We start from the raw sequence: 49,915 nt of genomic DNA, 5'->3' as shown, positions 1-49,915 counted from the left end.
TGAGCCATGATCAAACTCTTCAGTTAATAATCATTAGTAGCTTATGGCTACAAATCTTGGCTCATCAATTTTCTGACAAATATTTCTCAAATAAACTTCGAGTCATTTCTACCATCAATCAATGAAAATAATTTCGATCGATCAACCAGTAAAAATCCACACAAGTTGTTCTTCATAATCTCTTAATGATCTACCTTGCTCTTCGTCAGAGACAAGTTTCAACGCAATAAACGAAACAACTTAACCAAATCAGCTAAGTTCGTTTGCTGTATCGCGTCGGGATGCTGCGTATTCTATACAGTTTCTCAAGGCGCGCAACCCCTAAATAGAGATATTTATCACGCATGTCTGTTTTTTCTACAAAATCAGTAAAAAATCATGTTTTTTAGTCATTTTTTATACTTTTCTGATGAAAAAATTGGTTTTTTTCTATTTTCCTGGAATTTTATGTTTTTAATTACCAGCATAATTGATCAATCAATTTCTTCTTTCTGTATCTCTATTTTTAAAATTTCTAATCAAGCGATAAACGCTACTCAGTCAAATCAAACCTACACAGCCTCTACCCGAATAACCTTCATCTATAACCCCAAATAGGTAAAACCAAATATTTGCTATAAATGATTTCATCATCATGAATAACGACTCTTGCTTCAAAAAAGTGATTTTTAGATCCGTTAGGTGAATAGTAACCATCAAGAAGTTGGTTACACTTGGTTTTATTTTCCTGTGTGAAATGATGCCAACTCAATTTCCATTGCGACTCTTATTCTTATTGAGTGGACTGGCCTTATTAGCCTTTGGCGTGGTGCTGGCCATTCGCTCAAATTTGGGCACCTCCCCAATTTCATCTGTTCCCTATGTTTATAGCTTTATTGTTCCACTTTCTGTAGGAACGCTGACCATCATGATGCATATATTGATGATTGTGTTGCAGATGATTATTCTGGGTTCTCAATTTCAGTGGCATCAATGGTTACAACTCCCGGTTGGCGTAATATTTGGTTTTCTGATTGATGTCATTCTTGGCTTAACGCTTTCCTGGTCATTTGAGCATTACGCCATTCAATTACTGTTGTGCTTATTGAGCTGCCTGGAGTATATCTGGTAGTAAAAGCCAATTTAGTCTTCCTGGCTGGGGAAGGCTTGTATCAAGCAGTGGTGCTTCGTTTTAATTTCAATTTCGGCTCATGCAAAACTTATGGCGATATCATTCTAGTTTTCATTGCTGGGGTCAGCGCTTATTTATGCCTGCATACGATTATTGGTGTGCGAGAAGGAACCATCATGACTGCCTTATGTGTCGGCAGCTTAGTCAAAATGATTTTACCCAAACTCAATTTTATTGACTTTAATGCTGTAAAACTCATAACTTCTAAAAAACAACCAAGCTCAGCAAAACCTGCTCAAATGGAGATTTTTACTACTATATTATTGAAAAATAATATTTAAATTAAAATTGACTAAATTTTAGATAGAAAAAAAGAAAGAGATCTCTCCCAAAACCTCTTCCTTGGAGTTAGATCATATTCAGATCCATAATGTCATTATTATAGTTATCTTTAAAAATTTAAAAAAAGTCTCTTGGGGAAGAGACTTAAAACTGTGGAGCTTTTTGTTACACACTTACCCTCTAGATATGTTTTCTACACAATGTCTAGAGGGATAAATCCTATACATAAGCAAAACAGAATGCAACCGATTTGGAAAAATTTAAATGTTGTTTTTATAGGGTTTTTTTGAATTTGCTTATTCAAAATATGAATATACGATATAAAAAATAAAAGCAGGCCAAAGCCTGCTTTTATTTCAATAACTTAAATAAAAATTTAAGAAATCATTAGTCTATAAAGGTCACTTTAGCAATTGCCTTCTTACCTGCTTGAATGATGAAGGTCTTGTTCTCATTCACAGAGAAACCTGCATCAACCACTTGCCAATCCACTTTTACAGCACCGCGTGCCACGGCATCTTTGGCTTGAGCCGCATTTTTGGTTAAACCGGCAGTACGTAAAATAGAAGCAATAAACATTTCACCGCCAAATTCAGCACGCGAAATAGTCACTTCTGGGGTGCCTTCAGGCAATTCACCTTCGGTAATAATATTACCCGCACCTTTGTGTGCATTCTCAGCTGCTTCCGCACCGTGGAAACGCTCTACCAACTCAAGTGCAAGGATCTTTTTAATCTCTTGAGGATTACGACCTTCTTGCATTTCCTTTAATAACACTGCAATTTCATCCAGTGATTTAAAGCTCAGCAGATCAAAATAACGCTCGATCAAAGCGTCTGGCATTGAAAGTACTTTTTGGTACATCGCACCTGGTGCATCAAATACACCAATATAGTTACCCAAAGATTTAGACATTTTATTCACGCCATCTAAACCTTCAAGAATAGGCACTGTAATGCACACCTGAGCTTCCTGATCATAACGACCTTGTAGCGTACGACCCATCAACAAGTTAAAGGTCTGGTCTGTACCACCCAGCTCTACATCTGCTTCCAGAGCAATCGAGTCATAACCCTGTACCAATGGATACAAGAATTCATGAATCGCAATCGGCTGATGGTTGTTATAACGCTTGGTGAAGTCATCACGCTCAAGCATGCGCGCCACAGTTTGCTGAGACGCCAGCTGAATCAGATCGGCTGCAGTTTTTTCTGCAAACCATTCCGAGTTGAAACGAACTTTGGTTTTATTCGGATCAAGGATTTTAAATACTTGTTCTTGATAAGTTTTTGCATTTTCCAACACTTGCTCACGCGACAATGGCGGACGTGTTGCACTTTTACCTGTTGGGTCGCCAATCATGGCCGTGTAGTCACCAATCAGGAAAGTCACTTCATGACCCAAATCCTGGAAAACTTTTAACTTGTTAATCAGTACGGTATGACCTAAATGCAAGTCAGGTGCTGTTGGGTCAAAGCCCGCTTTAATTTTTAGGGGACGATTTTCTTTGAGTTTCTTGAGCAGATCCTCTTCAGAAATAATCTCATGAGTGCCTCGTTGGATCAGGGCAAGTTGTTCTTCAGCCGGCAGGAAATTTGACATCACAAAACCCAATACATCAGTTATACAATTTGTGCGATATACTAACACTTTTTCAGCATAATGCAGGCTTAACTATCATCATGACAGCGATCTATATTGGGGTAATGACCGGCACCAGCATGGATGGCGTTGACATCGTTGCTGCTTCATTTGATCCATTGCAGCTTCATGCCACCCTCACCTTGCCCTTTGATTTGGACTTACGTGACGAACTCATGGCGCTGACTTTACCCGGTGACAATGAAATTGATCGCATGGGCAAAGCAGATGTTGCTTTAGCACAAATGATTGGTGGTGGCATTAATCAGCTGATTGAAAAAAACCAACTAGATCGCAGCCAGATTAAAGCCATTGGTTCACATGGACAAACCATTCGCCACCGTCCTGAACATGGTTTTACCCTGCAAATTGGTGATCCCAACATCATTACTGAAATGACCCAGATTCCCGTGATTTCAGATTTTCGACGTCGTGATATGGCCGCTGGTGGTCAAGGCGCACCTTTGGTTCCTGCATTTCATCAAGCCCTGTTCCAGCATCCCAGCATTCATCGGGTGATTTTAAATTTGGGCGGCATTGCCAATGTCAGCATGCTGCCTGCCGGCAATCCGGACGCTGTATATGGTTTCGATACTGGACCTGCCAATATTTTGATGGATGCCTGGTGTCATCGTTATACCGGTCAGCCTTATGATGAAAACGGCAACTGGGCAGCTTATGGCCAGCCGATTCGCAGCCTGCTCGACCGCCTGCAAGGTCATGAATTTTTTTCCAAAGAACCCCCAAAAAGTACCGGCCGTGAAGATTTCAACCTGGAATGGTTAGATGAACAAATTGCCGACTGGCATAATGATCTGGAATATGATGAGCTGGAAGATACTCCTGAAAATGTTCAGGCGACCTTATTGAAACTCACCACACGGGCAATTAAAAAAGCTATTTACCGTTCCGATATGGATACTGGTGAAGTTTATGTCTGTGGCGGCGGGGCCTACAACTCACATTTACTCGAGCAATTGCGCTGGCGTTTACGCAAACACAATTGGTCAGTACAAACTACCTCTGCAATTGGTTTGGCACCAACTTGGGTGGAAGCGACTGCTTTTGCTTGGCTTGCAATGCGCTTTGTGAATCAGCAAAGTGGCAACCTGCCTACCGTTACAGGTGCTGCAGGCTATCGTGTTTTAGGTACGATTACTGCTGTATAAGCATAAATTATAAAAACACTTCACAATAAAAAGGTCTGCATTAAGCAGACCTTTTTTGTGGCTAAAACATGATTATTTCATCATTTTCTGGGCATTTTCATTTCGAAAGGCACGTAAAATTTGTTGGCCTGCGCGACCTGTTGGGTTTAAGCCCAAACGATTTTGTTCTTGACGAATGGCTTGACGGGTCTTATCGCCAATCAAGCCATCGACCGCACCAATGTCATAGCCTTTATTGAGTAAAAATTGCTGAATTTCACGACGTTCTGCGCGTGATGTTCCGGCATCATCAGTTGGCCAGGCTTTACTAAATCCACCCTGACCCTGCAAACGGTCGGACAAATGTGCAATCGCCAAAGCATAACTTTCCGCAGCGTTATAACTATATATAGCATCGAAATTTTTAAAGACTAGAAATACTGGGCCATTTGCACCTGCCGGTGCCATTAGTCCAGCCGAACTGCTCTCAGATAGATTCCCTTGTATTAAGGGACTGCCATCGGCACGAACCACACCACGACTCACCCAACTGCTTAATGAATTTTTATTACGACGTCCTTCTCCATTGAGGGACATACTTTCAGGAATACGAACTTCAAAGCCCCACGGCATGCCGGTTTGCCAGCCGCGTTTTTTCAAGAAATTAGCCGTTGAAGCCAAAGCATCTGTGGTACTTGAAACCAGATCACGACGACCATCGCCATCAAAATCAACCGCCAGCTCTTCATAAGTAGACGGCATAAACTGGGTATGACCAAATGCCCCAGCCCACGAGCCTTTCATTTGCTGCTCGGTTAAATCACCACGTTGTAAAATTCGCATCGTAGTAAAAAATTCACCACGGAAATAACTTTGACGACGACCTTCACAACTTAAAGTACCTAAAGCCTGCAATAAAGGATAACTTCCGGCAATATCACCAAAATTACTTTCCACACCCCAAACTGCCACTACGGTTTCAGCCGGAACGCCATAAGCGGCCGCAACGCGATTAAGTACATCACGGTGCTGGGCTAATTTTTGACGTCCCAGTTGCACACGCTCTTCATCCACCAGCCCGGATAAATAATCCCAAATCGGGGTCGAAAATTCAGGCTGATAATTCAATTTTTCAATCACGGAATAATCCGGCGTTAAATTTTGCGTATAACGATCATAGGTAGAGCCGCTCACGCCAGAACTGATGGCTTGGCTACGTAAATTGGCAATACATTGCTGAAAATTATTTTGGGCGCTAAAAACTGGTGCGGATGATGGCGTTGAAGTGGTCGTAACAGGTTGACCATTAATAATCAGCTCAGCATTGGCTTGAGTCATTGCAAGAAAAACTGAACCTAAAACGAAAGCTAAGCGACGCATAGTATCCCTGATGGCATTTGAATTTAAATTATGTTTTTACCATACCATCATCGATCGCTAATTTCTGAATCAAATCGTAAATTTAAATTCATTTTTCCTTCATTTTAAATTCATATTCTGTTTTTAAATTTAAAAACTTATCCACAACCCGTGTTTTTAGAACTTTTTAAATTCAAAAACACTCAAAATATGAATTTAAATGGATTATTTTAAATTTAAAACACGGTTTTTAAATTCAAATATGTTGTGGATAAGTTAATTTCTTATGTTCCAAGTACTTAAATAGGTAAAAACTTAAATTCAAAAGTCTGTTTTTAAATTCATATCGCCAGATGCAACTTTGAATTCATATTTTTAAATTCAAATACACGGGTTTGAATTTAAATTCATATTTTTAAATTTAAATGTATTGTTTTGAATTTATTTTTTGTCTTTTGAATTTAAAAATTTCTGCATCGTTTTACAGCAGTAACATTCAAATACAAGACAATTCTATTTGTTTGTTTTTTATGCAGTCTATTTATAAAGGATTGTATAAATTACATACAGTTATTTTTATTCTGTTCCGATAAATGGTGCTTAAACTCGAAAGAGGCGCAATCATGCCCGAACTTCAGGCATAAAAAAAGCGGTCATTGGCATGACCGCTTTTTTATCATTCAATCGAAGGATTAAATGCTCATATCTTGAGTCAATGCCAAGGGTTCTGGCAAGATTTTCGCCAATTGACGGCATAAAGAGGTTAATTCAGCGCTGTCGTTTGGCATCAGCGTGATATGACCAATTTTACGGCCTGTACGCTCAGTTTTGTTATATAGGTGCAAATGAGCGCCATTTAAAGCCAAGACATCTTCAGATTTAGGATGCTTACCAATAATGTTAACCATCACGGTGGGACGAACCACTTCAGTTGAACCCAGCGGTAAACCCGCAACCGCACGAATGTGGTTTTCAAACTGCGAGCAGACAGCGCCTTCAATTGACCAGTGACCTGAATTATGCACGCGTGGTGCCATCTCATTGGCATACAAGCCTTTGTCGGTCACAAACAATTCAAGCGTCAACACACCGACATAATTCAAGTGATTCAGCAGGCGAGTGATGTAGTCTTGCGCCACCGGCTGTAAATCTGCACTGTTCGGCGCCGGAACAATCGAATGTGACAGGATTCCATTGTGATGGTGGTTTTCAGCCAATGGCCAGGTTTTCACGTCACCATTTTGACCACGTACCGCAATAATCGACACTTCACGCGAAAACGTCACAAAGCTTTCGGCAATGAGTTCACCCGCAGGACCCAATTCTGCCCATGCTTGATCAATTTGATCTGCTGAACGAAGCACAAACTGACCTTTACCGTCGTAACCACCACGTGAGGTTTTCAATACGATTGGTAAACCCAGGTCTGCAACCGCAGCTTTTAAGCTGTCTAGAGAATTGACCGCCTTATACGGCGCAACAGGAATCTCAAGTTGATCAAAGAGTGCTTTTTCAGACAAACGATGCTGTGCAATCGCGAGTGCTTGACGCGGGGGATGCAAATCTTTGTGCTTGGTTAACACATCAACATCTGCCAGCGGTGTATTTTCAAACTCCAGGCTGAAAACATCTGCGCTTTCGATGAACTGTTGCAAGCCATTTTCAGCTTTGGTCGAAATCACCTGACCCATCGCTGCGGAAGGGCAATCTGTATTGGCTTCAAAGAAGGTGCATTGAATATTCAGCGGTAGGGCAGCTTGCGCCATCATACGGCCGAGTTGACCACCACCAAAAATACCGATGGTTTTATCCATAACGTGTGTCCCGTTTTAAGCTTGGCTTTAGATTTGACCCGGAATATTTTTGCTCGCCACTTTTTCAGTTTGCGCAGCACGGAATTGGGCAACATTTTTTGCAATTTCAGGGCGTGTTAAACCTAAAATTTGTGCTGCCATAATCGCGGCATTGGTTGCACCGGCAGGACCAATCGCCAATGTACCCACTGCGATCCCAGCCGGCATTTGCACGATTGAAAGCAATGAATCTACACCATTCAGGATTGAAGATTTGACTGGAACGCCTAATACCGGCAGATCAGTTTTTGCTGCACACATCCCCGGTAAATGCGCTGCGCCACCGGCACCGGCAATAATCACCTGAATACCGCGCTCACGTGCTGTTTCGGCATATTCGAATAAACGGTCTGGCGTACGATGCGCAGAAACAACTTCCGCTTCAAATGGGACGCCAAGTTGTTTAAGCATATTGGCAGTGTTTTCGAGAGTTGCCCAATCAGATTGAGAACCCATGATAATTCCAACGAGAGGTTGAGTGTCTGCAGCAGCCGCATTCATTGCAAATATTCCATAAACGAATGTAAGGAAGGATAAATCTCGACAAGTGCCAAGCTTTAAATGAATTACAAGCCCGATATTATAGACTGATTTTTCATCTCGCCAAAATTTAACAGCCCAAGCAGGCTGATATTTTCGGTATTTTTTATAGAAATAGATAAAAATAGGGCAGTGCCCAGTTTATTGACTACGAAAGACAAAATACACACAACCTAAAAGACATAATCCTGCCCATAAATAATCCAGTTTAAAGGGCTGCTTAAACATAAAAATCATAAAAGGCACAAACACCAGTAAAGTCATGACTTCCTGGGTGATTTTCATTTGTCCCACCGCCCAGCCTTGTTGTGCAAGCAATCGGGTGGCAGGAATCATAAAACTGTATTCGAGCAAGGCAATTACCCAACCAAATAAAATCGCTTGCCAAAGCGGTGCACCATGTAAAAACTTCAAATGACCATACCAGGCCAAGGTCATAAAACAGTTAGAAATAACTAAAAGCAGCAGCGGAAAGAACATAGTCAATTTATCTGGAATAATCGTCAATATTTTACGTTTTTTCAATCAAAAAGCATGTCATTTCATCCATGATTTTTCCAGCAAAGCCGCTAGCTAAAACAGCAAAATAAAACCCATGATGCAATCCTATGAATAGATACAAGAAAGACTATCTTTTCCAGAAAACCCTTGATATCGTTGCTTTCAAATTGAATCAATAATGACACCACCCACCAATAACGTGATGTGTCAAAAAAGCAGTGGAGTTAAAACGAATGCATCTGCATATTTTGGGTATCTGTGGCACCTTTATGGGTTCGCTGGCGTTATTAGCACGTGATTTAGGACATAAGGTGACAGGTTCAGATGCGAACGTCTATCCACCCATGTCGACCCAACTGGAAAATGCAGGCATTACCTTAATGCAAGGCTATGACCGTAGCCATTTGCAGCCACATCCAGATTTGGTGATTGTCGGCAATGCCATGAAACGTGGCATTGATGCGGTGGAGTATATGCTGAATGAAGGTTTAGCCTATATTTCAGGTCCACAATTTTTGGCAGATCACGTACTCCAAGGTAAGCATGTTTTAGGTGTTGCGGGTACACATGGTAAAACCACAACCACGACCATGCTCGCTTGGGTGCTTGATCAGGCCGGTTTAGAGCCAGGTTTCCTGATTGGTGGCGTACCGCTTGGTTTTAGTGAAAGTGCACGTTTAGGTGGCGGCAAATACTTCTGTGTAGAAGCGGATGAATATGATTCTGCCTTCTTCGACAAGCGTTCCAAGTTTGTGCATTACCATCCTAAAACCGCGATTTTAAACAATCTCGAATTTGATCATGCCGATATCTTTGATGATCTGGCTGCGATTCAAAAACAGTTCCATCATCTGGTGCGTACCATTCCAAGTGAAGGCCGCATTATTGCCCCAATTACTGAAACTAATATTGATGAAGTTTTGGACATGGGCTGTTGGACACCTGTGGTTCGCACGTCATTGGATGCCAATGCAAAAGCATCACTTTCTGCGGAACAGCTTTCTGCAGATGGCTCACACTTTAAAGTGTTAGAAAATGGCGTGGTTAAAGGTACCGTTAAATGGAACATGACCGGTCAGCATTCTGTGGCCAATGCTTTGGCGACCATTGCAGCGGCTGAACATGTGGGCGTATCCATTGAAACAGCTTGTGAAGCACTTTCAAACTTTGGCGGTGTAAAACGCCGTATGGAATTGCTGGATACCGTGAAAGGAATTGAAGTTTATGATGACTTCGCCCATCACCCGACCGCAATTGAAACCACGCTTGACGGCGCACGTAAACGCTTAGGCGAACGTAAACTGTGGGCAATTATTGAGCCGCGTTCAAACACCATGCGTATGGGTAGTCATAAAGATGGCTTGGCCCATTCTGCACGTTTGGCCGATGAAGTAATTTGGTATCAACCTGAAGGTCTGGACTGGGATTTACAACCCGTGATTGACGCTGCACCCAACAAAGCCATTGTAGCGCGTTCACTGGATGACATTATCCAGACTGTTGCTCAAGAGGCAGGCAAGGGTGATGCTGTGGTGATTATGTCGAATGGCGGTTTTGGTGGATTACATCAGAAGTTGATTAGCGCTTTAAAAGCTTAAAATTGTTTCTAAAAAAGCCCACGTCATGTGGGCTTTTTTTATTTAAAAATAATTTTGATAGCCGCGGTTTTTTATGCCCACCTTGGCTTTTGGACTCTGTTCGGTCTCTTCCATTTTGAGCAATAAATCCAGAAACTGGTTCATTTGCTCAGCATTCAATTGATGTGGCTGAAATTTTTCCAGACCCATTTTCTTAAAAAGGCTGGTGATTTTTCCATGCTGATTGACATATTTCATCGACCATTTTTTAAAATGAATCTGCTCAACCGCATGGTCAGGAAAACGCTGAATCTGATGATGGCGAGGGTCCTGACTGATCTGTGAAAATAAAGCCTCTAACTGATCTTTTTCACCCTCAAGGCACTGAAAATAAATCCCTTCAGCATAATACAGCACACCATAAATATCATGCGCCTGATTAAAAGATCGCGCTGTTGCCAAAATATCGCTTAAATCCTGTAATAGGTCATTTTCAGCTTCGATCCGGCTACTGACATAACACAATTGAATAAACATAAAATTCCTATTTTGGCCATGTAACTTTGAAATAGAGGGTTTTATTACTGAGTAAGTAGGATGAGCTCACCATTAGATCTGGTTATTTTTTAAGCAAATGTCATTTATTTCGTACAAATAGCATAGCTTAAAACACCTTATTTTTTACTGTTTGGTGAATTAAAATTGATTTAGCCAAATTAAAACAATTAATTACCTAAAATCAGGGGAAAAGCATGTTAAAAAAACTTTTCATCACGATGGGATTAGTTTGTAGCTATTTAAGCTTAATCATCGTCTTGCATCGTAATGGGATTGAAGAGCTGCTGAACATTGCGATTTGTTCAGGCCTGCTTGGTATTGCGCTTAAAATTTGGGTTCAAAATACCTTATATCTGGCATGTAGTTTGGGTGTCTTGGCCTTATGCTTTTTATGGGTAAACGAATATGCCATGCTGGAAATGATGCTGATGACGTCATTGCTGGGTGTTGCTTTAACTCACCTGATCCAGTCCCAGAACCTGCACTTTAATAAAACCCAATCCTTATAATTGCTCTGAGGATTGGCGAAGGTTTTAATCAAATCACAGACCATTTTAAACGATGCAGATGGGCAATCATCATCTGCAAAGTTCGTTTTCTTTTAAAATACTCTACCTAAGAATAACCAAGACCAGAAAATAATTTTTATTATTTTTATCAGTCTATCCCTCATAAATAATCTGATCATAAATAAGCTGAAATAAAAGTAGGTATTGATATTTTTTGTCTTGAACCCCTTCAGTTGTCATTAAACCCGGTCATTGTGTAAGCAAAACTGTCCACGTAATGACTTCATCACTTAGTGTTGATAGCTTAGATAGATAAGCTCTGTGTATTTATGCTCAATGCTTCAATGTCCTATCAATACAGCAGAGTCTCTGATCAACTGTTTTCCTCTCATCATGGTTTATTTTCCTATATTTAAATGTTTTTGCTTAAATTTTTTAAAGAGGAAATTGACTCCACAGCATGCAAGAGAGGGAATAGAAAAGGAATACGCTGATGACAACAATGAAAGCCATGGTCTACTACGGCGAAAATGATATCCGTTTTGAAGACCGTCCCATTCCCCAGATTATTGATCCCACCGATGCAGTTATCCGAGTCACCAAAACCACCATTTGCGGTACAGATTTAGGTATCTGGAAAGGTAAAAATCCCGAAATTCAGGACGAGGCCACCAAGAACACCGGTAAATTTGATGGCCGTATTTTAGGTCATGAAGGTATTGGGATTGTTGAAGAAGTCGGTTCGGGCGTCAAGAACGTTAAAAAAGGCGATCGGGTGATTATTTCCTGTGTCAGCCGCTGTGGGACCTGTGAAAACTGTCAGAAACAACTCTATGCGCACTGCCGTAACGGAGGGGGCTGGATTATGGGTTACATGATTGATGGTACCCACGCAGAATATGTACGCACGCCTTTTGCCGATACCTCGCTTTATCCATTACCCGAAGGTTTAAATGAAGATGTCGCAGTATTTTTATCCGATGTCTTACCGACTTCGCATGAAATTGGCGTGCGCTATGGCGATGTCAAACCGGGGGATAGTATTGCAATTGTGGGAACAGGACCAATCGGGATGGGCTGCTTACTGACTTCACAATTCTATTCACCTGCGCAAATTATTGCGGTGGATATGGATGATAACCGCCTCGCACTTGCCAAAGAACTAGGTGCAACGCATACCATTAATTCCGGCAAGGAAGATGCAATCGCACGTATTCTAGAGATTACCGATGGGCGCGGGGTCGATTGTGCGATAGAAGCGGTGGGTGCAGAGCCGACATGGAATATTTGCCAGAACGTGGTCAAAGAAGGTGGTCATATCGCCAATGTCGGTGTGCATGGCAAGCCGGTTAATTTTGAACTGCAAAAGCTCTGGATTAAGAACCTGACCATCACCACCGGTCTGGTCAATACCAATACCACAGGCATGTTGCTGAAAACCTGCTGTTCCGGAAAACTGCCTCTGGAACGCTTGGCCAGCCATCACTTTAAATTTTCGGAATTTGAGAAAGCCTATGATGTGTTTAAACATGCTGCAGACGAGAATGCCATGAAGGTGATTATTGATCTGGCTTAATGGGCTAAAAAAGAAAAAGCCCTAAATGATAAAAGCCCAAGTCTTTGGGCTTTTTAAATCACAGCCCATTAAATCACGAAAAATTTAAGCCACAACATCTGCAAAACTTTTATCGCGTCTAAACATGACATCGACATAAGAACAGGTCGGGACAATTTTCAATTGTTTTTGACGTGCAAATTCCACTAAAACATCCAGTAACTGGCGCGCGACTCCATGTCCGCGCAAAGCATCATCGACCCAGGTATGATTGGCGATAATTTTATGCTCACCTGTCCAGACATAACTGATTTCTGCAATACGTTTGCCTGAATCATTCAAAGTAAAAAACTCGCCTTTTTGGCCGTTATCATCATGTTGAAACTGCATCGCTATCCCTCACTTTTTTGATTTGACTAAAATCAGAATACTTTAAAAATAACTTATTTCAACACATCGTGAATAGATGAATCTTTATCAAAAACCGATTTAGCAAAAGGGCAGAGCGGAATGATTTTGAGATTTTTTTCTCGCGCCATGGCAACAGCATGCTCAACTAATTTATTGCCTATACCTTGTCCACGCAGCGTGTCATCCACATCGGTATGCTCAATAATAAATACCTTTTCACCTGCCCAGGTATATGCCATTTCAGCTAAATGCTGTCCATTGTCACCAATATAAAATTCACCTTTTTTACCATCATCTTTGTGCTTAATTTCTAACATTTCTTATTCTCTCATTTAGGCGAATATGAATAAACATGCCATAAATCCCAGCCCAATATTGTTAAGTTTTTTGTTGGGTCTATATCAGCTTCACACTTTTCAGACCCAGGATTAAACTTAACAAGCTTAACTTTTAAGCCTAAACTTCAACGCTACTTTTCAAATCGTCTGACTATGTCATCCTTATCTGCTGAAATTCCACCCAATCCCACGCGGCAATGGGTCTCTGTGATTACTTTAGCCTTCGCGGCGTTTATTTTTAATACCACCGAATTTATTCCTGTAGCACTGCTGAGTGACATTGGCGCCAGTTTCAATATGGCCGCCACTGATGTCGGCATCATGATTACCCTGTATGCGTGGGTGGTTGCGCCAATATCATTACCGATGATGCTGATGACGCGTAATGTCGAACGGCGTTTTTTATTGATTGCCTTATTTGTCGTATTTATTCTCAGTCATGGCTTATCTTATTTCGCATGGAACTTTAATGTGCTTTTAGCCAGCCGGATCGGGATTGCATTTTCCCATGCGCTGTTTTGGTCTATTACCGCCTCTTTAGCAGTGCGTGTAGCACCTAAAGGTAAAGAATTTCAGGCGCTGGGTTTACTGGCGACTGGCACAGCTTTAGCGATGGTATTGGGGATTCCATTCGGCCGCATGATTGGTGAAGCCTATGGCTGGCGTAATACTTTTGCTTTAATTGCTATTGGTGCTGCACTCGTCTGTCTGACACTGGCAAAAACCTTGCCTAGACTGCCCAGTGTCAATTCGGGTTCGCTTAAAAGTATTGGCATGCTGTTTAAACGCCCGAGCCTGGTGATCGTGTTTGCCTTAACCGTTATCATCATTACGGCACAATTTACCGCTTATAGTTATATCGAACCCTTTGCCCTGAATATTGCCCATTTTAGTTCTAGCCAAACTACGACCTTGTTGCTTATTTACGGCGGCGCCGGTTTTATTGGCTCCTATCTGTTTGGTAAGTTTGGCAATCAATATCCCAAAATTGCGATTCCTTTAAGCAGCGCTTTATTGGCAATGTCCATGTTGCTACTCCTGCCACTGGCTCAGGGTTTTAACAGTCTGAGTGTGCTGAGCTTGTTTTGGGGCATGAGCATTATTTGCTTCAGTCTGGCGCTGCAAGCCAAAACCCTCAACCTTGCATCGGATGCCACCGATGTCGCCATGGCAATTTATTCAGGTCTTTATAATGTCGGGATTGGTGGCGGGGCATTATTGGGCGGAATGGTCACGGCAAGTTATGGCTTAAGTCAGATTGGCCTAGTAGGGGGCTTGATTGCTGTCTTGGGTACAGTATTGGCATGCATTTTAGTGCAACGTAAAGATTTTATTAAAGTGTAAATCACTCGATAAAATTTGCACAATTCACATAAATATGCGATTCTTCAGCCACATTTGGATTAGATCCAAAACGAAATTGAGTTGAACAAGGGGAGTAGCCTCCTCCAAGCGTCCCTAGAAGCAATTCTAGCCGACGTGTCAGAATATCGTCATTACACTTTGCAAAAAGTCGGTATCTGAGCATCTGAAATTACAAAATATTGATATTCAGATGTAGGCAAGACCTTGATCATGTTGACACAGATGTTTAAATCATCTGGCAACAGGTCAAGGTTTTTTTATGACCAGTTGTCGGGTGTGGAGATTTTTTATGGAATCCATCGGCAACCCTGGGTTGTATCTGGCATTTTTTGCGATAGTGGCAGTCATGCTCATCATCGACTTTATTGGCTTCAAACACAAAGAAGACCAGCCCGTTAAAATTAGGTCAGCAGCCTATTGGAGCATTGCCTGGGTCAGTGTTTCTATGCTGTTCGCTGGCGGTTTATGGCTTTATTTACAGCAAACGGCAGGTATTGCCTTAGCCAATCAAAAAACCATGGAATACTTTGCGGGTTATCTGTTAGAAAAATCTCTCGCGATTGATAACGTATTTGTCTGGCTGATGATTTTTGCAGCCTTTGCCATTCCTCCGGCCTTGCAGCGTAAAATTTTGCTCTATGGGGTACTGGGCGCTATTGTATTACGTACCATTTTTATTTTTATCGGTGCATGGTTTGTTCAGGAATTCTCCTGGATTCTGTATATTTTTGGTGCCTTCCTGGTCTATACCGGCTTTAAGTTTCTTAAAGGTCATGAAGAAAATCCGAATATTGAAGATATGGCCTTACTCAAATGGTTACGCAAACATATCCGTATTACCTCGCATCTGGATGGGCATAACTTCTTCGTGCGTCAAAATGGTGTGCTCTGGGCCACGCCATTATTTCTGGTTTTGATTTTAGTTGAAGCTTCCGATGTGATTTTCGCAGTGGATTCCATTCCGGCTATTTTTGCAGTTACCACTGATCCCTTCATTGTCTTGACCGCCAACCTGATGGCAATTTTAGGTTTACGTGCCATGTTCTTCCTCATGGCAGGTGCAGCCTCTAAAATGCATTATCTGCCTTATGGCTTAGGCATTATCTTGCTATTTATCGGTTTTAAAATGTTGATGCTCGATGTCTTCCATATGCCAATCTGGATCTCACTCGGCTTTATTGTGATTGTACTGGCCATTACCGCCTGGTTATCGATTCGCTATAACAAGCAGCAACAGCAACTGTAATTTTTAAGTAAAATGATCCAGCCTTCCATCGTATAAATGGAAGGCTTTTTTATGCCGGATATTTTATTTAGGGCTGCTTTTTTAAACGCTCAATATCCTGCTTAATTTATAGAATAGGGCAGGCATTAAAACGGATACGATAGGGTTTAAGCTAAAAATTTCAGGTACAATCAACCGAAAAAATGAGAAATTAAAAGGTTATTGCATGTCTCCTATTCAGGCTCAACGCGCCGTTCGTGGGTGCTTTCTTGATATTCAGCACAGCGTTTCCCAGGCTGCCGATATCCCTCAAGCCATCCGTTATATTGAAGATGGCTTACTCATCACCAGCGCTGGAAAAATCACCTGGTTCGGAAGCTGGCAAGAGGGGCAAATTTTACTGAATCAAGATACACCGCTTGAGCATTACCCTGAACAGCTGATTGTGCCGGGATTCATTGATACCCATATCCATTTCCCACAAACTGAAATGGTCGGTGCCTATGGTGAACAGTTATTGGAATGGCTCGACACCTATACTTTCCCTACAGAACTGCAATTTAAAGACAAAGCCTATGCCGACAAAATCGCGCAGTTCTTTGTTCAGGAATTATTGAAAAACGGCACCACCACAGCCTTGGTTTTTTGTAGCGTACACGCTGAATCCGTCAATGCATTATTTGAAGCGGCGCAACAGCATCAAATGCGCTTAATTGCCGGCAAGGTAATGATGGACCGTCATGCCCCTGAAGGTCTGTGCGATACAGCAGAAAGTTCTTATCATGATTCTAAAGCACTAATTGAAAAATGGCATGGTAAAGGTCGTAACCTGTATGCGATTACCCCACGTTTTGCGCCGACGTCTACACCCGACCAACTTGCCAAAGCGGGGCAGTTAAAAGCGGAATATCCTGAAGTTTATGTACACACCCATTTAAGTGAAAACAAGAATGAAATTGCCTGGGTGAAAGAACTATTTCCAGAACAACAAAGCTATCTGGATGTGTATCACCATTATGGATTGACGGGGCAGCGTTCGGTCTTTGCGCACTGCGTGCATTTGGAAGATGCCGAATGGGACTGTATGCACGAAACTAACTCGGCGATTGCCTTTTGCCCTACTTCCAATCTGTTCCTGGGCAGTGGTTTATTTCCTTTGAAAAAAACCTGGGAAAAACAGGTCAAAGTTGGTTTAGGTACAGATATTGGTGCCGGCACTTCATTTAACCAGCTGCAAACCTTAAATGAAGCCTACAAAGTGCAACAGCTTCAAGGCGATAAACTCTCTGCATTTGAGTCGCTGTATCATGCGACCTTGGGTGGAGCCAAAGCCTTGGATCTGCACGATAAACTGGGTAACTTTAACCTGGGTAAAGAAGCCGATTTTATTGTGCTCGATTTAAAAGCCACCGCTCTTCAGGCACTGCGTCAGGAACGTGCCAAAGGCATTGAAGATGCGTTATTTGCCCTCATGACCATGGGCGATGACCGTAATATCCAGGCGACTTATATTTATGGAGAACCGGCCTATGTCAAAGCATAAGACGACAAAAATGTCTTATAAAAAGATGTTGGTGGTGGTTGGAATAGGCGTGGCTTGCGCTGTATTACTTAAGCGTGATACCCCGAAAACCAAGGCTTGATTACATTTTCAGCCGCAAAAAAGATGCATCTCTTGAGCAGATGTATTAAAATTAAAAGGTCTTTTGAGGTGTTGCTGGTCAACACCTTTTTTATTTTTTGATTTGCTTTTAGGTATCTACCCATGACCGTTCATATGAGCGTAATGATCTCAGCTGAAGAAATTCACGCGAAAGTCAAAGAGCTTGGTGCAAAAATTGATGCTCACTATGCCAATAGTGACAAAGAACTTGTTCTGATTGGTTTACTGCGTGGTTCAGTCATTTTTATGGCTGATTTATGTCGTGCAATTACCAAACCACATGAACTCGACTTTATGACGGTATCAAGTTACGGTGGCGGTACGGTTTCAACGCGTGATGTCAAAATTTTAAAAGACCTGGACGGCGAAATTCGCGGTAAAGATGTACTGATTGTTGAAGATATTATTGACTCAGGCAATACCCTCAGCAAAGTGCTGGAAATTTTAACCACGCGTAATCCGAATTCAATTGAACTGTGTACTTTAATTAGCAAACCTTCACGCCGTGAAATTGAACTTGAAGTGAAGTTTTTGGGCTTTGAAGTGGAAGATCGTTTTATTGTCGGTTATGGCTTGGACTATGATCAAAAATATCGCCATATTCCGTTTATTGGTGAAATTGGCCTTTAAAATAAAGACTGAATATTTAAAGTGGCCACTGGCCACTTTTTTTACATCTCAGATATATGCTTCAACAAAAAACCAACAGTTCTTAGCAGGACTCAACTGTTTACATTCACATAAATGATTAATTATAAAAATGAAAGCTTAATGAAAGATATAAACAAACGATAAATGGAGAAGTCATATGTGGACACTTATAGTTGCAATCGTGGTCGGTTTTATTGCAGGTTTAATTGCACGTGCTATTCATCCGGGAAATGATAAAGCAGGGTTTATTATGACCACTTTATTGGGTATCGCAGGTTCGTTATTGGCAACCTATGGTGGACGTCTACTCGGTCTTTACGATGAAAATTCTGCAGCAGGTTTTATTGCGTCGGTGATCGGTGCCCTTATTGTTTTATTCATCTATAACATGGTCAGCAAAAAATCACGCGTTTAAGCCTCGATTTTAAAGGGCGGATTCAAGCGGCAAGTGCAACAGTATAAAAACTAGCCATAATATCACTGGGTGTATACCAGCCCAGTGTCTTTCTAGGACGATTATTTAGAGCAGTCTCTATCTGTTCTATCCGCTCTTTTGAAACATGATCAAACGATGAGGATTTTGGCAGATATTGTCTGATCAGACCATTCGTATTTTCATTTCTGGCTCGTTGAATAGACTTGTACGCATCTGCAAAGTAAGTCTCTATGCCTGCGTCCGTTATCCGCCTATGCTCTGAGAATTCCTTGCCATTATCAAAGGTCACACTATAAGCATGACTACTACGCAAACATGCTAAAGCACACGAGATCGTTTTAGCTGTGGTTCTCGTTTGCCCCAAATGAACGATATGTACATACAGACTCTTGCGTTCAACCAGGATTAATAATGCTCCCTTATGATTCTTGCCTATTACAGTATCACCTTCAAAATCACCTAGGCGTTGACGTTTCTCGATGACCTCATCGCGACAATGAATACTTGTTCTATCAACAAGTTGACCTCTACGATCTGTGTTTTTATAGCCTCGTTTGCGATATTTTTTCTGATGTCTTAAATGCCGATGCAGATCTCCACCCTTCGCTTTATTCTGGTAAATGTACTGATAGATCCATTCATGCGATGGAACATTGAGCCACCCCCGATGCTTTAAAGCCCCGGCAATCTGTTCAGGAGACCAATCCAGAGTAATCAGATAACGGATGTAAGATATAGCAAAGTCATTCATCTGAGATAAACAGTGGTAGCGTCGTTGGCTTGAGAGATGCTCAGCCTGTTTAGCCCGATAACCACGTTGTCCTGTATTCCTTTTGATCTCACGATAAATGGTTGATCGGGAACGTCCAAGCTCCCTGGCAAGGGTGGAGATTGAAGATTTACTTTTCAAAGCAGCATAAATTTCGTATCTTTCTTCTTGAGAAAGTTGGGTGTATTGCTTCATTGTGTGCTTTCCAATTGCGAGTTGAAAAAGTCTAATGATTCTAATACACCTAACTTTTTCAACTAACTACAAATGTGTCGCACTTGGTATTTGAATCCGCGAAGCATTACTTTTACTCATAAAAAAGCACCTAAAAAGGTGCTTTTTTATGGTTTGATGAATCAGACCATAAATCGGTTATAAACCCAACTCTTTCCACATTTGTTCTATTTCCTGAGCAGGGTGAGACCCCATCACTTTAAAACCGTTAGAGAAAATAATGGCGGGTGTTCCAGTTAAACCCAATGATTTTCCTAAACTCAAGTTACGCTCAACCGGATTGGCACAGGTTTTTTTAGAACTGGGTTGAATCCCTTTACTGATCAAATTTGACCAAGCCAAGGCCGGATCTTTTTCACAGAATACTTGCTTTGACACAGCAATAGACTGGGTTTTGATGGGATAGATAAAGGTATAAATCGTGACATCATTCAACTTGCTTAATTCAGCCTCAAGCTGTTTGCAATACGGGCAATTTGGATCAGAAAAAATCGCGATCTGGCGTTTACCATTACCTCGTACACTTTTCACCGCATCCTGTAAAGGCAGCTTTTTCCAGTCAATACTGTTTTGTTTAAGCACTAAATCTTGGGTCAAATTTTTCTGATCACTTAAACGGTACATTGAACCCACCAGAATATGTTGCGCATCTTCACCTAAATACACCACCTGACCATCCATTGAACCGCTATAAATGCCTTTCATATCGGTAGCTTGAATATTTTCAATGTTCAATTTTGGGTGCTGTTTGCTGAGGTTGCTTTTGACCGTATCAACATTCGCCAAACTTAAGCTTGAAATAAAACTGACCAAGGCGAATGCCAATGTTTTTTTAATCATGTTGTTGTGCTCATAAATTCCAATCGTTCAACGCGATTCTACTTAAAATCTAAGTACAGATTCAGTTTTTTTAGCAGTCCTTACTGAAAGCACACACATTTCATCACCAAGGTTTCACGTGGAACATTGACCTGATTTACAGCGGATTGATTTCTACCGACACATGCACAATTTCGTCATGAATAGAAAGTGCCTCACGAACTTGGTCGGCATTTAAGTTGGAATCGGTTGCTAAGGCCAAAATGCAAGAAAACTTTCCTTTTCCCACTTTCCAGACATGCAGGTCAGTGATTTCTACCATAGAAAACTCAGCAATTACCTCCCGAATTTCCTCAACCACGGGATGATCCATTTCCGCATCGAGTAGAGTTTTCCCAGTTTCTTTGATCAGTCCAATGGCCCATTTTGCCACCAGAATTGAACCTGCAATTCCGAGTACTGCATCCAGAAAGCCCCAATCCAGATACTTTGCAGCAAACAGCGCAATAATCGCAAATACTGAAGTTACTGCATCTGCCACCACATGCATAAATGCCGCTTTCTGGTTTAAGTCGTGATGTTCATGAGTATGTTCATGATGGTGATGGTGATGGTGATGGTCATCATACAGTAACCACGCACAGATTAAATTAATCACCAGGCCCAAAATTGCAATCGGAATGGCCTGGTTATAATGAATATCGATGGGATTTATGAGTCGTTCTATTGACTGGAAGGCCATAAAGATCGCCACCACCATCAACAAGATCGCGCTGCTATATCCGGCTAAAATTTCAATTTTCCAGGTACCAAAACTGAATCGGGCATCATGTGCATAATGGCGCGCAGAACGATAGGCAAAATAAGCCAGTCCCAAGGCCAGCATATGCGAACTCATGTGCCAGCCATCGGCAAGCAAGGCCATAGAGTTGTAAATCCAACCACCCATCACTTCTAATAGCATCATCACTGCCGTTAGAATAGTCGCCAATAGAATTCGTTTTTGGGCGAGGGGATTACCTTCATCAAACTGATGAGCGTGTATTCTGGTCAATGGGGCTTTTTGCATAATCTTAGTGTTTAAATATACTCCCCCATAGTATATTTATTTTTGGAGTGTTGTGTTGAGCCATTTACATCAGGATAAGAAAATTCAAAATCGAGTCAAACGCTTACAAGGGCAAATTAATGCCGTCGAGCAAGCCTTAAACAGCCCTGAGCATTCATGCATTATGCTATTACAGCAAGTCGCTGCGATTAAAGGCGCCGTGAATGGTCTGATGAATGAATTGATTGAATCACATTTGCGTCATCACGTGATAGGTGAACAAACTAAAATTAATGAACAAGAACTTGCTGAATTTTTAAAATTATTAAAGCGTTATGGTTAAATGGTTTACATCTTATAAATTGACGTCTTAGATAAATAACAATTAATCTAAAGCTCTTTTTTTCTCCAAATATTCGCCATTTTCAACCCTATGGCGGGTGTTTCTGTGGCCCTACATGACGACTCAACAATCATGGCGACCGTTTTTAATGGTCAGCCTGGCACTGTGTATTGGAACCATTGGCACCGCGCTCGCGAGTCCTTTATATCCGATCTATCAACAACTGTGGCATCTACTGCCGAGCCATATTACCTATATCTTTGTGGCTTATATGTTTGGCTGTCTGGCAACCTTGTTATTTCTGGGTCGAAGCAGCAACAGTTTTGGATTCCGACCCACCTTACAAATCGGGATCGTGTTTGTGATCCTGGGCTTAGCCCTCTCATCGATTGCATCAAATGCGCTTTGGCTGGCTTTGGGCCGCTTTATTATCGGGATTGCATCTGGACTGATCAGCACCTCTGCGATGCTGGGCTTAATCACCACCATTCCAGACAGTCATAAACAAAATGCACCGCAATTAAGTTCCATCATTACCGTGATTGGTTTTGGCCTGGGACCGTTTATTGGCGGGCTGATTGCCCAGTTCTCCAGCCAACCCTTAGTTACGCCCTATTTACCGGTTATTGCCGCTGCGATTGTATGCTTTTTGGGTTTATTTCTGGTTAAAGTTCCCCAATTCAAAGTCCAGCCTTTTTCAGTCGCCCCACGTCTGGAAATACCAGCCCCCCAGCATCATTCCTTATTTTTTATTGCCGGTTTGACAGCATTTAGTGCTTTTGGAGCCTTTAGCTTATTTGCATCGCTTTCACCCTCTTTTGTGAAAGACCTGATTCCATGGCATGGACCTTTGGTTAGCGGTTCGGCCATTGCCAGCATTTTACTGGTTTCTGCTGTCGTACAATTTTCTGCCAAAAGTCTGCTTCCAGCTAAAAGTCTGATTTTAGGGCTGATCACCTTAGTCGTGAGCTTTGTCTTACTGGGCTTATGCATGAGCATGCAATGGAGTATTCTGTTCTTTATCAGCGATATTTTGGTCGGTGTAGGTCATGGGCTGGGCTTGTTGGGTGCATTCGGTTTAATTCACCAGATGACCACCACGGATAACCGCGCAGCGGTGATGTCGACCTATTTATTTATTGGTTACTTGGGCACGATTGTGCCGATTATTGCGGTGGGGTATTTAGCCGATCATTTTGGTTTAACCACGGGTGTTTTAGGATTCTGCCTAGGGGTTGGTTTAATCTGTCTTGCGCTGATATTTTGGTATAAGAAAATTTCATCATAAAAAAACCACCTTCACATAAAGGCGGTTTTTTTAATTTACTCAATTACTTTCCAATACAGAATGATCCGAAGATCTTACCTAACAAATCATCTGCACTAAATTCACCGGTAATCTCAGCCAAGGCATTTTGGGCCAGACGCAAAGACTCCGCCACCAGTTCACCCGCCTGATACACCACCAACTGCTCATGCGCTTCTGCAAGGTACACTTGAGTGCGTTTCATTGCGTCTAAATGGCGGGTACGCGCAATAAACGTGTCTTCTTCTGGCTGGAAGCCTGCATGCGCTGTAATCGCATCTATAAGCGACTGAACACCCGTTTCCTGCTTGGCAGACACCGTAATATGACGGAAGCCCTGATAATCGCCAATTTCAGCCGCAGTACCGGTTAAATCACACTTGTTGGCAATCAGCATTAGACGACGTGGTTCCAGATGCTCGGCAAAATAGTTTTGTGCCAGTTGCAAAGGATCTTCACCTTGGCTTAAGTCATAAACCAACAGCAACAAATCGGCTTGTTCAATTTCTTTAATGGCACGGCGGATACCTTCTTTCTCGACAATATCACCGGTTTCACGCAGGCCTGCCGTATCGGTCAGGGTGATCGGCAAGCCATTTAAGGTGATTTTTTCATGCAACACATCACGGGTGGTACCGGCAATATCGGTCACAATGGCACGTTCATTTCCGGCCAAGGTATTGAGTAGTGAGGATTTACCTGCATTTGGTTTACCGGCAATCACCACCTGCAAACCTTCACGCAGCAACTGGCCTTGACGTGCAGATTTTTGTACCGCAGTCACTGAACCTTGCACATCTTCAAGCAAGGCCAAAATTTTGCCATCGGCCAAAAAGTCGATTTCTTCTTCCGGAAAATCAATCGCTGCTTCCACATGTAAGCGCAGGTGAATCAGTTTCTCTAATACGGTATTGACTCGGGTCGAGAAAGCACCTTGCAGTGAACGTACCGCTGAACGTGCTGCCGCTTGTGAAGTGGCATCAATCAGGTCAGCAATCGCTTCTGCCTGCACCAAATCCAGCTTGCCATTTTCAAAGGCACGCATGGAAAATTCACCGGCTTTGGCAGCAATTGCGCCCAGTTCCAGTAAACGGCCCAGCAAAGCATTTTGAATCACCGGACCGCCATGCCCTTGCAGTTCCACCACATCTTCACCGGTAAAGGAGTTGGGGTTGGGAAAGCAGATGGCCAAGCCCTCATCCATGACTTCGCCTACGGCATCGTAGAACTGGCGGAAACCGGCAAAACGGGCTTTCGGCAGAGTTTTTTGCGTCAAAGCTTCTGCAATGGCATAGGATTTTGGACCTGACAGACGAATCACCCCCACACCACCACGTCCGGGCGGAGTTGCAATTGCAGCAATCGTTGTTCGGTTTTGCATAAAATTCACCTAAAAAATCCCAAATCACAGCCAAATAAAAATCCGCCTAAGATTACCATCTTAAGCGGATTTATTCAGCTATTCGCAATCAGTCGTTACTTAAACAACTTCGCGTTTTTCGCGTTCTTTCGCCACACCTTTGTTGATCAAACTTTGCTGCAAGATGGTAATACTGTTATTCACAATCCAGTACATTACCAAGCCCGCAGGGAAGAACAACATAAATACGGTGAAGATAATCGGCATGATCTTGAAGACTTTCGCCTGCATCGGATCAGCCGGTTGCGGATTTAAAGACTGCTGGATAAACATGGTCAAACCCATCAATAACGGCAGGATAAACCATGGATCCATTGCAGATAAATCTTGAATCCAGCCTAACCAAGGTGCATGACGAAGCTCTACAGACTCCATCAATACCCAGTACAAGGCCAAGAAAATCGGCATTTGTAAAAGCAGTGGCAAGCAACCTGATAATGGGTTGACTTGTTCACGTTTATACAGCGCCATCATTTCTTGCGAGAAACGCATGCGGTCTTCGCCAAACTCTTCTTTCATGCGTTGCATTTCAGGTGCAATCACACGCATTTTCGCCATAGAGCGGTAGCTCTTAGCAGATAATGGCCAAAGAATCAGTTTAACAAGTACAGTCAACAAGATAATTGACCAGCCCCAGTTGCCGACAATGTTATGGAAGAATTGCAGACCAAGGAACAATAATTTCGCGATTGGCCACAACCAGCCATAATCCACAGTTTGGTTTAAACCGATCGCCAGGTCTTTCAGTTCAGACTGAATTTTAGGACCTGAATAGAAGGTTGCATCCAGCTCAGCTGCAGTACCGGCAGGAACATTGATCATCGGTGAGGTAAAACCGATAATATTCATGTTGTCTGTCGATTGACGCGATTCTAGTTTGGCACTATACGGCTGACCATTGGCTTGAGTGAGTTTAAGATCACCTGGAATCCAGGCACTGACGAAATAGTGCTGCACAACCCCAACCCAGCCGCCTTTGGCTTCCACATTCAATTTTTCTTCATTGAAGTTGTCAAATTTAAGCTTGTTGTAATGCTCATCCGGTGTACCCCAAGCACCACCCAGGAATGTACCCAGTGTGAAAATGCCCTGGTCAGATTTACCCGGATCATCCGAGTTGTCACGTTTGATTTGACCAAACATTTGACCTTGCCAGTTCTGAGCACTACGGTTCACAACCTTGTGGTTGACAACAATCGGGTATTCACCTTGCTTAAAGGTAAAGGTTTTGATGATTTCTACACCATCAGCGGTTTTATAAACCATTGGCACCGATAAAACTTTAACCGCTTTGCCATCTTTGCTTTGTTCAGCTTTTGCATCAGCCAAGCTATACGCTGCTTTTTCAACTTCATAAACCGGACGACCATTACGGTTACTGTCCGGTCCATTTAAACCAATCAAGCCAGACTGAGCAACATAAGTACGTTTTTCATCGCTTTCCAGCATGACAAACGGTTCATCACTGTCTTTATTTTTATCATGGTTCAATAATTCAATACGAACAATGTCACCACCTTTAGGATTAATCCAAAGATGATAAAGGTCAGTTTGTACTGAAATAAGCTGTTGACTTACAGGTGCAGTGACATCTGTTGTAGTTTGCTGAGTGGCAATATTTGCTTGAGGCACGTCAGACGCTGCTGGAGCTGTTTGAGCATTTGGCAAATCTGCAGATACTTCATGCGAAACCACGGCAGCGTCTTGCTGCGGTTTAGTCTCTGCATGACCATAATCTTTTTGCCAAGCCAAAATAAGCAAATATGCGACGACAAACATAGCCCCTAGAATTGCAAACCTGGCCCATTGTTGCATATCTTTTATCCCAAGTAGTTAGAGTGATTTCGGTTCAATAAACGATCACGAAAGGGTACAGCAACGTGAAGCGTTTGAGAATCCATTTGCTGAAATGAAATAAAACGAATTGCTTTTGGCGGAACAGGGTCATACCCTGAACCACCCCAAGGATGACAACGACAAATACGTTGAGTAGCTAACCACGCACCACGCACAGCACCATAACGATGGACTGCTTCTAAAGAATATTGAGAACATGTTGGAATATAACGACAACGGGGTCCCAATAAAGGACTAATCGCGATTTGATAGAATCGAATCAACCAATGCAGTAAACGTACCATTGGCCTTCTCTACTTTTGTGGGGAGGGAGCTATCTTTTTATGCTTATTGGCAAGGCGTTGCAATTTCTGCCAAGCAAATTGTAATTGCTGTTGCAATTCTGCATTAGGGATTGCTTCAATGCCGACTTTAGGCATGACCACAATATCTAATAAATCTAATTGCTGCTGATGCAGGCGAAAACTTTCGCGAGCAAGACGTTTTACTCTATTTCTTTCATGTGCACGACGCACTTTTTTCTTGGCAACAACAATACCCAAACGGCTTGAAGGCTGTTCGGAATTTTTTGCCAAAAATAAGAAATGGGGTTGATGCACTTTAAAAAGCGCACCATCAAACACACTTTTATAATCGGCAGCACAGCGTATGCGTACGTCTGTGCTGAAGCCATAAAGTGTCATGACACCCAAAATCGTAATAACTTAACTAATTAAACAGTTAAGCTATGACGACCTTTTGCACGACGACGAGCTAATACTTGACGACCAGCTTTAGTAGCCATACGAGCACGGAAACCATGAACACGCTTACGCTTTAATTCTGATGGTTGGAATGTACGTTTCATATTGAAACTCCAAAAATGATCTTCTATGAAGGTTCGCGATTTTAGTGGTCATTCGGTGAGCTGTCAATCAAAAACAAACTTTCTTTCAAAATAAGGGCTTTTTTTTTAAAATGAAGAATATCAAGTTTGTTTATCACATTAAAAATTGTTTTAATTTTACACACAATATAAGTTATTGATTAATAATACAACATAAGTTATAAACAGAAATATTCACAAGATTATCCACAACTTAGTGTTGATAAGATTTATTTTCTCATTTTTGAATTTAAATTTAAAAATATCTAAAGTTATCCCCATCAAACAACGCTCTTATAAATAAATTCAAATTTATAAATTTAAATTTATTACTATTAGGGAGCCATTTTTCTGTGGAAAAGCTATTTTTAATTTTTATAAACATGAAGTTAGCTTGTGGATATCCATGTTTTTATAAGTTTATTAAATTGTGGATAACTTTGTGATATATTTTATCCACAGCTTGCGGATAATCTTATCCACATGCGGGTTTAAATTTAAATTTAATCTGAAATTTGCTTTTTTGAGTGATATTTCTTTAATTTTGCCATGACAGATGTGGATAACTTCGATAGAATGGCGACCCGCTTGGTCGGGCTCAAAAATGATTTTTTATAACTAATGGAATAAATAGGGGTTTCACATGCTTTGGACTGACTGTTTAACTCGTTTGCGACAAGAGCTTTCGGGTAATGTCTTTACAATGTGGATTCGCCCTTTGGTTGCTGAAGAGCTTAACGACACATTAAAACTTTATGCACCCAATCCGTATTGGACACGTTATATTCAGGAACATCATCTTGAGCTGATCACGATTCTGGCAGAGCAAATGTCCGAAGGCCGGGTGCGCAAAGTTGAAATTCTGGTGGATTCCCGTCCTGGTGCCATTCTGTCTGCCCATGAACAACCGGCAACCACGACTGCTGCCTTGCAAGCGGTTGCTACACCGGTGGCTCGACCGCGAAAAGAAAAAGAAGACACGCCGGCTAAAAATAGCCGCAAGCGTTTATTGAACCCCTTATTTACTTTTTCGTTATTTGTTGAAGGCCGCTCCAACCAGATGGCAGCGGAAACCTGTCGTAAAGTTTTAACCCAACTGGGCGCTTCGCAACATAACCCTTTATTTTTGTATGGTCCGACAGGTCTGGGTAAAACGCATTTAATGCAAGCGGTGGGGAACGCTTTATTGCAAGCCAAACCCAATGCGCGCGTGATGTATATGACTGCGGAAAGTTTTGTGCAAGATTTTGTCAGCTCATTGCAACAAGGCAAAGTAGAAGAATTCAAGAAAAATTGCCGCTCGCTGGATTTGTTGCTGGTCGATGATATTCATTTGCTGGCCGGAAAAGAAGCCAGTCTGGTAGAGTTTTTCTATACGTTTAATGCCTTGCTGGATGAGTCGAAGCAGATCATTTTAACTTCGGATCGTTATCCTAAAGAATTAACCGAACTGGATGCACGTCTGGTTTCACGTTTTTCTTGGGGCTTGTCGGTGGGCGTGGAACCGCCGGATATTGAAACTCGTATCGAAATTCTGCTGAAAAAAGCGGAAAATATCGGAGTGGAATTGCCGCGTAACTGTGCTTTGTTTGTGGCACAACAGGTCGTGGCCAATGTGCGTGAACTTGAAGGTGCGCTCAATAAAGTCGTGGCTATTTCACGTTTTAAAGGTACCCCGATTGATCTGGATGTAGTGCGTGAGTCATTAAAAGATGTGCTGGCGATTCGTGCCCGAACCATCAGTACTGAAAATATCCAGCGTGTGGTCAGTGAATATTTCCGTATTCCGCTCAAAGAAATTGTCGGTCCTAAACGTACCCGTATTTATGCCCGTCCACGCCAGCTGGCGATGGGGCTTGCGCGTGAATTGACCGGTGATAGTTTCCCGGAAATTGGCATGGCTTTTGGCGGTCGTGATCACAGTACCGTGATGCATGCCTGCGAGAAAGTGTTAAGCCTGCGTGAACAAGATCCGATCTTTAATGAAGACTATAAAAACCTGCAACGTTTGTTGCAAAGTTGATCGAATTTGATCAAATTCTATTCTTGCAATGCGGCATATTCTGCCGCATAGTACACTGCTAAAAACACATTTATTTATTATTTATCTTCAGTAGTTAGAGGAATGTACCGTGCGTTTGAAAATCGCGAAAGAAAGCTTACTTAATGTTCTGTCACATGTCGTAGGAGCGGTTGAACGTCGCCATACTTTAAACATTCTGTCTAATGTTAAAATTCAAGTCAGCAACGAATCGTTAACCATTACCGGTTCCGATCTGGAAGTGGAGCTGGTTGCCAGTACCACTTTGGCTGAAGGTGCATGTTTGCAAGTAGGGGAAACCACTGTGCCTGCACGCAAGCTGATGGACATCTGTAAATCATTACCGACTGCAGCTTTGATTGACCTGCAAATTACTGAAGATCGCTGTATTTTAAAATCGGGTAATAGCCGTTTTGTATTGGGTACTTTGCCTGCTGAAGACTACCCGCTACTGAGTACTGAAAATGCGCAAGGTACGCAAGTGACTGTGACTCAGCGTGAGTTAAAACGCCTGTTTGAAAAAACTGCTTTTGCGATGGCGGTGCAGGATGTACGTTTTTATTTAACCGGGACCTTGCTTGAAATTGATCAAAACCAGCTTCGTGCAGTCACCACTGATGGTCACCGTTTAGCATTATGTGAAACAGCAGCAACTTCAACTGCAACCCAGGCTATTCAAGCGATTGTGCCACGTAAAGCAGTAGCAGAATTACAGCGTCTGCTCAGTATTGAAGATGAGCAGTTATCTTTGCTGATTGGCCGTGAATTATTGAACGTGACCATTAGCACACCAAGCCGCGACAAAGAACAGGGCAATATCACGGTTCGGTTCACCACCAAGCTAATTGATGGCAAATTCCCAGATTATCGTCGTGTGATTCCACGTGGCGGCGATAAAAACGTATTGATTGCACATGATGTATTTAAGCAATCCCTGCAACGTGTTGCGATTTTGAGTAATGAAAAATTACGCGGTGTGTTCCTGAATTTTAGTAGCGATTCTTTGCAGCTTCGCGCCAATAACCCGGAGCAAGATGAAGCGATTGAGGATCTGGCCATTCAATATGCAGATTCACCGATGGAAATGTCGTTCAATGCGCAATATTTACTGGATGTATTGGGTGCTTTGGATGGCGATGATGTCTACATGACCATGACTGAAGCCAACCAGTCGGTATTGGTACATGACCCAGCACAGCAAGATCAAACCTATGTTGTCATGCCAATGCGGGTTTAATTTGCAGATTTTTAACAAGATCAAATTATGTTTATCACGCGTTTAAATATAGAGCGTGTTCGAAACTTAAAAGCGGTTGCACTCCAGGAGTTGCAGCCGTTTAATGTCTTTTATGGTCAAAATGGTTCAGGCAAAACCTCGATTCTAGAGGCGATTCATTTGCTGGCGACCGGGCGTTCTTTCCGCACCCATATCCCGAAAAACTATATTCAAAATGAAACAAGCGATGCGATTGTTTTTGCGCAATCTGCGACCGAAAAGATTGGTATGCAAAAATTCTTGTCCGGTGAGCAACTGATTAAGGTCAATGGAGATCATATTGCGACTCAGGGGCAACTGGCTAAAATCTTGCCTTTGCAGCATATTGATCCACAAAGTACCGACATTATTGACTACGGAGCCAAGCCTCGGCGCCAATTGATTGACTGGCTGATGTTCCACGTGGAACCGGATTTTTATCATGCCTGGCAGTATTATTCGCGCGCTCTGAAACAACGCAACAGTTTGCTGAAATCGAGACGCAATCTTAGCCTGAATGATTTAGAGCCCTGGAATAAAATGCTGGCAGAATATGGCGAAATGCTGCATTCACAGCGCAGTGGAATTGTGGAACAGTGGAAAGTTTATTTTGAGCAGGATTTAAAGCAGTTATTGCCCAATCTGGATATACAGATGGAATATGTTGCAGGTTTTCACAGCGAGCTTGGCTTGCTGCATGACTTAACCGTGCATCATCAAAAAGACCTCGATCGACGCTATACCGAATATGGTCCGCATCGCGCAGATTTACGTTTAAAAACAACGCTGGGTGATGCAGATGTGGTACTTTCACGCGGTCAAAAAAAGCTGCTGATTGTCGCCTTAAAACTGTCACAGATTGCAATGCTACATGCCTGTAATAAGGAAACTGTGGTATTATTAGATGATGTGACAGCAGAATTAGATTTAACTGCACAACGACGATTAATTGAGCGATTGAGCCAACTGGGTAGTCAAGTTTTTATTACCACTTTAGAGCATGAATCAGTAAAAAAACATTTACATGATTTGTCTATTTCATATCAATTATTCAATGTTGAAAACGGTCAAGTTCAAGTTGTTGTGCAATAGTTTTTTAGATTTTACCCATCTTTGGGATAGACCTATATTTCACTAGGGAGAAACCATGAGTTCAGAAGATCAAGCTGCTTCTCAAACAGAACTAACCAATGAAAAGGCTTATGATTCCTCTAGTATCAAGGTATTACGTGGCCTCGATGCTGTTCGTAAGCGTCCAGGCATGTATATTGGTGATACTGACGATGGTTCAGGTTTACATCACATGGTGTTTGAGGTTGTCGATAATGCAATTGATGAAGCCTTGGCGGGTCACTGTGATGAAATCTTAGTCATCATCCATGAAGATGAATCGGTGAGTGTTTCAGATAACGGTCGTGGTATTCCAACTGATATTCACCCAGAAGAAGGCGTATCTGCCGCTGAAGTAATTTTAACCATTCTTCATGCCGGCGGTAAGTTTGACGATAATAGCTATAAAGTATCCGGTGGTTTGCACGGAGTAGGTGTCTCTGTTGTAAATGCCTTGTCGAGTAAATTATTACTGAATATCCGTCGTGCCGGTAAAGTGTACGAGCAAGAGTATTGTCACGGCGATCCGGTCTATCCGTTACGTGCCATTGGTGATACTGAGGAAACAGGAACCACGGTTCGTTTCTATCCAAGTGCAGAAACCTTTAGCCAAACCATTTTCAATGTTGATATTTTAGCGCGTCGTTTGCGTGAACTTTCATTCTTGAATGCCGGCGTTCGTATTGTGTTGCGTGATGAACGTATCGATGCTGAACATGTATTTGATTATGAAGGCGGTTTATCTGAATTCGTAAAATATATCAATCAGGGCAAAACCCATTTGAATGATATTTTTCATTTCACCAGCCAGGTGCCGGAAACAGGAATTACTGTTGAAGTCGCTTTACAGTGGAATGACACTTATCAAGAAAATGTGCGCTGCTTTACCAACAATATTCCGCAAAAAGATGGTGGTGCGCATTTAGCCGGTTTCCGCGCAGCATTAACCCGTGGTTTAAACCAGTATCTGGACAGCGAAAATATCCTGAAGAAAGAAAAAGTCGCGGTTACCGGTGATGATGCACGTGAAGGTTTAACTGCGATTGTTTCAGTAAAAGTGCCAGATCCAAAATTCTCTTCACAAACCAAAGAAAAACTGGTTTCAAGTGAAGTTAAACCTGCTGTAGAGCAGGCGATGAACAAGGAATTTTCTGCCTACTTGCTGGAAAATCCGCAAGCGGCAAAATCAATTGCCGGCAAAATTATTGATGCAGCACGTGCGCGTGATGCGGCACGTAAAGCGCGTGAAATGACGCGTCGTAAGAGTGCACTTGATATTGCAGGTCTTCCAGGTAAATTGGCAGATTGCCAAGAAAAAGATCCAGCATTGTCTGAACTGTACTTGGTCGAAGGTGACTCTGCGGGCGGTTCTGCAAAACAGGGCCGTAACCGTAAGATGCAGGCGATTCTGCCACTGAAAGGTAAAATCCTGAATGTGGAGCGTGCGCGTTTCGACAAAATGATTTCTTCGCAAGAAGTCGGCACCCTGATTACTGCACTCGGTTGTGGTATTGGCCGTGAAGAATACAATCCGGATAAATTACGCTATCACAAAATCATCATCATGACCGATGCTGACGTCGACGGTTCGCACATTCGTACGCTACTGTTGACTTTCTTCTTCCGTCAAATGCCTGAACTTGTGGAACGTGGTTATATCTATATTGCACAGCCACCATTGTATAAATTGAAAAAAGGTAAGCAAGAGCAATATCTTAAAGATAATGATGCTTTAGAAACCTTCCTGATTTCAAATGCGATTGATGATCTGTCCTTGCATATCAGTGCTGAAGCTCCTGCAATTACAGGTCAAGCACTGGCAAAAGTTATTGAAGATTACCAAGTTTCACAGAAGAGTTTGAACCGTTTAACTGTACGCTATCCTGCAAGTTTGCTAGATGGTTTACTGGGGCTGGATGCATTCAAACTTGATCAAAATCATGATGAAGATTATGTGAAACAATGGTCTGAACAGTTACGTGCTGCGATTGAAAAATATCAACCAAGTTTACGTCCTGAGATCACGTTAGAAGTGTTTGAAAAAGAACATGCTGATGGTTCTAAAGTGGCGCATTTCTGGCCACGTGTGACCATCTATGTGCATAACTTGCCGCATTCGTATTTACTTGATTCCGGATTACTGGCTTCAGGTGAATATAAACGTTTACTGCAAAACTCGAAGAGCTGGTTTAGCTTGCTTGAAGAGGGTGCATTTTTGCAGAAAGGCGACCGTAAAATTAATGTCATCACGTTCCATCAAGTGTGGCAGCACATTTTAGCCGATTCACGTCGCGGTATGATGATCCAGCGCTATAAAGGTCTGGGTGAGATGAATGCGGAACAGCTTTGGGAAACCACGATGGATCCTGAAAATCGTAACATGTTGCAAGTCACTATTGATGACGTGATTGAAGCAGACCGGATGTTCTCTTGTTTGATGGGAGACGATGTAGAACCACGTCGTGCCTTCATTGAAGAAAACGCCTTAAATGCGGATATTGATGCTTAGGGCATTGATGAGTTAAATTGTAAAAAGCACCCTTCGGGGTGCTTTTTTTATGCTATTTTTATTTAAATACGATTAACTTTTAGCCATCTTTGTTTTATAAAAATGACTTATTCCTCTGTCATGATGAATCCTGCACACAGGACAGCATCATGCAATATTACGAGGTTAGCAGCATGGATAATCAACTGGAACAGATCCGGGATATTTGGAGCAATGCATTTTTTACCGGTAATTTTGAGGTGCTGGCTCAGTATGAACATGAAAAATTTAAGGTGGTTTATGAGCAGGAAGGTCGGGTTGAAGGCAATTTTACCCGCTATGAGCGCATCGCACACGCGGTTAAAAATGGCGTATGGAAACCGCAAAAGCCCAACATTGAATTTGAAGAGTTTGAGTTTGATCGAGATTTGAAGCGTTGTAAGGTTTTAATTGGTTTAGAAGATCAGAGAAAAATTCAGGAATTATGGGTCAATGAGGGCGCTTGGAAAATTATCGAACTCAGGTTTTTAAAACGCAAAAAGTCAAAGCAGGATGAATAAAAAGTCTTATTTTCTGTGAAAATACGGATGTGGATAAGTTTGGTTTTTGTTGAATAAGAATGTGAAAATTAATTTATCCACAGTCTTAATAAATATTTTATTTAAATTCAAAGTTTACTGTAGATGTATTGTGGATAAATTTTTTAAATTTAAAAGTCGGTTTTGAATTTAAAATTGATAGCTGGTGATTTTTAAAATAGGTGGTAATTTTTAAATTTAAATACAATGACATCTGGTTGAGTAATATTGCGATAAAAGTGTTGTGTAGAAAAATTAAAAAATCGCAGTACAAGTTTGAAATTGTACTGCGATCATAAAATAAGCATCACTTTAGTTTTGCTTAAGAGTGGTAAATTGACTTATTCGAAAGCACCTACCAGCTCTTCCAACTCCATCATGAGCTCCAACATTTTTTCTTCAGCTTCAGCTAATTTCGCTTTTAACTCGGTTTGTTCGTTCATCAGCTTCAACAAATCATCTTTACGATTGGCTTCATATAATGCGCTATCGCCAAGTAAGGTCTCGATTTCACTCAAACGCGGCTGCACTTTGGCAATCTGCGCTTCAATTTTTTCAATATTCTTGCGAACAGGGCGGCTGAGTTCACGACGACGTGCAGCTTCTTTACGTTGCGCCTCTTTATCCAGTTTCGAAATCGTGGGTTTAACTTCCACTTGAGATTTCACAGGTGCAGCAGGTTGTTGACCTGACTTCATCATCTCGATCCGGGCTTGGCGTAACCAGTCTGCATAGGCAGTCAAATCACCGTCAAACTCACGGCTTTGACCGCCATGCACCAGAATCAACTCATCACACACACTGGCAATCAGTTGACGTTCATGCGATACCAGAACCACAGCACCCTCAAAATCTTGCAATGCCATGGTTAATGCATGACGCATATCCAAGTCTAAATGGTTGGTTGGTTCATCCAGAATCAATACATTTGGACGTTGCCATACAATCAGTGCCAGCGCTAAACGGGCACGTTCACCTCCCGAGAAACTTTCACTTGGGGTATCCATACGTTCGCCACTAAAACCGAAACTCCCGAGGAAAGAACGCAAGCTTGCTTCACTGATTTTTTTATCGGCAATACGAGATAATTGCAGCATTGGACTGGCATTACCATCCAAAGCATCCATTTGATGCTGAGCAAAGTAACCGATATTTAAAAGTTCAGAATCTTTACGGGTACCTTGAAGCAGTTGCAAATCACCGACCAGTGATTTAATCAGCGTGGATTTACCAGCACCATTCATCCCCAGTAAGCCAATACGACTGGTAGGGGTGATTTGCAAACTGACATTGGTCACAATCAGTTTGTCACCATAACCAATATCCGCATGCTCCAGTTCAAGCAGTGGCGAACTCATTTTGGTCGGTTCACGGAATGAGAAGGTAAACGGTGTATCAACATGCGCAGCAGACAATTCTTGCATACGTTCAAGTTGTTTAATCCGGCTTTGCGCTTGTTTGGCTTTGGTGGCTTGCGCTTTAAAACGGTCGATATATTTCTGCAAATGCGCGCGTGTTTCTAATTGCTTTTCATAGGCTTGCTGTTGCTGAGCCAAACGTTCACTACGGGTACGTTCAAAGGTTGAATAGTTGCCTGTGTAAAGAATCAGTTCTTGATTTTCAATATGTAAAATATGATCGGTAATTGCATCCAGGAAATCACGGTCATGTGAAATCAGAATCAATGTGCCTTCATAGGCTTTTAACCAGTCTTCTAACCATAAAATGGCGTCTAAATCTAAATGGTTGGTCGGTTCATCGAGTAATAACAGGTCTGAACGGCTCATCAAGGTACGCGCAAGGTTCAGACGCATACGCCAACCACCAGAGAAACTTGAAACATCCAGTTGTGACTGATGTTCAAAGAAACCCAAACCTGCCATCAATTGCGATGCTTTAGACGGTGCAGAATAGCCATTAATTTCGTCAAAACGACCGTATAAATGTGCAAGTTCATCATCGCTTAAGCTTTCTGGGTTATCTAATTTATTTTGAATTTCCCAAAATTCTTCATCGCCAGACAAAACGAAATCAATCGCTTTCATATCTAAAGCTTTGATTTCCTGTGCCATATGGGCAACGGTCCAAACCGCAGGGCGAGTTAAAGAACCCCCATCCGATTCCATCCCACCGAGCAGTGCAGAAAATAGTGTGGATTTTCCTGCACCATTTACACCAGTTAAACCAATTTTCCAGCCTGGATGGAGTTGCATGGATGCTTTTTGAAATAAAACACGTCCACTGCGACGTATAGAAAGTTGATCTAACTGAATCATTAAAATATCTAAATGAGAAGAATGGTGCGCATATTCTAAAGGAAGTGACCGAGAAAAGAAAAAGACTAGAAGGTTATTATGTGGATAAATAGCAGTTTTAACTAAATAAATAAAAGTGTGACAATTTGTGCAAAAAAAGCCTTTTATCAGAAATAGAATGAATTCTCTATTTTTACCGTTAAAACAACACTATAGTTATTTTATAAGGAAATATATAAAAAAAATTAGGCATGAGCATGAAAAAAAGGATTTTGATTTTATCCACAGGACTATTATTCAGTTTTTCAAGTGTGGCACAGGCAAAACAGAATATATGTGTTTTTGACTTGCTGGGAAAAGCGGGTGAATCTTATAAATTGATCGAAGAATGGTCCTTGGCCAGTAAGCAATGGGGTGGGGAGGTCAATCTGATCTCTTATCAAGATGAAGCCAAAGTTGAACAGGATTTTAAATCGGGTCAATGTGACGCTTTTTATATGACCTCAATGCGTGCACGTGCCTACAATAAATTTGCTGGCTCGATTGATGCGATTGGTGGTATACCGAGTAATGATATAGCACAAAAAGCTATTAGCTATGTACTTGATAAACGTAATGAAAAACGTCTGATCAATACCATGGGTAAAGAAACCTTTGAAGTAGCCGGTATTGGGCAAATTGGCTCGGCTTATATTTTTGTCCGTGACCGTTCGATTAATTCTATAGCCCGTGCAGAAGGTAAAAAGTTCGCTGTATTACATTATGATTATGCTCAAAAAATTATGGTTACGCGTGTTGGCGCTGTTCCGGTAATGTCCGAGATCTCAAATTTCATCAAAAAATTTAATCAAGCTGAAGTTGAAATTGTAGCTGCACCTGCTTATGCCTTTAAACCTCTTGAAATTTATAAAGGTTTAGGTACGCAAGGAGCGATGATTAATTTTCCCGTGGTCAATGTCACCGCCGATTTGATTATACGTAAAAATAAATTTCCTGAAGGGTTCGGCATGCAATCGCGGAGTTGGTTCGTAAAACAATTACCGAAAAGTTTTGCCATGGTCAAACGTATGGAAGCGGAAATTCCGGCAAAATACCGCATGAATTTAAGCAAAGAAGACCACGTAAAATATCAAAAAATTCTGCGTGAAGGACGCATTGATTTAACCAAACAGGGAATTTATGAACCAGCCATGATGACCGTATTGAAAAAAGCCCGTTGTACTGTAGAGCGAACCAATTTTGAGTGTTCTTTGAGTGGTGAATAACGACTGTGTTGTGTAGTAATTTGTAAAATATTTAAACTTTTTGAAGCTATAACTAAAAGCATTTTTAGCTAACTTTATGATTTTATTGTTAACTTAAAAAAATATAAATCAACTGACATATAAGTCGGAAATAAATGGAGTAAATGCTCTATTTTTTTTAAATAAACTTGCATAATATTTATGCCATGAATGGACACTCATCAAACAACAAGATTCTGAAAAGGACCATGACAATGAAAAAAACGATTCTGGCATTAGCCGCATTTTCTGCTATTGGTTGTGCGGCAACAGCACATGCAGCAAAGGTGGATGTTTGTGTGTTTGATTTACTGGGTAAATCTGGTGAGTCTTATCAAATGGCACAGGAATGGGCGCTGGCTGCCAAAGGATGGGGCGCTGATATTAATTTAATTCCACGTCAAGACGAAGCTGTCGCTGATAATGATTTTAAAGCAGGCAAATGCGATGGCGTCTTTATGACGGCGATGCGTGCACGTCAATACAATAAATTTGTCGGTTCTATTGATGCTTTAGGTGGTGCACCCAGCAATGCCATTGCCCAACGTGCAATTACATTCGCGCTCGATAAACGTAATGCACCGAAAATGGTGAGTAATTTAGGTGGAAAAAAATATGAAGTTGCCGGTATTGCGCCTTTAGGTTCAGCTTTTATTTTTGTACGTGACAAGAGCATTAATTCGATTGAAAAAGCTGCAGGCAAAAAATTTGCAGTATTGGGTTATGACGATGCGCAAAAAATTATGGTGCAACGTGTAGGGGCACAGGCAGTAATTTCGGATGTATCGAACTTTGTGGCGAAATTTAATAATGGTCAGGTGGATATGGTGGGTGCGCCGGCTTATGCCTACAAACCTTTGGAAATCTATAAAGGTTTAGGTACAAATGGTGCAATGTTCAATTTCCCTGTACTGCAAGTGACCTCAGATTTTGTGATTCGTCCTGATCAGTTCCCAGCGGGATTTGGACAAAAATCGCGTGACTGGTTCGTGAAACACTTGCCAAAAAGTTTTGCGATGATTAATCGTCTTGAAGCCAGTATTCCAGCTAAGTTTAAAATGAACCTGTCTGCAGAAGATAAAACCAAATATCAAAAAATGTTACGCGATGGCCGTATGGATATGACCAAACGGGGAGTTTATGATGCCAGCATGATGTCGGTATTGAAAAAAGCACGCTGTTCTGTCGATAAGGCGAATTTTGAATGTTCACTTGGTGGTGAATAACTTTGATTTTAAAGAAAAAAGCCTAGATTAACTCTAGGCTTTTTTGTCGAGTGGAATATGTCATTTTTGCCATTGTTGTGAGTCAAAAAAGGCGTAATCTTAAAAAAATAATGATATAAAATTTTTATCATAAAAATGAAAACAGGCATAGCAAGCGTGTTGTTCGTAATGAATAAAAACTCAAAAAGATTCAGTCGAAGACTGAATAAAAACAAAGACACAAGGAAAAAGTCATGATGCAATGGTCTAAAACGCTGCTACTGGGTGCAAGTCTGTGTGCTGTAACCGGAATTAGCCAAGCAAAACAAGTGATGTGCGTATTCGATTTGGTCGGTAAAAGTGGTGATGTGTTTACCTTGATGAAAGATTATCAACTGGCAGCCAAAAATTGGGGTGCAGATATTGAATTACGTGTCGGCCAAAATGAAGCGGTCATTGCTGAAGATTTTAAAGCAGGTAAATGTGATGCGATTAGTGTTACAGGTATGCGTGGGCGTCAGTTTAACGATTTTACTGGCTCTTTAGATGCCATTGGTGCGATTCCTGATTTAAAACTTGCGGTTAAAGTGATGCAAGGCTTAGCTAGCCCGACTTTTGCCAAACATATGGTACGTGGCAAATATGAAGTGGTGGGTGTTATTCCAGTCGGTGATGCATTTTTAATGGTCAATGACCGTAGCATTAACACGGTCGCTAAAGCTGCAGGTAAAAAAATTGCGGTTTTAGACTATGATGAAGCACAAAAAATTATGGTTCAGCAAATTGGTGCACAAGCGGTCAGTGCAGATGTCACCAATTTTGGGGCCAAATTTAATAATGGTCAGGTGGATATTATTGGGGCACCTGCTGCTGTATTTAAACCGCTAGAATTACATAAGGGGTTAGGTACCAAAGGCGCGATTGTAAATTATCCAATTCTACAAGTGACCGGTAATATTATTATCCGTCCAGATAAATTCCCAGCAGGTTATGGACAAAAATCACGTGAATGGGTAAGAGGTCAGTTACCGCGTGCATTTGGTATTTTAGGCAAAATGAAAGCGGATATTCCACAAAAATACTGGATGCAAATTCCTGCAGCAGATAAGCCAGGCTATCAAAAACTAATGCGCGAATCGCGTGTCGATTTAACCAAGCGCGGTGTTTATGATAAACGGATGATGAAATTGTTATGGCAATTCCGTTGTAAGGAAGATCCAAAGAACTTTGAATGTAGTCTTCAAGATGAGAACTACAAACAATCTTGAGAAAAATACTCAGGTTTGACTTTAAATCTTCAAATACTGACCATATATTGGGTATGCTATACTCGAAATATGGTCTTTATCTTTTAAAGACAACTGAATTGAACAGAGGAATCCAACATGAATGCCCAAGCTCTGGTGCTGACCGACAATGCTGCGAATAAAGTACGCCAATTGCGTGATAGTGAAGGCAATCAAGAATTAATGTTACGCGTCTATGTTACAGGCGGCGGTTGTTCTGGTTTCTCTTACGGCTTTAACTTCGCTGAAAGCATGAATGAAGATGATGCTGAATTTGTGAATGGTGACGTGAAAATGCTGGTTGATTCTTTAAGTTATCAATATCTTGTCGGTTCAGAAGTCGATTATGTTGAAGGTTTAGAAGGGTCACGTTTTGTGGTTCAAAACCCAAATGCAACCACAACCTGTGGCTGTGGTTCTTCTTTCTCAATTTAATAAAAAAATTAAAAAGCCCTCCTTGTCTGGAGGGTTTTTTTATGAAAAGTAGAATTTATTATTCTGTGAGCACATCATTAAAAATTATGCTTCTAATTTAGCGGCTTCTAAAATATCAAAAATAACAGTCGTCACGTCTTGGCTTAAATCACGATTGTTAAAAATTTCATGCGCTGTAATAGTTACATCTGTATCGCTTGGCAGTAAGCGTTGTTCTTCTTCAATCAAATGCTGAATAGGTAGTAAAGTCTGTTTGATTTCTAAATGCAGAATATCCTTGAACTCAATATTTTCATCTTCCAGTTCAATCAGCTGTTCGTTTAAAAATGGCAATAAAATAGAATGCAGATAAGGCTGAATCTCAATAATATCAAAGATTTCAATCTCACGTGTTTGCTCAATTGTACTAATGTGATCATTCATTTCAATCAGAATATGGTAGTAACTCACACGCGTCTCCAGAGATTTTATATTGTCATTTCTTCCCATCACAATAACATGAAATGAGCCGGATTTCTGTTCTATTGCCCTGCATAGACGTATAAAAAGTAAGGGATTTTTGCATTGTATCTCGGTCGTGGCTTAACGTGCCTGCAACAAGGCTAAATCTGCTGCCGATAACCTGAAATTTTGCATCTGCTGATCTTTCAGAAGTGGGTACATCAGCGCTTGAGGATCGTGATTGTGTTCTAAGCCCAGGGCATGCCCTAACTCATGTGCAATGGTTAGACGCAGATCATCCATCGTATCAAATTGATAAATTTCAATGCGCTTTCCATTGTACATACCTTTATGAAACTCGCGTGCCGGGAAGCGTTGATTGAGATGATTCACATTGATATTGTAGGAATCAATATTCTGGTTGTGCTGCTCGACCTGTTGATTGTATTGGTTATTTTGATCTTTAAGCTCAGCAATGTCATGGTCTAATTGTTGTGCCTGGGCTTTCAATTGCTGATATTGCTGTTCAATACGTTGTCGATTTGGACCATTTTCATTTTCAATACGCATCCAACTCATGCGTTGCTGATTGAGTTGTTCAGCATCCCTGGATAATTGATCTCGCTGGGCTTGCAGTTGTTGATGGCGCTGTTCTAGGTAGCTATAGCGAGGGTCTAAATTCTCTGAAACCCGTTGATTCACATTTTGCGCCGTTTGCAAAAGTTGCTGGCTTGTTTTATACGCTTTATGGTCAGCTTGGCGCTGGTCATAGATCAAATTAATCGTCAATTTTGCATTGGGATCATAAACCAGAAGCGGTTTTTCTGAGCCTTGCTGCCAAATGCCGATGGCATCTTTGCAGAGCTGAATCAGTTCTGCTTGGCTCATGCCAAATCGTGGGTCGACATCACCTAAGCGAAATCGCACACTTGAATCAAAAGGATGAAGTATTTTATCTGTGACCGTGCGGTGGTCTCGCTTGTTATCGTGTTGCGATGGAAAGAATAACCAAATGAACAATAACGCTCCGATGGCAAAGAAGAGAGCACGCATAACAGTTTTAAATCATTGTTTTTAAATTAATGTAGCTGAAATTTTAATCTCATCCTATCTTTTTAAACATAAAAAAAACCGCGCTTTCGCGCGGTCTTTTTTAACTCTGTCGAGTCAGATTAAAGCGACAAATTATTTTTTGTCATCTTTAACTTCAGTGAACTCAGCATCTACAACGCCGTCGTCCGCTTTTTGAGATTGACCTGCATCACCTTGGAAAGCGTTCGGGTCAAAACCTTCAGCACCACCTTGAGCGCCTTGCGCAGCTTCATAAGCACGTTGGCTAATCGGCATGATGATGTTTTGCAGCGCTTCAGTTTTCGCTTTGATTTCTTCTACATCATTTTCTTTGGTTGAAGCTTCAAGCTCAGAAACCGCAGTTTCGATTGCAGTTTTTTCATCTGCAGTCACTTGTTCGCCAAGATCTTTCACCGCTTTTTGAGCAGAAGAAACTAAAGCATCAGCTTCGTTACGAGCTTTCGCCAATTCTTCAAATTTGCGGTCTTCTTCAGCATTCGCTTCAGCATCTTTAATCATCGCTTCAATTTCAGCATCTGATAAGCCAGAGTTTGCTTTAATTTGAATTGATTGTTCTTTACCAGTGCTCTTGTCTTTCGCAGACACTTTCAAGATACCGTCAGCGTTGATGTCGAAAGATACTTCAATTTGTGGCACACCACGTGGAGCAGGTGGAATGTCGCCTAATTGGAAGTTACCGAGCAATTTGTTTTGCTGCGCCATTTTACGTTCACCCTGGAACACAGAAATGTCTACAGCAGGCTGGTTGTCGGCAGCTGTTGAGAACACTTGAGATTTCTTCGCAGGAATCGTGGTGTTTTTCTCGATGATTGCAGTTAACACGCCGCCCATAGTCTCAATACCCAGAGTCAATGGAGTTACGTCTAGAAGCAATACGTCAGTTTTGTCACCAGACAATACCGCACCTTGAATCGCAGCACCCATTGCTACAGCTTCGTCAGGGTTCACGTCTTTACGTGGCTCTTTACCGAAGAAGTCTTGTACTTTTTGTTGTACAAGTGGCATACGAGACTGACCACCCACAAGAATTACGTCAGAGATGTCGCTTGTTGAAAGACCCGCATCTTTAAGCGCAATTTTACAAGGCTCAATGGTACGAGCAACCAAGTCTGCAACCAAGCCTTCAAGTTTCGAACGAGTTACGTTGATCACCAAGTGTTTAGGACCAGTCGCATCAGCTGTGATGTATGGAAGGTTGATTTCAGTTGCATTCGAAGAAGAAAGCTCGATTTTTGCTTTTTCAGCAGCTTCTTTCAAACGTTGTAATGCAAGTGGATCTTGTTTCAAATTCACGCTTTGTTCTTTCTTGAATTCTTCAACAAGGAATTCAATTAATGCGTTATCGAAGTCTTCACCACCTAGGAAGGTATCACCGTTAGTCGACAATACTTCGATTTGCTGGTCGCCATCTAGGTCAGCGATTTCAATGATTGATACGTCGAAAGTACCACCACCCAAGTCGTAAACCGCGATTTTACGGTCGCCTTCTTTTTTGTCCATACCGAACGCAAGCGCTGCAGCAGTTGGTTCGTTGATGATACGTTTAACATCAAGACCGGCAATTCGACCTGCATCTTTAGTTGCTTGACGTTGTGCATCATTGAAGTAAGCAGGAACAGTAATCACCGCTTCAGTAACAGTTTCGCCCAAATAATCTTCTGCAGTTTTTTTCATCTTTTTCAAGATTTCAGCAGAAACCTGTTGTGGTGCCAATTTTTTATCATTTACATCAACCCAAGCATCGCCATTGTCTGCCTGAATGATTTTGTAAGGGACAAGACCGATATCTTTTTGAACTGCTTGGTCTTTGTACTTGCGACCGATCAAACGTTTGATCGCGAATAGCGTATTTTTAGGATTGGTTACCGCTTGACGTTTAGCAGATTGACCCACCAAAATTTCGCCATCTTTGTATGCAATAATCGATGGAGTTGTACGAGCGCCTTCAGCGTTGTCGATAACTTTAACTTTGTCGCCTTCAAGTACTGCTACGCAAGAGTTTGTAGTACCTAAATCAATACCAATGATTTTAGCCATTTGGATGTTTCCTCAAAATTATTTTTTGCAATGCTTTTGCTTGTTATCCGATATGAGAGCCATTCAAAATTTTTCAAGTTTATTTGATTAAAAAAAGTGAAAAACTCCCGAATTTCTTTACCTTATTGACCGACCAAGACCATTGCTGGACGAAGTAAACGGTTCGACAAGGTATAGCCTTTTTGCAATACAGTACCAATTTCCCCTGCTTTAGCATCAGGTGCGATACCGACTGCCTGATGCAAGTCTGCATTGAAACCGTTACTCATGTTCACTTCGACTACACCGAATTTTTCCAGTGTGGTGAGCAGTGATTTCAAAGTAAGTTGCACACCTTCAAGTAATGGAGATTCAATATCACCCGCAGCTTGAATGGCGCGTTCTAAATTATCGACGGTGTCGAGTAATTCTTTGGCGAATTTTTCAATCACTGTTTCTTTATGCTTTTCAGCATCACGTTGAATGCGTTCCACGCTTTTTTGCGCTTCATATACCGCATTGGCTGTACGCGCTTTTTCAAGTTTTAAACTTTCTTGCAGATTAGTGATCTGGGCTTGTAAATCTTCAACTGAAACTTCAGCTTGCTCCGTTTCAGCTTGAGTTTGTGCTGTTTGTTGATCAGCTTGCTCTTGCCCTAGATCTTGAGCTTGTTCGTTTTGCTCAGCCGCCATAGATTTACTCCGTTTAAATGGGTTCTTAAACATGTACAGTCCTTTTGGCTTCAGTGTTAACTGGGTTAATTCTGAACTGCCATGAGTGATAAAATTCATGATTAATACAAAGGTCGGGGCAGGCGATAAAAATTCAAGCGAGACAATCAATTAAATCTGTCTAATTTGATTAAAATTATTAAAAAAATCTGGTTTTTCCAGCGTTGAGCTTAAAAATGTTGGATTCTTCGTGGTCAAGATTGAGCGAAGGGACAAAACAACACAGCAGCTTATATAAAAGCTTGAGCATCTGTGAATGAAAGAATCAGTTTTGTTACTCAACTTCAGTTTGTATGGACTGTTTGTATGAAGGATAAAAGCAAGTAACGATAGAGATGAAAAGGAATCAGAAAATATAAACAAGATGAGTGTGATGAGAGGGTATATCAGTCTTAGACTTAAAAACGATCAATATTCAATAAATTATATATTTCACAAAAACCTGCAGGCTGGTTATTATTTCATCCAGATTCTATCGCTGTAGTTTCTTCTTGGTATTTTTGAAATCTGTTTTCTAGGCTTACCCAACCTCTGGGTAAGCTTTTTTTTTTGCCTAAAATAAACTAAGCCCCCATGAACCACGGATCTCCTTTATCTGTTTAGCCCATTCTAGCCTTAGTGTTGAATAGTGATTCAATCCTTGCAGCATGAAGTTTTGATGAGCATGAATTTTATAACATCAAAAAATACCCTTTACTGGAAGGGTATTTAGCTAATAACAGGATTTTAATTATCGCGACGATCTCGAACTCGCTTATCAGTATCGCGGCGTTGATTATCCCAACGTCTTTCTTGAGATTTAGCTCGCTGTTGGGTTTTTTGACGATTTTGCTCAGTCAGTTTTTTACGCTGTTGTGCTGAGCGTTGGCGTTCAAGTTCCCGTTTTTTTCGATCCAAATTGGATTGGTTACTTCGATTTTTTTCGGCAGCTCGCTTTCGCTGTTCTAACTGATGCTGTTGTTCACGTTTTTTACGCTCCCAATCCGACTGCTTCTGACGGTTTTGTTCCCATTGGCGACGTTCTAATTCACGTTTTTTACGTTCCAATTCCAAGCGGTTTTGACGCTGCTGATATTCCCAGCGTTGACGATCCCGCTCTCGGTCATAACGGTTGTCATAGTCCCGATCATAACGAGGGTCATAGCGGTTGTCATAACCACCATTGTAATAACCGCCATCTTCTGGAAATGCCACACAACCTACCGTTAAAAATGTGGTCACTAAAGAGAGTATAATCAGTTTCTTAGTCATGGCTTGCATCCTTCTTCTTTTAAGGAGTAGCAAAACACTCCGAAATATACATGGAAATTGTCAATGACAAGGTATAAAAAGAAGATTAGCGTATGAATGTTTTTACTGTGTATACAGATGATTAGAGTTGTATAAGATTATGGTCACTTATCGGCTGATCATGTAGAAAATGTGAAGAATATAATAAAAGGAAGGGATACTTATGGTTGCTTTTAATCGAACGCTACAGACAATGATAGAAAAAGGGCAAGGCACGGCAGCACGTACCTTGGATCGGTTACCGGCTTTTGCGCAAAAGTCTTTAGTTAAAATTTTAAGATATCCGCATGAGTATCCTGAACTTGATCCTTTAATCCAATGCATGATGGCTACCCAGTTAAGACAGGGCAATAGTGGTTTCATTGGTGCAGATGTTGTCCGTGCGCGTAAAAACTTTGATCTGCAAATGCAGTCGATTAAGACTAAACCGACAGCGGTAAAGCGAGTTGAAGATTTACGACTACCTTTACATAGCGGCACCATCTTCGCGCGACATTATCATCCTGCACCCAGTAAAAAACTTCCGATGGTGGTGTTTTATCATGGCGGTGGTTTTGTGGTGGGAAGCCTCGACTCTCATGATGAGGTTTGCCGTTTACTTGCCGTACATGCAAAGGTTCAGGTGATGAGCATCGACTATCCTTTAGCACCAGAAACCAGCCCGATAAAACTGATCCAAAGCTGTGAAGATGCACTGGCATGGGTATATCAAAACAGAAAACAGCTTAAAATCTTAAAAAACAGAATTTCGGTGGCCGGGGATAGTGCAGGCGGCAATATTAGTACGGTGGTTGCCCAGCGTAGTGTCAACAAGGTTCATGCACCGCAAGCGCAATTGCTGCTCTATCCTGCGTTAGATTTTAAAAGCCGTCACCCATCATTTCATGCCTATAAAGAAGGTTTGGTGCTCACTGGTACGGATGTAGATTTTGTAACGCAATATTATGCAGAAACGCATCAAGTTGAATTGGATGACCCGATTATTTCCCCGACCTATGGCCAGCATGACAAATCACCGCCTGCATTTGTGATTACCGCAGGTCATGATGTGTTGCATGATGAAGGTGAAATTTATGCTTATAAGTTACGTCATCGGGGCGTGAAAGTGCATTATCAGGAATACACTGATCAAGCCCATGGCTTTGTCAATCTAACGCCCATTTCTTCTCGGGCTAAAAAGTACGTGATTGAAATCAGTAAAAACTACAGAAAGTTTTGGGATAAACACGCTTAAGCTTTTTTATCAATTCGCCTGTCTATATACAAGGTGTTTCACGTGAAACACTTTTTATTTTTTCTCAATTTTGGCTGGGGGTAGCGTCAGTCTAAATTCGGGAACATAAAAACTCTGTAAATATTTGGCTTGAGAAAAATCTGGAAAAATATCCAGGGTATTTTTCCACGAGGCCTGTTTAAGTTTAGCGAGCTTGCCACGAAACTGGGGACTGAATTGATAATGTAAACCTTGCCATATCTGATGAATGTTGAGCAGTCGTGCGGGCACATGATGGCTGTTAATATAAAAGTCTTGGCTGCGTTTATACTTCTGTAGGCACAAACTCATTTCTTGTTGAGCAAATGAAATGTTGCAATACACCACATCATCTTTGATTAACCATTTAAATTGAGCCAATTGTTTCGGAATTCCCCAAAAATGTTGACCATGAACCACAGAGGTTTCAGTAGATACATAAATTTTAGGAATTGAAGACAAACGTCTTTTAATCATTAAAGGATGATCTAAAATCAGAAGCTCATCATAAGGGCCCACTGGGGATTCCTCATAACGAACCAATATGACCTGGATCACCCGACCGATTGGAGAGGGAGCAAGGTAGAAAGCTTGATTGGATTTAATAAAGTTTGGGGTTAACCAGTAATTCAAAATAAAAGCATCACCATGTAAATGCCAAGGTGGGTGGTGATGAAAAGTGGTCGTGGTTAATTCTTCACTCATTGTCATTCTCGTTTTATCTCAAAAAGAGATGCTGTTATATTTATAGTGAACGATTAATATATAGACATTCACAATTACAACTTGAAGTAGAAGAGTAAAGAAATGTTAAAACAAACCATATTCGCTGTCGGGGCTGCCTTGATCAGTTTGCAAACGATCGCTGCAAACTCGATTGTAGAAATGAAAACATCCATGGGGAATATTGAAATAGAGCTCTTTAATGATAAAGCACCTATTTCAGCGAAAAATTTTGAAGGCTATATAAAGGATAACTTTTATAACGGCACTATTTTTCATCGCGTGATTCCGGGCTTCATGATTCAAGGAGGAGGAATGGATGCCAATATGGTCGAGAAGCAGACTAAAGCACCCATTCAAAATGAATCGTATAACGGTTTGAAAAACACCCGTGGCACTTTAGCAATGGCACGTACCAATACGCCGAACTCTGCATCCAGCCAATTCTTTATTAATACGGTCGATAACGACTTTTTAAATAAAAGCCAGAGGAATGCCGGTTATGCCGTGTTTGGTAAAGTCATTAAAGGCATGGATGTGGTGGATAAAATCACTAAAGTACCGACAGCGAATCTAGGTATGCATCAAAATGTACCGCAGCAAGCTGTAAAAATCGTCAGTGTGACGGTTAAAGCAGCAGCTGAGAAAAAGTAATCCACATTAAAACAGAAATTTTAAAATTAATATTTCTGCTTTAAAACAACAGTTTAAAAATTTTTTGTATAAAATTGACCCAATTTGGTGCATAAAAATAATACACTCGTTATTTTTGTCAGTTAAAAGCACTTGCGTGTGTGCGAAATTGCCCTATAATGAGCACATACCAACGAGATATGTTGAAACGAACGAAACGCGAAGCGTTGAGTTGTTGAGATTATCTTGTTGTTACTTGTCTCTGACGAAGAGCAAGAAGATCATTAAGAGATTATGAAGAACAACTTGTGTGGATTTTTACTGGTTGATCGATCGAAATTATTTTCATTGATTGAT

At 41.4% G+C, this 49,915-nt stretch carries 46 protein-coding genes and 1 pseudogene; 24 read left to right on the top strand and 23 right to left on the bottom strand.

Annotation, left to right across the window (positions count from 1 at the left end):
- The first annotated feature begins 739 nt into the window (after positions 1-739).
- Together ACU0NF_RS10810 and ACU0NF_RS10805 are read left to right on the top strand one after the other, a co-directional pair.
- The gene (locus tag ACU0NF_RS10810; protein WP_445661122.1) at positions 740-1,111 is read left to right on the top strand and encodes a DUF6198 family protein; all 372 of its coding nucleotides are present in this window, start codon (positions 740-742) and stop codon (positions 1,109-1,111) included.
- A gap of 35 nt (positions 1,112-1,146) precedes the next feature.
- Entirely contained in the window at positions 1,147-1,452 is a 306-nt protein-coding gene (locus ACU0NF_RS10805; RefSeq protein ID WP_445661121.1) for a hypothetical protein, read from the top strand.
- A gap of 388 nt (positions 1,453-1,840) precedes the next feature.
- Here ACU0NF_RS10805 and tyrS read toward each other — a convergent pair whose 3' ends face one another.
- Entirely contained in the window at positions 1,841-3,055 is a 1,215-nt protein-coding gene (tyrS, locus tag ACU0NF_RS10800; RefSeq protein WP_445661120.1) for a tyrosine--tRNA ligase, read from the bottom strand.
- A gap of 80 nt (positions 3,056-3,135) precedes the next feature.
- Here tyrS and ACU0NF_RS10795 point away from each other — a divergent pair, with 80 nt between their 5' ends.
- Entirely contained in the window at positions 3,136-4,263 is a 1,128-nt protein-coding gene (locus tag ACU0NF_RS10795) for an anhydro-N-acetylmuramic acid kinase (protein WP_131319658.1), read from the top strand.
- 72 nt (positions 4,264-4,335) lie between these two features.
- On the opposite strand, the gene ACU0NF_RS10790 is transcribed toward ACU0NF_RS10795, so the two are convergent.
- The 4 genes from ACU0NF_RS10790 to ACU0NF_RS10775 form a co-directional block, all read right to left on the bottom strand.
- A complete protein-coding gene (locus tag ACU0NF_RS10790) occupies positions 4,336-5,622 on the bottom strand; it encodes a lytic murein transglycosylase (protein WP_131382750.1) in 1,287 nt (428 codons plus the stop codon).
- 671 nt (positions 5,623-6,293) lie between these two features.
- Positions 6,294-7,415 (bottom strand): 5-(carboxyamino)imidazole ribonucleotide synthase, encoded by a 1,122-nt coding sequence (locus tag ACU0NF_RS10785; protein WP_445661119.1) that lies wholly within the window; start codon positions 7,413-7,415, stop codon positions 6,294-6,296.
- Between the two features lie 27 nt (positions 7,416-7,442).
- On the bottom strand, positions 7,443-7,955 hold the full coding sequence (gene purE / locus ACU0NF_RS10780; protein WP_131218111.1) for a 5-(carboxyamino)imidazole ribonucleotide mutase: 513 nt from the start codon (positions 7,953-7,955) through the stop codon (positions 7,443-7,445).
- 180 nt (positions 7,956-8,135) lie between these two features.
- Positions 8,136-8,474, bottom strand: a complete 339-nt coding sequence (locus tag ACU0NF_RS10775) for a DMT family protein (protein ID WP_131218125.1) — start codon at positions 8,472-8,474, stop codon at positions 8,136-8,138.
- Positions 8,475-8,728: 254 nt separating this feature from the next.
- Here ACU0NF_RS10775 and mpl point away from each other — a divergent pair, with 254 nt between their 5' ends.
- A complete protein-coding gene (gene mpl / locus ACU0NF_RS10770; protein ID WP_445661118.1) occupies positions 8,729-10,093 on the top strand; it encodes a UDP-N-acetylmuramate:L-alanyl-gamma-D-glutamyl-meso-diaminopimelate ligase in 1,365 nt (454 codons plus the stop codon).
- Positions 10,094-10,135: 42 nt separating this feature from the next.
- On the opposite strand, the gene ACU0NF_RS10765 is transcribed toward mpl, so the two are convergent.
- On the bottom strand, positions 10,136-10,609 hold the full coding sequence (locus tag ACU0NF_RS10765; protein ID WP_445661117.1) for a BLUF domain-containing protein: 474 nt from the start codon (positions 10,607-10,609) through the stop codon (positions 10,136-10,138).
- 215 nt (positions 10,610-10,824) lie between these two features.
- Here ACU0NF_RS10765 and ACU0NF_RS10760 point away from each other — a divergent pair, with 215 nt between their 5' ends.
- A complete protein-coding gene (locus ACU0NF_RS10760; RefSeq protein ID WP_284067546.1) occupies positions 10,825-11,139 on the top strand; it encodes a hypothetical protein in 315 nt (104 codons plus the stop codon).
- A gap of 493 nt (positions 11,140-11,632) precedes the next feature.
- Positions 11,633-12,715, top strand: coding sequence for a zinc-dependent alcohol dehydrogenase family protein (locus ACU0NF_RS10755; RefSeq protein WP_445661116.1), 1,083 nt, complete (start codon positions 11,633-11,635; stop codon positions 12,713-12,715).
- An 84-nt stretch (positions 12,716-12,799) separates the two neighbouring features.
- Here the strand turns inward: ACU0NF_RS10755 and ACU0NF_RS10750 are convergent, their stop codons facing one another.
- Both ACU0NF_RS10750 and ACU0NF_RS10745 read right to left on the bottom strand, forming a co-directional pair.
- Complete coding sequence (locus ACU0NF_RS10750) at positions 12,800-13,084, bottom strand: GNAT family N-acetyltransferase (RefSeq protein WP_445661115.1); 285 nt, start codon at positions 13,082-13,084, stop codon at positions 12,800-12,802.
- Positions 13,085-13,137: 53 nt separating this feature from the next.
- The gene (locus tag ACU0NF_RS10745) at positions 13,138-13,422 is read right to left on the bottom strand and encodes a GNAT family N-acetyltransferase (protein ID WP_131269294.1); all 285 of its coding nucleotides are present in this window, start codon (positions 13,420-13,422) and stop codon (positions 13,138-13,140) included.
- Positions 13,423-13,596: 174 nt separating this feature from the next.
- Here ACU0NF_RS10745 and ACU0NF_RS10740 point away from each other — a divergent pair, with 174 nt between their 5' ends.
- The 5 genes from ACU0NF_RS10740 (at position 13,597) to ACU0NF_RS10720 (ending at position 18,762) form a co-directional block, all read left to right on the top strand.
- Positions 13,597-14,787 (top strand): sugar transporter, encoded by a 1,191-nt coding sequence (locus ACU0NF_RS10740; protein WP_131269293.1) that lies wholly within the window; start codon positions 13,597-13,599, stop codon positions 14,785-14,787.
- Positions 14,788-15,097: 310 nt separating this feature from the next.
- Positions 15,098-16,054, top strand: coding sequence for a TerC family protein (locus tag ACU0NF_RS10735; protein WP_131269292.1), 957 nt, complete (start codon positions 15,098-15,100; stop codon positions 16,052-16,054).
- 205 nt (positions 16,055-16,259) lie between these two features.
- A complete protein-coding gene (gene guaD, locus ACU0NF_RS10730; RefSeq protein ID WP_445661114.1) occupies positions 16,260-17,576 on the top strand; it encodes a guanine deaminase in 1,317 nt (438 codons plus the stop codon).
- Positions 17,577-17,798: 222 nt separating this feature from the next.
- Positions 17,799-18,326, top strand: a complete 528-nt coding sequence (gene hpt, locus ACU0NF_RS10725; RefSeq protein WP_445661113.1) for a hypoxanthine phosphoribosyltransferase — start codon at positions 17,799-17,801, stop codon at positions 18,324-18,326.
- Positions 18,327-18,504: 178 nt separating this feature from the next.
- The gene (locus ACU0NF_RS10720; RefSeq protein WP_131382740.1) at positions 18,505-18,762 is read left to right on the top strand and encodes a GlsB/YeaQ/YmgE family stress response membrane protein; all 258 of its coding nucleotides are present in this window, start codon (positions 18,505-18,507) and stop codon (positions 18,760-18,762) included.
- Positions 18,763-18,784: 22 nt separating this feature from the next.
- On the opposite strand, the gene ACU0NF_RS10715 is transcribed toward ACU0NF_RS10720, so the two are convergent.
- The 3 genes and pseudogenes from ACU0NF_RS10715 to dmeF form a co-directional block, all read right to left on the bottom strand.
- Positions 18,785-19,747, bottom strand: a complete 963-nt coding sequence (locus ACU0NF_RS10715; RefSeq protein WP_445661112.1) for an IS30 family transposase — start codon at positions 19,745-19,747, stop codon at positions 18,785-18,787.
- A gap of 177 nt (positions 19,748-19,924) precedes the next feature.
- Positions 19,925-20,626, bottom strand: a complete 702-nt coding sequence (locus ACU0NF_RS10710; RefSeq protein WP_171537534.1) for a DsbC family protein — start codon at positions 20,624-20,626, stop codon at positions 19,925-19,927.
- A gap of 80 nt (positions 20,627-20,706) precedes the next feature.
- Positions 20,707-21,674: pseudogene (gene dmeF / locus ACU0NF_RS10705) on the bottom strand (CDF family Co(II)/Ni(II) efflux transporter DmeF).
- A gap of 55 nt (positions 21,675-21,729) precedes the next feature.
- Between dmeF and ACU0NF_RS10700 the strand changes: the two are divergent.
- Positions 21,730-21,996 (top strand): metal/formaldehyde-sensitive transcriptional repressor, encoded by a 267-nt coding sequence (locus ACU0NF_RS10700; RefSeq protein ID WP_445661111.1) that lies wholly within the window; start codon positions 21,730-21,732, stop codon positions 21,994-21,996.
- Positions 21,997-22,111: 115 nt separating this feature from the next.
- Positions 22,112-23,284: an MFS transporter gene (locus ACU0NF_RS10695; RefSeq protein ID WP_445661110.1), complete on the top strand. Its 1,173-nt coding sequence runs from the start codon at positions 22,112-22,114 to the stop codon at positions 23,282-23,284.
- 43 nt (positions 23,285-23,327) lie between these two features.
- Here the strand turns inward: ACU0NF_RS10695 and mnmE are convergent, their stop codons facing one another.
- The 5 genes from mnmE to rpmH form a co-directional block, all read right to left on the bottom strand.
- On the bottom strand, positions 23,328-24,683 hold the full coding sequence (gene mnmE / locus ACU0NF_RS10690) for a tRNA uridine-5-carboxymethylaminomethyl(34) synthesis GTPase MnmE (protein ID WP_445661109.1): 1,356 nt from the start codon (positions 24,681-24,683) through the stop codon (positions 23,328-23,330).
- 99 nt (positions 24,684-24,782) lie between these two features.
- Positions 24,783-26,537, bottom strand: coding sequence for a membrane protein insertase YidC (gene yidC / locus ACU0NF_RS10685; RefSeq protein WP_445661108.1), 1,755 nt, complete (start codon positions 26,535-26,537; stop codon positions 24,783-24,785).
- Positions 26,538-26,542: 5 nt separating this feature from the next.
- Positions 26,543-26,863 (bottom strand): membrane protein insertion efficiency factor YidD, encoded by a 321-nt coding sequence (yidD, locus tag ACU0NF_RS10680; protein ID WP_131269283.1) that lies wholly within the window; start codon positions 26,861-26,863, stop codon positions 26,543-26,545.
- Between the two features lie 9 nt (positions 26,864-26,872).
- Entirely contained in the window at positions 26,873-27,262 is a 390-nt protein-coding gene (gene rnpA, locus ACU0NF_RS10675; protein WP_004650901.1) for a ribonuclease P protein component, read from the bottom strand.
- 29 nt (positions 27,263-27,291) lie between these two features.
- Positions 27,292-27,426 carry a 50S ribosomal protein L34 gene (gene rpmH / locus ACU0NF_RS10670; RefSeq protein WP_000831329.1) on the bottom strand — a complete coding sequence of 45 codons (135 nt, stop codon included), beginning with the start codon at positions 27,424-27,426 and terminating at the stop codon, positions 27,292-27,294.
- A 661-nt stretch (positions 27,427-28,087) separates the two neighbouring features.
- Between rpmH and dnaA the strand changes: the two genes are divergently transcribed.
- The 5 genes from dnaA (at position 28,088) to ACU0NF_RS10645 (ending at position 34,898) form a co-directional block, all read left to right on the top strand.
- Positions 28,088-29,467 carry a chromosomal replication initiator protein DnaA gene (gene dnaA, locus ACU0NF_RS10665; RefSeq protein ID WP_284067555.1) on the top strand — a complete coding sequence of 460 codons (1,380 nt, stop codon included), beginning with the start codon at positions 28,088-28,090 and terminating at the stop codon, positions 29,465-29,467.
- A 109-nt stretch (positions 29,468-29,576) separates the two neighbouring features.
- Positions 29,577-30,722 carry a DNA polymerase III subunit beta gene (gene dnaN, locus ACU0NF_RS10660; RefSeq protein ID WP_370984458.1) on the top strand — a complete coding sequence of 382 codons (1,146 nt, stop codon included), beginning with the start codon at positions 29,577-29,579 and terminating at the stop codon, positions 30,720-30,722.
- 27 nt (positions 30,723-30,749) lie between these two features.
- Positions 30,750-31,832: a DNA replication/repair protein RecF gene (gene recF, locus ACU0NF_RS10655; RefSeq protein WP_171537542.1), complete on the top strand. Its 1,083-nt coding sequence runs from the start codon at positions 30,750-30,752 to the stop codon at positions 31,830-31,832.
- Positions 31,833-31,887: 55 nt separating this feature from the next.
- The gene (gene gyrB / locus ACU0NF_RS10650; RefSeq protein ID WP_445661107.1) at positions 31,888-34,359 is read left to right on the top strand and encodes a DNA topoisomerase (ATP-hydrolyzing) subunit B; all 2,472 of its coding nucleotides are present in this window, start codon (positions 31,888-31,890) and stop codon (positions 34,357-34,359) included.
- Between the two features lie 173 nt (positions 34,360-34,532).
- Positions 34,533-34,898 carry a hypothetical protein gene (locus ACU0NF_RS10645; protein WP_445661106.1) on the top strand — a complete coding sequence of 122 codons (366 nt, stop codon included), beginning with the start codon at positions 34,533-34,535 and terminating at the stop codon, positions 34,896-34,898.
- 359 nt (positions 34,899-35,257) lie between these two features.
- Here ACU0NF_RS10645 and ACU0NF_RS10640 read toward each other — a convergent pair whose 3' ends face one another.
- Positions 35,258-37,192: an ATP-binding cassette domain-containing protein gene (locus ACU0NF_RS10640; protein ID WP_445661105.1), complete on the bottom strand. Its 1,935-nt coding sequence runs from the start codon at positions 37,190-37,192 to the stop codon at positions 35,258-35,260.
- Positions 37,193-37,428: 236 nt separating this feature from the next.
- On the opposite strand from ACU0NF_RS10640, the gene ACU0NF_RS10635 reads away from it, so the two are divergent.
- From ACU0NF_RS10635 to erpA, 4 genes are all read left to right on the top strand, one after another.
- Positions 37,429-38,436, top strand: a complete 1,008-nt coding sequence (locus tag ACU0NF_RS10635) for a putative solute-binding protein (protein ID WP_445661104.1) — start codon at positions 37,429-37,431, stop codon at positions 38,434-38,436.
- 233 nt (positions 38,437-38,669) lie between these two features.
- Positions 38,670-39,680, top strand: coding sequence for a putative solute-binding protein (locus ACU0NF_RS10630; RefSeq protein ID WP_445661103.1), 1,011 nt, complete (start codon positions 38,670-38,672; stop codon positions 39,678-39,680).
- Between the two features lie 236 nt (positions 39,681-39,916).
- A complete protein-coding gene (locus ACU0NF_RS10625; protein WP_165494420.1) occupies positions 39,917-40,927 on the top strand; it encodes a putative solute-binding protein in 1,011 nt (336 codons plus the stop codon).
- A gap of 117 nt (positions 40,928-41,044) precedes the next feature.
- Positions 41,045-41,380, top strand: a complete 336-nt coding sequence (gene erpA / locus ACU0NF_RS10620; RefSeq protein WP_131382726.1) for an iron-sulfur cluster insertion protein ErpA — start codon at positions 41,045-41,047, stop codon at positions 41,378-41,380.
- 84 nt (positions 41,381-41,464) lie between these two features.
- Here erpA and ACU0NF_RS10615 read toward each other — a convergent pair whose 3' ends face one another.
- The 5 genes from ACU0NF_RS10615 to ACU0NF_RS10595 all read right to left on the bottom strand — a co-directional run bounded on the left by ACU0NF_RS10615 (position 41,465) and on the right by ACU0NF_RS10595 (position 46,911).
- Positions 41,465-41,842, bottom strand: a complete 378-nt coding sequence (locus ACU0NF_RS10615; protein WP_131320093.1) for a hypothetical protein — start codon at positions 41,840-41,842, stop codon at positions 41,465-41,467.
- 120 nt (positions 41,843-41,962) lie between these two features.
- A complete protein-coding gene (locus ACU0NF_RS10610) occupies positions 41,963-42,874 on the bottom strand; it encodes a matrixin family metalloprotease (protein WP_445661102.1) in 912 nt (303 codons plus the stop codon).
- Positions 42,875-43,006: 132 nt separating this feature from the next.
- Positions 43,007-44,950 (bottom strand): molecular chaperone DnaK, encoded by a 1,944-nt coding sequence (dnaK, locus tag ACU0NF_RS10605; protein ID WP_445661101.1) that lies wholly within the window; start codon positions 44,948-44,950, stop codon positions 43,007-43,009.
- Between the two features lie 122 nt (positions 44,951-45,072).
- A complete protein-coding gene (gene grpE, locus ACU0NF_RS10600) occupies positions 45,073-45,621 on the bottom strand; it encodes a nucleotide exchange factor GrpE (protein ID WP_131269304.1) in 549 nt (182 codons plus the stop codon).
- A 765-nt stretch (positions 45,622-46,386) separates the two neighbouring features.
- Positions 46,387-46,911, bottom strand: a complete 525-nt coding sequence (locus ACU0NF_RS10595) for a hypothetical protein (protein WP_445661100.1) — start codon at positions 46,909-46,911, stop codon at positions 46,387-46,389.
- Between the two features lie 202 nt (positions 46,912-47,113).
- Here ACU0NF_RS10595 and ACU0NF_RS10590 point away from each other — a divergent pair, with 202 nt between their 5' ends.
- A complete protein-coding gene (locus tag ACU0NF_RS10590) occupies positions 47,114-48,184 on the top strand; it encodes an alpha/beta hydrolase (RefSeq protein WP_131382722.1) in 1,071 nt (356 codons plus the stop codon).
- Positions 48,185-48,238: 54 nt separating this feature from the next.
- Here ACU0NF_RS10590 and ACU0NF_RS10585 read toward each other — a convergent pair whose 3' ends face one another.
- The gene (locus tag ACU0NF_RS10585; RefSeq protein WP_445661099.1) at positions 48,239-48,907 is read right to left on the bottom strand and encodes a hypothetical protein; all 669 of its coding nucleotides are present in this window, start codon (positions 48,905-48,907) and stop codon (positions 48,239-48,241) included.
- A gap of 102 nt (positions 48,908-49,009) precedes the next feature.
- Between ACU0NF_RS10585 and ACU0NF_RS10580 the strand changes: the two genes are divergently transcribed.
- Positions 49,010-49,579 carry a peptidylprolyl isomerase gene (locus ACU0NF_RS10580; RefSeq protein ID WP_445661098.1) on the top strand — a complete coding sequence of 190 codons (570 nt, stop codon included), beginning with the start codon at positions 49,010-49,012 and terminating at the stop codon, positions 49,577-49,579.
- Positions 49,580-49,915: the final 336 nt, after the last annotated feature.

Source organism: Acinetobacter sp. F16 (assembly GCF_052712855.1).
The sequence above is the reverse complement of the archived record's forward strand: the minus strand, read 5'-3'. Positions and strand labels throughout refer to the sequence as shown.

Coding starts and splice junctions, on each gene's coding strand:
- ACU0NF_RS10810 (WP_445661122.1), top strand. CDS start 740: ATGCCAACTCAATTTCCATTGCGACTCTTATTCTTATTGAGTGGACTG.
- tyrS (WP_445661120.1), bottom strand. CDS start 3,055: ATGTCAAATTTCCTGCCGGCTGAAGAACAACTTGCCCTGATCCAACGA.
- ACU0NF_RS10795 (WP_131319658.1), top strand. CDS start 3,136: ATGACAGCGATCTATATTGGGGTAATGACCGGCACCAGCATGGATGGC.
- ACU0NF_RS10790 (WP_131382750.1), bottom strand. CDS start 5,622: ATGCGTCGCTTAGCTTTCGTTTTAGGTTCAGTTTTTCTTGCAATGACT.
- ACU0NF_RS10785 (WP_445661119.1), bottom strand. CDS start 7,415: ATGGATAAAACCATCGGTATTTTTGGTGGTGGTCAACTCGGCCGTATG.
- purE (WP_131218111.1), bottom strand. CDS start 7,955: ATGAATGCGGCTGCTGCAGACACTCAACCTCTCGTTGGAATTATCATG.
- ACU0NF_RS10775 (WP_131218125.1), bottom strand. CDS start 8,474: ATGTTCTTTCCGCTGCTGCTTTTAGTTATTTCTAACTGTTTTATGACC.
- mpl (WP_445661118.1), top strand. CDS start 8,729: ATGCATCTGCATATTTTGGGTATCTGTGGCACCTTTATGGGTTCGCTG.
- ACU0NF_RS10765 (WP_445661117.1), bottom strand. CDS start 10,609: ATGTTTATTCAATTGTGTTATGTCAGTAGCCGGATCGAAGCTGAAAAT.
- ACU0NF_RS10760 (WP_284067546.1), top strand. CDS start 10,825: ATGTTAAAAAAACTTTTCATCACGATGGGATTAGTTTGTAGCTATTTA.
- ACU0NF_RS10755 (WP_445661116.1), top strand. CDS start 11,633: ATGACAACAATGAAAGCCATGGTCTACTACGGCGAAAATGATATCCGT.
- ACU0NF_RS10750 (WP_445661115.1), bottom strand. CDS start 13,084: ATGCAGTTTCAACATGATGATAACGGCCAAAAAGGCGAGTTTTTTACT.
- ACU0NF_RS10745 (WP_131269294.1), bottom strand. CDS start 13,422: ATGTTAGAAATTAAGCACAAAGATGATGGTAAAAAAGGTGAATTTTAT.
- ACU0NF_RS10740 (WP_131269293.1), top strand. CDS start 13,597: ATGTCATCCTTATCTGCTGAAATTCCACCCAATCCCACGCGGCAATGG.
- ACU0NF_RS10735 (WP_131269292.1), top strand. CDS start 15,098: ATGGAATCCATCGGCAACCCTGGGTTGTATCTGGCATTTTTTGCGATA.
- guaD (WP_445661114.1), top strand. CDS start 16,260: ATGTCTCCTATTCAGGCTCAACGCGCCGTTCGTGGGTGCTTTCTTGAT.
- hpt (WP_445661113.1), top strand. CDS start 17,799: ATGACCGTTCATATGAGCGTAATGATCTCAGCTGAAGAAATTCACGCG.
- ACU0NF_RS10720 (WP_131382740.1), top strand. CDS start 18,505: ATGTGGACACTTATAGTTGCAATCGTGGTCGGTTTTATTGCAGGTTTA.
- ACU0NF_RS10715 (WP_445661112.1), bottom strand. CDS start 19,747: ATGAAGCAATACACCCAACTTTCTCAAGAAGAAAGATACGAAATTTAT.
- ACU0NF_RS10710 (WP_171537534.1), bottom strand. CDS start 20,626: ATGATTAAAAAAACATTGGCATTCGCCTTGGTCAGTTTTATTTCAAGC.
- ACU0NF_RS10695 (WP_445661110.1), top strand. CDS start 22,112: ATGACGACTCAACAATCATGGCGACCGTTTTTAATGGTCAGCCTGGCA.
- mnmE (WP_445661109.1), bottom strand. CDS start 24,683: ATGCAAAACCGAACAACGATTGCTGCAATTGCAACTCCGCCCGGACGT.
- yidC (WP_445661108.1), bottom strand. CDS start 26,537: ATGCAACAATGGGCCAGGTTTGCAATTCTAGGGGCTATGTTTGTCGTC.
- yidD (WP_131269283.1), bottom strand. CDS start 26,863: ATGGTACGTTTACTGCATTGGTTGATTCGATTCTATCAAATCGCGATT.
- rnpA (WP_004650901.1), bottom strand. CDS start 27,262: ATGACACTTTATGGCTTCAGCACAGACGTACGCATACGCTGTGCTGCC.
- rpmH (WP_000831329.1), bottom strand. CDS start 27,426: ATGAAACGTACATTCCAACCATCAGAATTAAAGCGTAAGCGTGTTCAT.
- dnaA (WP_284067555.1), top strand. CDS start 28,088: ATGCTTTGGACTGACTGTTTAACTCGTTTGCGACAAGAGCTTTCGGGT.
- recF (WP_171537542.1), top strand. CDS start 30,750: ATGTTTATCACGCGTTTAAATATAGAGCGTGTTCGAAACTTAAAAGCG.
- gyrB (WP_445661107.1), top strand. CDS start 31,888: ATGAGTTCAGAAGATCAAGCTGCTTCTCAAACAGAACTAACCAATGAA.
- ACU0NF_RS10645 (WP_445661106.1), top strand. CDS start 34,533: ATGGATAATCAACTGGAACAGATCCGGGATATTTGGAGCAATGCATTT.
- ACU0NF_RS10640 (WP_445661105.1), bottom strand. CDS start 37,192: ATGATTCAGTTAGATCAACTTTCTATACGTCGCAGTGGACGTGTTTTA.
- ACU0NF_RS10635 (WP_445661104.1), top strand. CDS start 37,429: ATGAAAAAAAGGATTTTGATTTTATCCACAGGACTATTATTCAGTTTT.
- ACU0NF_RS10630 (WP_445661103.1), top strand. CDS start 38,670: ATGAAAAAAACGATTCTGGCATTAGCCGCATTTTCTGCTATTGGTTGT.
- ACU0NF_RS10625 (WP_165494420.1), top strand. CDS start 39,917: ATGCAATGGTCTAAAACGCTGCTACTGGGTGCAAGTCTGTGTGCTGTA.
- erpA (WP_131382726.1), top strand. CDS start 41,045: ATGAATGCCCAAGCTCTGGTGCTGACCGACAATGCTGCGAATAAAGTA.
- ACU0NF_RS10610 (WP_445661102.1), bottom strand. CDS start 42,874: ATGCGTGCTCTCTTCTTTGCCATCGGAGCGTTATTGTTCATTTGGTTA.
- dnaK (WP_445661101.1), bottom strand. CDS start 44,950: ATGGCTAAAATCATTGGTATTGATTTAGGTACTACAAACTCTTGCGTA.
- grpE (WP_131269304.1), bottom strand. CDS start 45,621: ATGGCGGCTGAGCAAAACGAACAAGCTCAAGATCTAGGGCAAGAGCAA.
- ACU0NF_RS10595 (WP_445661100.1), bottom strand. CDS start 46,911: ATGACTAAGAAACTGATTATACTCTCTTTAGTGACCACATTTTTAACG.
- ACU0NF_RS10590 (WP_131382722.1), top strand. CDS start 47,114: ATGGTTGCTTTTAATCGAACGCTACAGACAATGATAGAAAAAGGGCAA.
- ACU0NF_RS10585 (WP_445661099.1), bottom strand. CDS start 48,907: ATGAGTGAAGAATTAACCACGACCACTTTTCATCACCACCCACCTTGG.
- ACU0NF_RS10580 (WP_445661098.1), top strand. CDS start 49,010: ATGTTAAAACAAACCATATTCGCTGTCGGGGCTGCCTTGATCAGTTTG.